This is a genomic window from Novosphingobium sp. MBES04 (assembly GCF_000813185.1).
GTDB classification, from domain to species: domain Bacteria; phylum Pseudomonadota; class Alphaproteobacteria; order Sphingomonadales; family Sphingomonadaceae; genus Novosphingobium; species Novosphingobium decolorationis.
In genome coordinates this window covers 1133724-1190775 of sequence record NZ_DF850488.1, presented here as the reverse complement: position 1 = coordinate 1190775, position 57052 = coordinate 1133724, and the positions used below count along the sequence as shown (strand labels likewise).

The 57052-nt window shown below is 65.7% G+C and carries 46 protein-coding genes, 1 tRNA gene and 4 pseudogenes (1 of these 51 running past the window's edge); 29 read left to right on the top strand and 22 right to left on the bottom strand.

Features of this window, described 5'->3' with window-relative positions:
• From MBENS4_RS05310 to MBENS4_RS05295, 4 genes are all read left to right on the top strand, one after another.
• Positions 1–797, top strand: partial view of an MATE family efflux transporter gene (locus MBENS4_RS05310; RefSeq protein ID WP_039389249.1) — the 3' portion only. The gene continues 592 nt to the left of window position 1, outside the view; only the last 797 of its 1389 coding nucleotides appear in the window; its start codon lies beyond the left edge, outside the window; it ends in the stop codon at positions 795–797.
• Positions 798–994: 197 nt separating this feature from the next.
• On the top strand, positions 995–1279 hold the full coding sequence (locus MBENS4_RS05305) for a co-chaperone GroES (protein ID WP_039389248.1): 285 nt from the start codon (positions 995–997) through the stop codon (positions 1277–1279).
• Positions 1280–1324: 45 nt separating this feature from the next.
• Positions 1325–2983 carry a chaperonin GroEL gene (gene groL / locus MBENS4_RS05300; protein WP_039389246.1) on the top strand — a complete coding sequence of 553 codons (1659 nt, stop codon included), beginning with the start codon at positions 1325–1327 and terminating at the stop codon, positions 2981–2983.
• Between the two features lie 476 nt (positions 2984–3459).
• Positions 3460–4491 carry a serine hydrolase gene (locus tag MBENS4_RS05295; protein WP_084591958.1) on the top strand — a complete coding sequence of 344 codons (1032 nt, stop codon included), beginning with the start codon at positions 3460–3462 and terminating at the stop codon, positions 4489–4491.
• 283 nt (positions 4492–4774) lie between these two features.
• On the opposite strand, the gene MBENS4_RS05290 is transcribed toward MBENS4_RS05295, so the two are convergent.
• Positions 4775–5101: a hypothetical protein gene (locus MBENS4_RS05290; protein WP_039389244.1), complete on the bottom strand. Its 327-nt coding sequence runs from the start codon at positions 5099–5101 to the stop codon at positions 4775–4777.
• Positions 5102–5373: 272 nt separating this feature from the next.
• Between MBENS4_RS05290 and polA the strand changes: the two genes are divergently transcribed.
• Positions 5374–8214, top strand: coding sequence for a DNA polymerase I (gene polA, locus MBENS4_RS05285; RefSeq protein WP_039389242.1), 2841 nt, complete (start codon positions 5374–5376; stop codon positions 8212–8214).
• Positions 8215–8351: 137 nt separating this feature from the next.
• On the opposite strand, the gene MBENS4_RS05280 is transcribed toward polA, so the two are convergent.
• The 3 genes from MBENS4_RS05280 to MBENS4_RS05270 form a co-directional block, all read right to left on the bottom strand.
• Entirely contained in the window at positions 8352–8897 is a 546-nt protein-coding gene (locus MBENS4_RS05280; protein WP_039389240.1) for a glutathione peroxidase, read from the bottom strand.
• 225 nt (positions 8898–9122) lie between these two features.
• The gene (locus tag MBENS4_RS05275) at positions 9123–9764 is read right to left on the bottom strand and encodes a CoA transferase subunit B (RefSeq protein WP_039389238.1); all 642 of its coding nucleotides are present in this window, start codon (positions 9762–9764) and stop codon (positions 9123–9125) included.
• Positions 9764–10471 carry a CoA transferase subunit A gene (locus MBENS4_RS05270; protein ID WP_039389236.1) on the bottom strand — a complete coding sequence of 236 codons (708 nt, stop codon included), beginning with the start codon at positions 10469–10471 and terminating at the stop codon, positions 9764–9766. Before MBENS4_RS05270 ends, MBENS4_RS05275 begins: the two co-directional genes overlap by 1 nt.
• A gap of 93 nt (positions 10472–10564) precedes the next feature.
• On the opposite strand from MBENS4_RS05270, the gene MBENS4_RS05265 reads away from it, so the two are divergent.
• Both MBENS4_RS05265 and MBENS4_RS05260 read left to right on the top strand, forming a co-directional pair.
• Positions 10565–11488 (top strand): LysR family transcriptional regulator, encoded by a 924-nt coding sequence (locus tag MBENS4_RS05265; protein ID WP_052322016.1) that lies wholly within the window; start codon positions 10565–10567, stop codon positions 11486–11488.
• Between the two features lie 104 nt (positions 11489–11592).
• Positions 11593–12375, top strand: a complete 783-nt coding sequence (locus MBENS4_RS05260) for a universal stress protein (protein ID WP_039389234.1) — start codon at positions 11593–11595, stop codon at positions 12373–12375.
• 409 nt (positions 12376–12784) lie between these two features.
• Here MBENS4_RS05260 and MBENS4_RS25685 read toward each other — a convergent pair whose 3' ends face one another.
• Complete coding sequence (locus MBENS4_RS25685) at positions 12785–12943, bottom strand: hypothetical protein (protein WP_159108020.1); 159 nt, start codon at positions 12941–12943, stop codon at positions 12785–12787.
• A gap of 65 nt (positions 12944–13008) precedes the next feature.
• Between MBENS4_RS25685 and MBENS4_RS05255 the strand changes: the two genes are divergently transcribed.
• A complete protein-coding gene (locus MBENS4_RS05255) occupies positions 13009–15321 on the top strand; it encodes a CDC48 family AAA ATPase (RefSeq protein WP_039389233.1) in 2313 nt (770 codons plus the stop codon).
• Between the two features lie 135 nt (positions 15322–15456).
• Here the strand turns inward: MBENS4_RS05255 and MBENS4_RS05250 are convergent, their stop codons facing one another.
• The 4 genes from MBENS4_RS05250 to MBENS4_RS05235 all read right to left on the bottom strand — a co-directional run bounded on the left by MBENS4_RS05250 (position 15457) and on the right by MBENS4_RS05235 (position 20973).
• Complete coding sequence (locus tag MBENS4_RS05250; protein ID WP_039389232.1) at positions 15457–16242, bottom strand: glutaminyl-peptide cyclotransferase; 786 nt, start codon at positions 16240–16242, stop codon at positions 15457–15459.
• A gap of 48 nt (positions 16243–16290) precedes the next feature.
• Positions 16291–17625, bottom strand: a complete 1335-nt coding sequence (locus tag MBENS4_RS05245) for a serine hydrolase (RefSeq protein WP_052322015.1) — start codon at positions 17623–17625, stop codon at positions 16291–16293.
• Positions 17626–17694: 69 nt separating this feature from the next.
• Positions 17695–18822 (bottom strand): mechanosensitive ion channel family protein, encoded by a 1128-nt coding sequence (locus MBENS4_RS05240; RefSeq protein ID WP_052322014.1) that lies wholly within the window; start codon positions 18820–18822, stop codon positions 17695–17697.
• 87 nt (positions 18823–18909) lie between these two features.
• Positions 18910–20973 (bottom strand): S46 family peptidase, encoded by a 2064-nt coding sequence (locus MBENS4_RS05235; RefSeq protein ID WP_039389230.1) that lies wholly within the window; start codon positions 20971–20973, stop codon positions 18910–18912.
• A gap of 237 nt (positions 20974–21210) precedes the next feature.
• On the opposite strand from MBENS4_RS05235, the gene MBENS4_RS05230 reads away from it, so the two are divergent.
• Positions 21211–23094, top strand: a complete 1884-nt coding sequence (locus MBENS4_RS05230) for a M3 family oligoendopeptidase (protein WP_039389229.1) — start codon at positions 21211–21213, stop codon at positions 23092–23094.
• A 78-nt stretch (positions 23095–23172) separates the two neighbouring features.
• Entirely contained in the window at positions 23173–24024 is an 852-nt protein-coding gene (locus MBENS4_RS05225) for a sulfurtransferase (protein WP_039389227.1), read from the top strand.
• Between the two features lie 145 nt (positions 24025–24169).
• Here MBENS4_RS05225 and MBENS4_RS05220 read toward each other — a convergent pair whose 3' ends face one another.
• The 8 genes and pseudogenes from MBENS4_RS05220 to hisS all read right to left on the bottom strand — a co-directional run bounded on the left by MBENS4_RS05220 (position 24170) and on the right by hisS (position 33299).
• Positions 24170–24805: a glutathione S-transferase gene (locus MBENS4_RS05220; RefSeq protein WP_039389224.1), complete on the bottom strand. Its 636-nt coding sequence runs from the start codon at positions 24803–24805 to the stop codon at positions 24170–24172.
• Positions 24802–25821, bottom strand: coding sequence for an oxygen-dependent tRNA uridine(34) hydroxylase TrhO (trhO, locus tag MBENS4_RS05215; RefSeq protein WP_052322013.1), 1020 nt, complete (start codon positions 25819–25821; stop codon positions 24802–24804). Before trhO ends, MBENS4_RS05220 begins: the two co-directional genes overlap by 4 nt.
• 130 nt (positions 25822–25951) lie before the next feature.
• A complete protein-coding gene (metK, locus tag MBENS4_RS05210) occupies positions 25952–27166 on the bottom strand; it encodes a methionine adenosyltransferase (protein WP_039389222.1) in 1215 nt (404 codons plus the stop codon).
• Positions 27167–27225: 59 nt separating this feature from the next.
• A pseudogene (lnt, locus tag MBENS4_RS05205) lies at positions 27226–28886 on the bottom strand (apolipoprotein N-acyltransferase); the annotation flags it as partial.
• A gap of 12 nt (positions 28887–28898) precedes the next feature.
• The gene (locus MBENS4_RS24605; RefSeq protein WP_084591955.1) at positions 28899–29888 is read right to left on the bottom strand and encodes a DUF4167 domain-containing protein; all 990 of its coding nucleotides are present in this window, start codon (positions 29886–29888) and stop codon (positions 28899–28901) included.
• Between the two features lie 244 nt (positions 29889–30132).
• Positions 30133–30981 carry a peptide chain release factor N(5)-glutamine methyltransferase gene (gene prmC / locus MBENS4_RS05195; RefSeq protein ID WP_039389220.1) on the bottom strand — a complete coding sequence of 283 codons (849 nt, stop codon included), beginning with the start codon at positions 30979–30981 and terminating at the stop codon, positions 30133–30135.
• A complete protein-coding gene (gene prfA, locus MBENS4_RS05190; RefSeq protein ID WP_039389218.1) occupies positions 30974–32044 on the bottom strand; it encodes a peptide chain release factor 1 in 1071 nt (356 codons plus the stop codon). The genes prmC and prfA overlap by 8 nt, the downstream gene beginning before the upstream one ends.
• A 10-nt stretch (positions 32045–32054) precedes the next feature.
• A complete protein-coding gene (gene hisS, locus MBENS4_RS05185) occupies positions 32055–33299 on the bottom strand; it encodes a histidine--tRNA ligase (RefSeq protein WP_039389217.1) in 1245 nt (414 codons plus the stop codon).
• 102 nt (positions 33300–33401) lie between these two features.
• On the opposite strand from hisS, the gene MBENS4_RS05180 reads away from it, so the two are divergent.
• Both MBENS4_RS05180 and ppa read left to right on the top strand, forming a co-directional pair.
• Entirely contained in the window at positions 33402–35354 is a 1953-nt protein-coding gene (locus MBENS4_RS05180; protein ID WP_039391777.1) for a M61 family metallopeptidase, read from the top strand.
• A gap of 198 nt (positions 35355–35552) precedes the next feature.
• The gene (gene ppa, locus MBENS4_RS05175) at positions 35553–36095 is read left to right on the top strand and encodes an inorganic diphosphatase (RefSeq protein WP_039389216.1); all 543 of its coding nucleotides are present in this window, start codon (positions 35553–35555) and stop codon (positions 36093–36095) included.
• 137 nt (positions 36096–36232) lie between these two features.
• Here ppa and MBENS4_RS05170 read toward each other — a convergent pair whose 3' ends face one another.
• A complete protein-coding gene (locus MBENS4_RS05170) occupies positions 36233–36559 on the bottom strand; it encodes a WYL domain-containing protein (RefSeq protein ID WP_039389215.1) in 327 nt (108 codons plus the stop codon).
• Between the two features lie 516 nt (positions 36560–37075).
• Between MBENS4_RS05170 and MBENS4_RS05165 the strand changes: the two genes are divergently transcribed.
• From MBENS4_RS05165 to MBENS4_RS05150, 4 genes are all read left to right on the top strand, one after another.
• The gene (locus tag MBENS4_RS05165; protein ID WP_052322012.1) at positions 37076–37504 is read left to right on the top strand and encodes a hypothetical protein; all 429 of its coding nucleotides are present in this window, start codon (positions 37076–37078) and stop codon (positions 37502–37504) included.
• Positions 37435–38007, top strand: coding sequence for a hypothetical protein (locus MBENS4_RS05160; protein ID WP_144400846.1), 573 nt, complete (start codon positions 37435–37437; stop codon positions 38005–38007). The genes MBENS4_RS05165 and MBENS4_RS05160 overlap by 70 nt, the downstream gene beginning before the upstream one ends.
• 164 nt (positions 38008–38171) lie before the next feature.
• On the top strand, positions 38172–38540 hold the full coding sequence (locus MBENS4_RS05155; protein ID WP_039389214.1) for a hypothetical protein: 369 nt from the start codon (positions 38172–38174) through the stop codon (positions 38538–38540).
• A 277-nt stretch (positions 38541–38817) separates the two neighbouring features.
• Entirely contained in the window at positions 38818–39762 is a 945-nt protein-coding gene (locus MBENS4_RS05150) for a hypothetical protein (RefSeq protein ID WP_039389213.1), read from the top strand.
• 66 nt (positions 39763–39828) lie between these two features.
• On the opposite strand, the gene MBENS4_RS05145 is transcribed toward MBENS4_RS05150, so the two are convergent.
• Complete coding sequence (locus MBENS4_RS05145) at positions 39829–41280, bottom strand: NAD-dependent succinate-semialdehyde dehydrogenase (RefSeq protein WP_039389211.1); 1452 nt, start codon at positions 41278–41280, stop codon at positions 39829–39831.
• Positions 41281–41484: 204 nt separating this feature from the next.
• A complete protein-coding gene (locus tag MBENS4_RS05140; RefSeq protein WP_039389208.1) occupies positions 41485–41784 on the bottom strand; it encodes a GNAT family N-acetyltransferase in 300 nt (99 codons plus the stop codon).
• 73 nt (positions 41785–41857) lie between these two features.
• Between MBENS4_RS05140 and MBENS4_RS05135 the strand changes: the two genes are divergently transcribed.
• Together MBENS4_RS05135 and MBENS4_RS05130 are read left to right on the top strand one after the other, a co-directional pair.
• Positions 41858–42853: a threonine aldolase family protein gene (locus MBENS4_RS05135; protein WP_039391773.1), complete on the top strand. Its 996-nt coding sequence runs from the start codon at positions 41858–41860 to the stop codon at positions 42851–42853.
• A gap of 29 nt (positions 42854–42882) precedes the next feature.
• Positions 42883–43788: a DMT family transporter gene (locus MBENS4_RS05130; RefSeq protein WP_039389206.1), complete on the top strand. Its 906-nt coding sequence runs from the start codon at positions 42883–42885 to the stop codon at positions 43786–43788.
• On the opposite strand, the gene MBENS4_RS05125 is transcribed toward MBENS4_RS05130, so the two are convergent.
• Positions 43698–44543, bottom strand: a complete 846-nt coding sequence (locus MBENS4_RS05125) for an epimerase (RefSeq protein WP_039389204.1) — start codon at positions 44541–44543, stop codon at positions 43698–43700. The two genes, MBENS4_RS05130 and MBENS4_RS05125, sit on opposite strands and share 91 nt — an antisense overlap.
• Positions 44544–44651: 108 nt before the next feature.
• Here MBENS4_RS05125 and pepN point away from each other — a divergent pair.
• The 6 genes and pseudogenes from pepN (at position 44652) to MBENS4_RS05095 (ending at position 51670) form a co-directional block, all read left to right on the top strand.
• Positions 44652–47305, top strand: a pseudogene (gene pepN, locus MBENS4_RS05120) (aminopeptidase N).
• Entirely contained in the window at positions 47298–48080 is a 783-nt protein-coding gene (gene pgeF, locus MBENS4_RS05115) for a peptidoglycan editing factor PgeF (RefSeq protein WP_242404788.1), read from the top strand. The pseudogene pepN and the gene pgeF overlap by 8 nt, the downstream one beginning before the upstream one ends.
• Positions 48081–48343: 263 nt before the next feature.
• A pseudogene (gene petA / locus MBENS4_RS05110) lies at positions 48344–48876 on the top strand (ubiquinol-cytochrome c reductase iron-sulfur subunit).
• Positions 48877–48899: 23 nt separating this feature from the next.
• Positions 48900–50183, top strand: a complete 1284-nt coding sequence (locus MBENS4_RS05105) for a cytochrome b (protein ID WP_039389203.1) — start codon at positions 48900–48902, stop codon at positions 50181–50183.
• Between the two features lie 30 nt (positions 50184–50213).
• Entirely contained in the window at positions 50214–51023 is an 810-nt protein-coding gene (locus MBENS4_RS05100; RefSeq protein ID WP_039389201.1) for a cytochrome c1, read from the top strand.
• 110 nt (positions 51024–51133) lie between these two features.
• The gene (locus MBENS4_RS05095) at positions 51134–51670 is read left to right on the top strand and encodes an adenine phosphoribosyltransferase (protein WP_039389200.1); all 537 of its coding nucleotides are present in this window, start codon (positions 51134–51136) and stop codon (positions 51668–51670) included.
• 42 nt (positions 51671–51712) lie between these two features.
• Here the strand turns inward: MBENS4_RS05095 and MBENS4_RS05090 are convergent, their stop codons facing one another.
• On the bottom strand, positions 51713–53092 hold the full coding sequence (locus MBENS4_RS05090) for a malonyl-CoA decarboxylase domain-containing protein (RefSeq protein ID WP_084591954.1): 1380 nt from the start codon (positions 53090–53092) through the stop codon (positions 51713–51715).
• A gap of 200 nt (positions 53093–53292) precedes the next feature.
• On the opposite strand from MBENS4_RS05090, the gene MBENS4_RS05085 reads away from it, so the two are divergent.
• The 5 genes and pseudogenes from MBENS4_RS05085 to MBENS4_RS05065 form a co-directional block, all read left to right on the top strand.
• Positions 53293–53366: transfer RNA gene (locus MBENS4_RS05085), tRNA-Gly, on the top strand.
• Between the two features lie 197 nt (positions 53367–53563).
• Positions 53564–54792 (top strand): annotated as a pseudogene (locus tag MBENS4_RS05080) (tyrosine-type recombinase/integrase).
• A 389-nt stretch (positions 54793–55181) separates the two neighbouring features.
• Positions 55182–56069 carry an ArdC family protein gene (locus MBENS4_RS05075; protein WP_039389198.1) on the top strand — a complete coding sequence of 296 codons (888 nt, stop codon included), beginning with the start codon at positions 55182–55184 and terminating at the stop codon, positions 56067–56069.
• Positions 56066–56350 (top strand): RNA polymerase sigma factor, encoded by a 285-nt coding sequence (locus MBENS4_RS05070; RefSeq protein WP_039389196.1) that lies wholly within the window; start codon positions 56066–56068, stop codon positions 56348–56350. Before MBENS4_RS05075 ends, MBENS4_RS05070 begins: the two co-directional genes overlap by 4 nt.
• Before the next feature lie 84 nt (positions 56351–56434).
• The coding region (locus MBENS4_RS05065) for a nucleotidyltransferase domain-containing protein (RefSeq protein WP_039389195.1) at positions 56435–57052 on the top strand (618 nt) is incomplete at its 3' end.

Here is a 57052-nt window from a genome sequence, read left to right as displayed (position 1 = left end):
CCGGGGCGGCGCTGGCCAGCATCATCACGGCAAGCTTCACCGTCCTCGCCTATGCCGCCGCGATCCGGCGCAACCGCCGCTTGCGGCGCTTTCACATCTTCGGGCGCTGGTGGCGATCGGAATGGCCGCGCCTGGGCCAGATGCTGACGCTGGGGCTGCCGATCTCGGGCACGCTCATCGCCGAGGGTGGGTTGTTCAGCGGGGCGGCCTTCCTCATGGGGCTTGTTGGCGAGGCGCAGCTGGCCGGGCACACGGTTGCCTTGCAGATCGCGGCGATTGCCTTCCAGGTCCCCTTCGGCATCGGGCAGGCCGCAACGATCCGGGTGGGCTACCACTACGGCGCGGCGAATGTCGCAGGCGTCGCGGCGGCAGGTCGTGCGGCGCTGCTCGTCTGCCTTGTCTTCGCGGCGGTTACCTCGGGCATCATCCTTGTCTTCCCGCGCCTTGTCCTGAGCGCCTATGTCGATGTGAACGATCCGGCCAACGCGATCATGGTCGGCTTTGCCCTGCGTTATCTGGTGGTCGCGGCGGCCTTCCAGTTCACCGACGCGCTCCAGGCGGTGGCCGCGGGCGCCTTGCGCGGCATCCAGGACACGCGCGTGCCCATGGGCATCGCGGTGGTAAGTTATTGGGCGGCCGGTTTCGCCGTCTCGGCGGCGCTGGGCCTGTTCACTCCGTTCGAGGGCGTGGGCATCTGGATCGGTCTTGCCGTGGGATTGAGCGTGGCGGCGGCTCTGCTCATGGCGCGCTGGCATTGGCGCGGGCGCTTCGGGCTGCTAGGTGCCATCGCACGGTAACACACGCGTGTTTCCATGATGGAGTCCCGGGCGATGCCGGGGTACCGCGCGTGCGACGCGTGCCGGTCTTCAAAAAATTGCCTCCCACCTGCTTGACGCCAACTGGGCCTGTGACCATATCCGGCCGCGTTGGCACTCTCTGCCTGAGAGTGCCAAAACCAGTTTTTGCCTGTTCATAGGACTTAAGGGAGACTCCCATGACTTTCCGTCCGCTGCACGACCGTGTTCTCGTGCGCCGCGTCGAGGCCGAAGAAAAGACGGCCGGTGGCATCATCATCCCCGACAGCGCCAAGGAAAAGCCCGCTGAAGGCGAAATCGTCTCGGTCGGCAAGGGCGCCGTCGTTGACGGCAAGCTCGTCGCCCCCGACGTCGCCGTCGGTGACCGCGTGCTCTTCGGCAAGTGGTCGGGCACCGAGGTCAAGGTCGACGGTGAAGACCTGCTCATCATGAAGGAAAGCGACATCCTCGGCGTCATCGGCTGAGCATCGCTTTCTTCTTCTACCTGATATCCTGAAAGGAATACCAAAATGGCAGCCAAGGACGTAAAGTTCTCGCGCGACGCCCGTGAGCGCATCCTCGCCGGTGTCGACACCCTCGCCAACGCCGTCAAGGTGACGCTGGGCCCCAAGGGCCGCAACGTCGTCATCGAGAAGAGCTTCGGCGCGCCCCGCATCACCAAGGACGGTGTTTCGGTCGCCAAGGAAATCGAACTCAAGGACAAGTTCGAGAACATGGGCGCCCAGATGATCCGCGAAGTGGCCTCGAAGGCCAACGACGCGGCCGGTGACGGCACCACCACCGCCACCGTTCTGGCCCAGGCCATCGTGCGCGAAGGCATGAAGTCGGTTGCCGCGGGCATGAACCCGATGGACCTCAAGCGCGGCATCGACCTCGCGGTCGGCAAGGTCGTCGAGAACCTCAAGAGCCGTTCGCGCGACGTCACCGGTCATTCCGAAGTGGCGCAGGTCGGCGTGATCTCGGCCAATGGCGACAAGGAAGTCGGCGAGAAGATCGCCGAAGCCATGGAAAAGGTCGGCAAGGAAGGCGTGATCACCGTGGAAGAGGCCAAGGGCCTCGACTTCGAACTCGATGTCGTTGAAGGCATGCAGTTCGACCGCGGCTACCTCTCGCCGTACTTCGTCACCAACCCCGAGAAGATGACGGTCGAGCTCGACAACCCCTACATTCTCATCCACGAGAAGAAGCTGTCGAACCTGCAGTCGATCCTTCCCATCCTCGAAGCCGTTGTTCAGTCGGGCCGTCCGCTCCTGATCATCGCCGAGGACATCGAGGGTGAGGCTCTGGCCACGCTCGTCGTCAACAAGCTGCGCGGCGGCCTCAAGGTCGCAGCCGTCAAGGCTCCGGGCTTCGGCGACCGCCGCAAGGCCATGCTTGGCGACATCGCGACGCTGACCGCTGGCGAAATGGTCTCGGAAGACCTCGGCATCAAGCTCGAGAACGTCACGCTCGCGATGCTTGGCGAAGCCAAGACCGTCACGATCGACAAGGACAACACCACCATCGTCGATGGTGCGGGTTCGGCCGAAGAGATCAAGGCACGCGTCGAGCAGATCCGCTCGCAGATCGAGATCACCACCTCGGACTACGACCGTGAGAAGCTCCAGGAGCGCCTTGCAAAGCTGGCTGGCGGCGTCGCTGTCATCAAGGTCGGCGGTGCTTCGGAAGTCGAAGTGAAGGAGCGCAAGGACCGCGTCGACGACGCGCTGCACGCGACCCGCGCAGCCGTGGAAGAAGGCATCGTCCCCGGCGGCGGTACCGCACTTCTCTACGCCACCAAGGCTCTCGAAGGCCTCAAGGGCGAGAACGACGACCAGACCCGCGGTGTCGACATCGTGCGTCAGTCGATCATGGCTCCGGCCCGTCAGATCGCGACCAATGCCGGCTTCGACGGCGCGGTTGTCACCGGCAACCTGCTGCGTGAAGACGACGAGACCCAGGGCTTCAACGCCGCCACCGACGTCTACGAGAACCTCGTGGCTGCCGGCGTCATCGACCCGACCAAGGTCGTTCGCACCGCGCTGCAGGACGCCGCTTCGGTCGCTGGCCTGCTGATCACCACCGAAGCCGCGATCTGCGACGCTCCGGAGGACAAGGCGGCCGGTGGCATGCCCGACATGGGCGGCATGGGCGGCATGGGTGGCATGGGCGGCATGGGCGGCTTCTAAGCCGACCTGTCCCAGCTACGCGCTGAATACGAAGGGGCCGGGAAGAGTAATCTTCCCGGCCCTTTTCGTTGTGCCGGGTTCGCGTCAGGTTGGAGTGAGCGAAAAGCCGACAATCGGGAAGAAAGATCCTTTCAAGGGGCCATCGCCCCTTGATCCCGGAATCGGCGACCTCACCTCTCTCAGCCCCCGCAGCGTGTGTAGGGTTACGTCGACATGATGGGGAGCCCGAGGGCGATGGCCCTCGGATATCTCCTTCTTGCTTCGCCCGACGCCCATGTGGCGTGCAGTCGATGCATGCGAATCGCGCGACTGTGCATTTGCGGCGTGGGAGGGGTCGTTTGCGACCACAAGGCGACACGAAACTTCACAAACGCGCAATTGCTCGTACGCCCCATGCGCTTCGTCGAGCGCTCGTGGCGTTTGGTCGAACCTGTGTTAACCTGTCATCAGGTGGTTACGACTAGGATGGGTTTCGCATGATCAGGGCAGGCAAACTCCTTTCGCAGTGCCGCTTGGGCACGGGGCGACTTCTTTCGTTCGCGGCGTTGGCCGTGGCCAGCGTGGTGCCTCTGGCGCCCGCGCACGCCGACAATGTCGGGACCGTCCAGACCTCGTTCGATTCGCTCTTCGGCACCGAGATGCGCGGGCCGCCGGTCTACTCGACAATGTTCGAGCGCCAGTTGGCCGCCGCCGCCGAAGCGTCGAACGGGCGCATTGGCGTGGCCGCCGTGGATCTGCGCACGGGCCGCACGCTTGATGTGCTGGGCGACCAGCGCTTCCCGATGGCCAGCACCAGCAAGATCGCCATTGCGGCGACGTTCCTGGAAGGCGTGGACAAGGGCAAGTGGACGCTCACCAGCGAGTTTCCGATGCTGATCCCGGTCTCTTCCAAGCCCTTCTCCTCGGCTGTCGCGCCGGTTCGCGAAGGCCAGTACCTGACCGCCGCCAAGCTGCTCGAACTCATGCTGACGCGCTCGAACAACTACGCGACCGACGGTCTTCTGCGCGTGGTAGGCGGGCCCGATGCCGTCAACGCCTGGGTGCGCCGGGCGGGCATCGAGGACTGGCACCTCGATCGCGATATCGCGACGCTCGTGCGCGACGATGGCGCGCTCGACCCGGCCAACGTGATCGACAAGCGCGACAGCGCAACTCCGATGGCGATGGTAACGCTTCTGCGCGGGCTCTACGAAGGGCAGTGGCTGAGCAAGCGCAGCCGCGACACCCTGATCGCGATCATGGGCCGCTGCGTGACCGGCCGTCGCCGCATTCCCGCCGGCATTCCCGATGGTGCGATGATCCACCACAAGACCGGCTCGCTCCACAACACGTCGAGCGACGTGGGCATTGTCGAGACGCCCAACGGCGATGTCTTTGCCGTTGCCATCTACGTCACCGGGCAGGGCAGCCGCCCCAATCGCGAGGCCCGCATCGCGAGCATCGCGCGCACCGTCTACAATGGCTACCTGACCGAGGCCCGCGGCGCACGCGCCGTCGCCTCGCGCTGATTTGTGGGCTTGCAGCCCCAGTCGAAAAATTAAGCAGTCAAAACAAGTAGGTCCGAGGGCCATCGCCCCACAATGTCTAGCTCACCCTTCATGCGCTGGCGTGGCTGAGAGTGGTGCGGTTGCCGATTTTGGGGTCAAGGGGTGATGACCCCTTGAAATCCAGTTCCTTCCAGCACCCTCCGCTCTGACCTTTGCCGTTAAACGAAAACGGGCGCCCGGATCTCTCCGAACGCCCGTTTCGTAACGTGCCAAGTGGCCGCAGGGCCGCTGGGCCCTGTCGCGATCAGTTGGTGCTGGGATCGCCGTCGGTGTGGTCAGCCATCTCGTTGGCGGCGTCATTGGCCGCGGCTTCGGCGTCCGAGGCGGCATTGGCGGCTGCGTCTTCGACATCGTCACCGGCCTCGTCCATGGCTGCGCCCGCGTCGTTGGCGGCGCCTTCCATCGAATCGCCCATCGCGTCCATCTCTTCACCGGCCTGATCGGCGTAGGAGCCCATGTCGTCGGCAGCCGACGAGGCGGCCGCTTCGGTGGCGTCCTCGGTCTGCTCCGAGCAGGCGGCCAGCGAAAGCGCGGCAATGGCAGTGGTGGTGGCAATCAGAATCTTGCGCATCTCTCAGTATTCCCTCTTTGTTACTTCCGGTATCCGGCACGCCGTTACAGCGTGTTCCTAAGCCTTCATGAGACGACTTCGTCCGTTCGCTAGAAGTCACGGGCGCCCCGTTCAAGCACTCGACAAGCAACATGTGCATAGAGCAAAGGTTCCCGCGACAGGGCGAAGGATTTTGTCGGGGAGCCGCGTGCGGGGCGCGGAGCGGAGGCTTTTGCACGGCCCAGCGCGGCTGCCTGCTGACCTTCGGGCAAAGCGCTGCTAGAGCCCTGTACATGGAGCCAAAGCAGCATCTCTACCTCGTCGACGGTTCGGCCTACATCTTCCGTGCCTACCACCGTCTTCCCCCGCTCACGAACCCGGAAGGCACGCCCGTGGGCGCGGTCTACGGCTACACCACGATGCTGTGGAAGCTGGCCGAGGACCTCGACAAGGCCGAGGGGCCCACGCACATGGCGGTGATCCTCGATGCGGGTAGCAAGTCGTTCCGCAACGACATCTACGAGGACTACAAGGCCAACCGTCCACCGCCGCCCGAGGATCTGGTGCCCCAGTTCCCGTTGATCCGCGATGCAACGCGCGCCTTCTCGCTGCCGTGCATCGAAGAGCAGGGTTATGAGGCGGACGACCTCATCGCCTCCTACGCGCGCGCTGCGGCGCGGGAGGGCTGGGACGTCACCATCGTGTCTTCGGACAAGGACCTCATGCAGCTGGTCGGCACCTGCCCCGAAGGCGGCGGCAAGGTCGACATGCTCGACACGATGAAGAACCTGCGCATCGACATACCCGAGGTCGAGGAGAAGTTCGGCGTCACCCCCGACAAGGTGGGCGACGTGCTCGCGCTCATGGGCGATGCGGTTGACAACGTGCCGGGTGTCTTCGGCGTCGGCCCCAAGACCGCGACCAAGCTCATCCAGGAGCATGGCGACCTGGAAAGCGTGCTGGCTGCTGCGCCGGACATGAAGAAGTCCAAGCTCAAGGAGCGGTTGATCGAGCAGGCCGAGCAGGCCCGCCTCAGCCGTGTCCTCGTCGCGCTCAAGGAAGACTGCGCGCTGCCGATGGCGCTCGACGAGGTGAAGCTCAATACCATCCCGCCCGAGCCGCTCGCCGAGTTCCTCGGCAAGCATGGCTTCACCAGCCTCCTGAAGCGTCTCGAGACCGGCAACGGCAGCCCCTCCAAGGCGACCGATCTTAATCCGGCCAAGGCGCAGAATGCAGGGGCCGGGCCGGCCGAGGGCGCGGCGCGCCAGTCGCTCCCTGAGATGCCTGCGGTGGACTACGCGGCCTACGAATGCGTTCAGACGCAAGAGGCGCTCGAAGCCTGGGTGAAGAAGGCGCAGGCCGCGCATATCCTCGCGGTCGATACCGAGACCTCGGCGCTGGAGGCGATGCAGGCCGACCTTGTCGGCGTGAGCCTGGCCATCGGCCCCAACGAGGCCTGCTACATCCCCCTCGGCCACGGTGGCAGCGACATGTTCGCCGAGAAGCCGCCGCAGGTGGACATGGACACCGCCATCGCGCTCCTCAAGCCGCTGCTGGAGGACGATGCGGTCCTCAAGATCGGCCAGAACATCAAGTACGACATCAACGTGCTCGCCCGCTATGGGATCATGGTCGCGCCCATCGATGACACCATGATCGAGAGCTTCTGCCTCGATGCCGGGCGGGGCACCGACGGCGTGGGCGGTGGCCACGGGATGGACGAGCTTTCGCAGCGCCACCTCGGCCACACGCCGATGGCCTTCAAGGACGTGTGCGGCACGGGCAAGAAGGCGATCCCCTTCGGCGAGGTCCCGCTCGACAAGGCGACTCATTACGCCGCCGAGGACGCGGACGTGACCTGGCGCCTCCACAGCCTGCTGAAGCCGCGCCTTTCCGAGGAAGGCGGCACGCGCATCTACGAAAAGGTGGATCGCCCGCTGATCCCGGTGGTCGCCCAGATGGAGCGCCACGGCATCAAGGTCGACCGCGAGAAGCTGGCCGGGCTCTCGGCGCAGTTCGCCGAGACCATCGGTGCGCTGGAAAAGGAAATCCACGAGGCAGCGGGCCAGGAATTCACCATCGGCAGCCCCAAGCAGCTGGGCGAAATCCTGTTCGACAAGCTGGGCTACAAGGGCGGCAAGAAGGGCAAGTCGGGCCAGTACTCGACCGACCAGTCGGTGCTCGAACGCCTCGCCGAAGAAGGCGCGGAAGTCGCGACCAAGGTGCTGGAATGGCGCCAGCTTTCCAAGCTGCGCTCAACCTACACCGAGGCGCTGCAGGCCGCGATCAACCCCAAGACGGGCCGCGTCCACACCAGCTACAGCCTTGTCGGCGCGCAGACCGGACGCCTGTCCTCGACCGATCCCAACCTGCAGAACATCCCGATCCGCACCGAGATCGGCCGCCAGATCCGCGATTGCTTCGTCGCCGAGGAGGGCAATGTCCTCCTCGCGGCCGACTACTCGCAGATCGAGCTGCGTCTTGCCGCGCACATGGCCGACGTCCCCAGCCTGAAGGAAGCCTTCGAGAAGGGCGAGGACATCCACGCGCGCACCGCGACCGAGCTGTTCGGGGAAGTCACCCGCGAGACACGCGGACGGGCCAAGACGATCAACTTCGCGATCCTCTACGGCATCTCGCGCTGGGGCCTCGCCGGGCGCCTGGGCACCGATGCCGACGAGGCGCAGGCGATGATCGACCGCTACTTCGAGCGCTTCCCGGGCATCCAGAAGTACATCGTCTCGACGCTGGAAGGTGTGCGCGAGCGGGGTTATTCCGAGACGCTCTTTGCTCGCAAGACCTGGTTCCCGCGCATCAACTCCAAGAACGGGAACGAGCGCCAGGGCTCCGAGCGTGCCGCGATCAACGCGCCGATCCAGGGCACCTGCGCCGACATCATCAAGCGCGCCATGGCGCGCATGACCCCGGCACTGGAAGACGCGGGCCTTGGCCATGTGCGCATGCTGCTGCAGGTGCACGACGAACTCGTGTTCGAACTGCCCGAAGGCGATGTCGAGGCCGCCTCGAAGGTCATCGAGAAGGTCATGGCCCAAGCCGCAGGCCCGGCCGTGGAACTGACCGTGCCGCTGGGCGTCGAGATCGGCTCGGGACCAAGCTGGGGCGCGGGGCACTAAGCGAAGAAAAGGGAGAATCCGAGGGCCATCGCCCTCGGGCTCCCCGAACTGTCCACCTCACCTTTCATGCGCCAACTTGGACGAGGACGGTGAGGTAGCCCATTTTGGGGTCAAGGGGCGATGGCCCTTGAATCTTCTTACTTCGCCAGTTCCGCCTCGATCGCCGCAACCAGCGTGGGATCCTTGGGCGCGACACCCGGCGCGAAGCGGTCCACGACCTTGCCGTCCTTGGAAACAAGGAATTTCTCAAAGTTCCACAGCACGTCCGGGTCTTCGGTGGGGGTACGGCCAAAGCCGCGCAGGCGTTCGCGGAATTCCTCGGCTGGGCCCTGCTTGGTCGGATGCGCCTGCGTCAGCTCCTTGTAGAGCGGCTGCATGTCCGCGCCGGTCACGTCGGCCTTGGCAAAGAGCGGGAAGGAGACGCCGTAGTTCAGCTTGCAGAACTCGGCGATTTCCTCGTGGCTGCCGGGCTCCTGCGCGCCAAAGTCGTTGGCGGGGAAGCCCAGAATCTCCAGGCCCTTGTCCTTGTACTGCTGGAACAGTTCTTCAAGGCCCTCGTACTGCGGGGTCAGGCCGCACTTGGAGGCGACGTTGACGATAAGCAGCACCTTGCCTTGATGGGCGCCCAGGGTGTCCGGCGTGCCGTCGATCCGGGTCAGGGGAATGGTGGCGATATCGGTCATGTTCGGGCAACTCCGGTTTGTGCGTCACGCCTGTTCAGGCATCCTCCCGATGTAGGGACGCCGGAGCAGGCGGCAAGGTCGCCGGGCTGGCCGATTCGCCATGCGGAATAAACCGCAGGATTGCGCTGAGGCGCCGCAACGAGGGACTGGCCCTTCGTTGCTGACGCCCTGACACGTGCCTGGACGGCGCGGCTCTGGAGGCCGCTCGTCCATTCGCGCGCTCGATCAGAGCGCGACTTCGTACTTCGCCGAGGTCTTTTCGGCCACTTCCTCGGCCGTGACGCCCGGCGCGAGTTCCACCAGCTGGAACGGGCTGTCGTGGTCCGGGCGCTGGAATACGGCCAGGTCGGTGACGATCATGTCGACCACGTTCTTGCCGGTCAGCGGAAGGGTGCATTCGGGGATGAACTTGGAATCGCCCGATTTCGCGCAGTGCTCCATGACGACGATGATCTTCTGCACGCCCGCGACGAGATCCATCGCGCCGCCCATGCCCTTGATCATCTTGCCCGGGATCATCCAGTTGGCGATGTCGCCGTTCTCGGCCACTTCCATCGCGCCCAGAACGGCAAGGTTGATGTGGCCGCCGCGGATCATGCCAAAGCTCGTCGAACTGTCGAAGTAGGCCGTCTGCGCAAGTTCGCTGACGGTCTGCTTGCCCGCGTTGATGAGGTCGGGATCTTCCTCACCGGCATAGGGGAAGGGGCCGATGCCCAGCATCCCGTTCTCCGACTGCAGCGTCACCGTCATGCCCTCGGGCACGTAATTGGCGACGAGCGTGGGAATGCCGATCCCGAGGTTCACGTAGAAGCCGTCTTCCAGTTCCTTGGCCGCGCGCGCGGCCATCTCGTTACGGTTCCAGGGCATCAGGCGGCCTCCCTTTCGCGGGTCGTCACAAATTCGATCTTCTTGTCGTAGGGCGCGCCGAGCACGAGGCGCTGCACGTAGACGCCGGGCAGGTGGATGTGGTCCGGATCGAGCGAGCCGGTCGGCACGATCTCTTCCACTTCCACCACGCAGACCTTGCCGCAGGTGGCCGCGGGCACGTTGAAGTTGCGTGCGGTCTTGCGGAAGACCACGTTGCCGCTTTCATCCGCCTTCCACGCCTTGACCACGGCGAGATCGGCAAAGATGCCTTCCTCCAGGATGTACTCCTGCCCGCCGAATTCCTTGACTTCCTTGCCCTCGGCAACCTGCGTGCCGACGCCGGTCTTGGTGTAGAAGCCGGGGATCCCGGCGCCGCCGGCGCGCATGCGCTCGGCCAAGGTGCCCTGGGGGCAGAACTCGACTTCCAGCTCGCCCGAGAGGAACTGGCGTTCGAACTCCTTGTTCTCGCCCACGTAGGACGAGATCATCTTCTTGACCTGCTTGGTGCGCAGCAGCTTGCCGATGCCTTCGTTGTCGATGCCCGCGTTGTTCGACGCGAAGGTGAGGTCCTTCACGCCCGCGTCGCGAATGGCGTCGAGCAGGCGCTCGGGGATGCCGCAAAGACCGAAGCCGCCGCTGGCGATCAGCATGCCGTCCGACAGCAGGCCATCAAGCGCGGCCTCCGCGCTGGGGTAGAGCTTTTTCATGGATTTCCTTCTCCAACTTCCGCGCGGGAGCCTACCGCGCCCTTCGCATCACAAATAGCGATTAATTTTTATGTATTATGATATGCATTGGTTATGAAACGGATCGCGCTCTTCCACCTTGATACGCTGATGTGGATTGATCGGCTGGGTACGTTCGCCGCGGCCGCCCAGCGTCTCAATACCACCCAGCCCGCGATCTCCGCGCGCGTGCGCGAGATCGAGGAGCAACTGGGCCTCTCGCTGTTCCAACGCGAGGGACGCCGGATGGTTCTCACCACGCGTGGCCGGCGCCTGATTCAGCAGTGCGAGCCCTTGTGCCACGATCTGGAAAAGGCACTCCTCGAAGCCAGCGATTTTGCAGGTGCGGCAGGCGCGGTGCGGATCGGATCGGGCGAGATTGCGGCGGCGAGCTGCCTGCCCGCCTGGGGCCAGGCGATCGAGCGCGAGCGCCCGGGCGTCACCATGGAGATCGAGCTCGACCTGACCGCGCGGCTCATGCAGCAGCTTCTGGGCGGCACGCGCGACATCGTGTTTCTGGCCGGGCCCGTTGCCAGCCCGGCTATCCGCACCGCGCCGATCGGTTCGGTGGCGCTGGTCTGGGCGGCGAGCCCCGAGGTGGCGCGCGCCGGGCCCGAGACGCCCGACCTGCCGATCTGGTCGCTGCCCGACCATTCGCCCCTTCACCGGGTGACCCTGGCCACGCTCGAGGCGGCGGGGCGCAGCCGTCCCACGCTCCACACCTGTAACAATGTGCGCATGATGATCGAGATCGTCGCGCAGGGGAGGGGGGCGGCGGTCCTGCCCGAGACGATGATCCGCAGCCAGCTTGCGCGCGGAGAACTGGCCGAGTTCCTCCCGCGCCCGGAGCACGTCGTCCACTTCGAGGTGGCCATTCGCGCGCAGGAGCGCGATCCCATCATCCTCGACCTTTTCGCGCGCGCGGCTTCGCTGCGGATCGAGCCGGGCACGGAAGGGCCGGGCACGGAAGGGCAATGTCCGGAAAGCGCGCGGACTTGAACAGTTTCCAATTCGAACCTTGATTATCAAGACGATGTTTGATCTTCGTCATGGTGAAGAGGAAACCTTGCCCTAGACTGGGCGGGCCAACGGGAGACCAGACTATGCGCTCGATACTCGTCAATGCGGATCGCAAGCCGGGCAATGATGCCCGCATCGAAACCGCCCTCAACCTCGCCCGCAAGACGGGCGGCCATGTTACCGCACTCGTCGACACCCCGGTCGCGCGCTATATCGCGATGGACCCCATGGGGGGCAGCTACGTGATCTCCGAGGCGCTCGACAAGGCGCGGGCCGAGGACGATGCCTCGGCGAGCGACATCGAGACCAAGCTTTCGCGCAACGATGTCTCCTTCGATGTCCTGCGCAGCGAGGATGATCCGGTCAGCGCGCTGGGCAGCATTGCGCGCCTGTCGGACGTGACCATCCTTTCGCGTTCGGGCGGTCTGGCGGGTGAACTGGCGCTGGTATCGGGGACCCCGGTCCTTGTCCTTGCCGACGACAAGCCGCTCGAATTCCCGATCCGCCGGGCCTGCATCGCCTGGGACGGCGGTGAACAGGCGGCCGCCGCGCTGCGCGCTTCGGTTCCGCTGCTGGGGGACTGCCAGATGGTGAAGGTCTTGACGGTAGCTGAAAAGTCGGGTGGTTTTCCCGCCACCGACGCGCTGCGCTACCTCTCGCGCCACGGCATCCACGCCGAACTCGAAGAGCACGAGCGTCGCGGGTCGACCGAGGAGACGCTGGCCGTCGCGGTCAACCAGGCCCACGCCGAGCTCCTTGTCATGGGTGCCTACGGCAAGAGCCGCTTCCGCGAGTTCCTCTTCGGCGGGGTGACCGCCTATTTCCTCGACGAGGAAACCGCGCCGGCCCTGCTCCTGGCCCACTGAGCATACGTCCGTTTCACTGCGGACCATAAACACGACAAAGCGGCGCCATCCCTTGAGGGATCGGCGCCGTTTTTGGTGCGGGTCTGCCCATGGCTGGCGTGCGATTCCCGCGCCTAGGAATGGTAGCGTTAGCACAGCCAGATTGGCCATTTGTCATGGAAGCTCAATAATTTCCGCAGTGCAGCATCAGCTGTCCGGTCCCGACGCTGCGAGACTCTAGGCGAGTTGTGAGCGAAGCAATATCATGAAGGCTGATTCAGGAGTTGGAATGGCGGAATTACGTCTCGAGATGCCGTAATTTGCACCTCTCTATTGCATATGGCGCAATTCACCTTGCTTCCTATGCATCGCGAGCGCGCTATTTCGCACTTGCACAACACCCCGATTCGGATCATAAGGGACCTGCCTTTCAGGCATCCTCTCCCAAAACTTCCACGACCCGGTCGGCAACGTCCGGGTCTTTTTTTGTCTGCTTAACACGCAGGTCTTCGGTCAGATCAATCGAGGCGTTACGGGGCAACGGTTTGAAATCGTGCGGGCCCGTTCCTAATTCCTTTTCGTGAAACACATGAGGTCGCATGCCTTGGCCGAAGTACAGGCGAGGCGCGCGGACCGTTCTTGGAAAGGACAGACATGGTCGACGCCGAATCAAGGGTCGAGGATCGCACGGTGCGGCTGCAGGTCGCGGCCGGACGTCAGGAAGAAAGCGGCCAGGGGATTGCCCGGCTCAGCCGTGAAGCGCTCTCCGCCATCGGAGCCATGGAGGGCGACGTTCTCGAAGTGACCGGAAAGTCGGTCACCGTCGCGCGCGCCGTACTGGCCTTCCCGGAGGACGAAGGGCTCTCCGTCATTCGTCTCGATGGGCTCCAGCGTGGCAATGCCGAAGTCGGTTCAGGCGATCATGTCACCGTGCGCAAGGCCGAATCGCGCCCCGCCCAGCGTGTCGTCTTCGCGCCCGCGCAGAAGGACATGCGCCTGCAGGGGCCGTCCATCGCGCTCAAGCGCAACTTCTTCCAGCGCCCGATGGTGCAGGGCGATCTTGTCGCGACCGCGGGGCAGCAGCAGGTGGCGGACATTCCCCCGCAGCTGCGGCGCATGTTCAACGCGCCCGCCTATTCGCTGACCCAGATCCGTCTCAACGTCGTCTCGACCACCCCGCGCGGGATCGTCCACATCGACGAGAACACCGAGGTCGAGCTGCGCGAGACCTTCGAGGAGGCGCACGAGCCGCGCGGCGACGTCAACTACGACGATGTCGGCGGGATGGAGGACACCATCCGCCAGCTGCGCGAGATGGTCGAACTGCCGCTGCGTTACCCCGAGCTCTTCACCCGCCTCGGTGTTGCCCCGCCCAAGGGCGTGCTGCTCCATGGCCCTCCGGGCACGGGCAAGACCCGCCTTGCCCAGGCGGTCGCCAACGAGAGCGAGGCCAGCTTCTTCTCGATCAACGGCCCTGAAATCATGGGGTCGGGCTATGGCGACAGCGAAAAGGCGCTGCGCGAGGTCTTCGAGGAGGCCACCAAGGCCGCGCCCGCGATCGTCTTCATCGATGAGATCGATTCGATCGCCCCCAAGCGCGACCAGGTCCACGGCGAGGCCGAAAAGCGCCTTGTCGCGCAGCTGCTCACGCTGATGGATGGCCTCAACAGCCGCGCCCATGTCGTCGTGATCGCCGCCACCAACCGCCCTGACGCCATCGACGAGGCGCTGCGTCGCCCCGGCCGCTTCGACCGCGAGATCGTGATCGGTGTGCCCGACGAGCGGGGGCGGCGCGAGATCCTCACCATTCACACCCGTGGCATGCCGCTGGGCAAGGAAGTGAGCCTCCAGGAACTGGCGCGCACCACGCACGGCTTCGTTGGCGCGGATCTCGCGGCGCTCACCCGCGAAGCCGCGATCGAGGCGGTGCGCCGGATCATGCCAAAGCTGGATCTCGAAGCCCGCGCAATTCCGCCCGAAGTGCTCGAAAACCTGTCGGTCGAGCGCGACGACTTCATTGCTGCGCTCAAGCGCGTGCAGCCTTCGGCCATGCGCGAGGTCATGGTGCAGGTGCCCAACATTGGCTGGGACGACATCGGCGGGCTCGATGCCGCACAGACACGCCTCAAGGAAGGGATCGAGCTGCCGCTCAAGAACCCGGCCGCCTTCCACAAGCTGGGGATCCGCTCGGCCAAGGGTTTCCTGCTCTATGGCCCTCCGGGCACGGGCAAGACGTTGCTCGCCAAGGCGGTGGCGAAGGAGGCCGAGGCCAACTTCATCTCGATCAAGTCCTCCGACCTGCTCTCCAAGTGGTACGGGGAAAGCGAGCAGCAGATCGCTCGCCTCTTTGCCCGCGCGCGCCAGGTGGCTCCGTGCGTCATCTTCATCGACGAGATCGACAGCCTCGTGCCGGCGCGCGGCATGGGCGGCGGGCTTGGCGAGCCGCAGGTGACGGCGCGGGTGGTCAATACGATCCTCGCCGAAATGGACGGCATGGAGGAGCTGCAGTCGGTGGTCCTGGTGGGCGCAACCAACCGTCCGGGCCTTGTCGACCCGGCGCTGCTGCGCCCCGGCCGCTTCGACGAACTGGTCTACGTGGGCACGCCCGATACGGCAGGGCGCGCGCATATCCTGGGTATCCACACCGAGGCGATGCCGCTGGCCGAGGACGTCTCGCTCGACGCCATCGCCGAGCGGACCGAGCGCTACACCGGCGCGGACCTGGAGGATGTGGTGCGCCGCGCAGGTCTCCTCGCCATCCGCCGCGAAGGGGCGCAGGTCGACAAGGTCACCATGGCCGACTTCGAGAACGCCCTTGAAGACAGCCGCGCCTCGGTCTCGGCCGAGATGGAGGAGGAGTACGCCAAGATGCAGAGCGAGCTGAAAAAGCGCGCGATGGAGGTGGCGCCGCTGGGCTTCATTGCGCCGGGCATGGTCGAGTCCACGCGGGAATTGAAGCACGGGTAGCAGAGGCGTTCCGAGGGCCATCGCCCTCGGGCTCCCCAAACTGTCGACCTCACCTTTCGCGCGCCACCTCGGCTGGGAAAGGTGAGGTTGCCCATTTTGGGGTCAAGGGGCGATGGCCCCTTGATTCTTATAATGTCACGGACAGTCCGGCGTGATCTGGTAGAGCGTGTTCCAGTTCTTGCCCGTCACGAAGATGCGGTCCTTCTTCGCGTCCCAGGCGATGCCGTTGAGGACATCGTCTGCGGTGCGCGCGCCGCTTTTTGCGGTGAGGCCGGAAAGATCCACCCAGCTCTTCACCACGCCCGTTTCGGGATCGATCCGGGCGATGCGCTCGGACATCCATACGTTCGCCCATATCTCCCCGTCGATCCATTCCAGCTCGTTCAGTCGCGCGACCGGGCGGCCTTCGTCGGTGACCTCGAGCGTGCCGGTTGATGCGAAGGTTTCCGGATCGCGCAAGGTGAGGCGGCTTGAACCGTCGCTCTGGTAGATCGTGTCTTCGTGAATGGTGAGGCCCCAGCCTTCGCCCGCGACGGGGAAGAGCTTGATGGGCTTGAGCGTCGTGCGATCCCAGCGGTAGGCCATCCCGTCACGCCAGGTCAGGCTGATGACCTGGTCGCCCCAGGCCACGCTTCCTTCGCCAAAGAAGGTCGGGTCGAGCGCGCCTTCGACGAGCGGGGTCGTACTTTGCAAGGTGCGCTTGAAGACGCGCGACTGACCTTTGCGCCCAGTGCTTTCGTAGAGGACGCCGTCGGCGAAGAAGAGCCCTTGCGTGAAGGCTTCGGGATCGTGGGGATAGCTCTCCTCGATCGTGAAGCCGCAGACGGGGGCGGGGGCCGCCTCGGCACCGCAGCCGCTGGCGAGCGGAAGAAGAGCGAGGGCGAGGAGAAGGGCCCTGGGGGCACGCGGGGAACGGGACATGATGCTGTGCTGCCTAACCCCTTGACCTTGCGCAAGGCTGAATTGCGATCAGCCTTTGATCGCCAGTTCGAGCGCGCGTGTGAACAAGGCCTGGAAGCGCGCTTCGTCCACGCCCGCGCGCGGATCGTTGAGGCTGGCCGTCACCACGATCCAGCGCCCGCTTCGACCTTCGAGCAGGACGGTCATGTTGAGGACGCCGGGTTCCGATCCGCCCTTGAAGCCTGCGTAGGACACTTCTCCGGTCAGGCTCGCCGCAGGCCCCGGATTGAGCGCGAGGATGCGCAGCGCCTCCCGGCCGTTTGCGCTGTCCTTGCGGTCCTTGAACCAGTGCATCGCGCGCGCGAGGTCCGCGGGCGAGGCGAACCATTCCAGGCGCTCGATCATGACGGGGCGCCCGTCGGCGAAGAGATCGCCCACCGCACGGCCGGGCATATCGGCTACCTCGCCTGCCAGCATGGCGCGCCGTCCGTCCGTGTTCTGCGCCAGGTAGCGGCGGCCCAAGGCGCCCCCTTCGACGCCTTTCAGCTTGAAGGCCTCCATCGTCGACAGGAAGGGGATGTTGCGCGCGCCATGGGTGAACCCGATGCGGGCCTGCATGGCCTCGATGCGGGAGCGGCCAAGCTCGGCGAGGAGCAGGTCGGTCGCGGAATTGTCGCTCACCCGGATCATCTCTTCGGCGAGCTGGCGCAGCGGGACCTGCGTGCCCGGCGGCAGGGCGCGAAAGGCTCCTGCGGGAAGTTCGGTGCCGTCGAGGGTGACCGTGTCGGTCCACTCGCGCAGGCCATCGTCGATCTCGCGCACCAGTTCGGCGAGGATCACCAGCTTGAAGGCCGAGCCAATGGCGAACGTGCGCTCGCCGCGCAGCGCCGCGGCGGGGCTGTTCTCGTCCAGATCCTGCACGAGGAAGCCTGCCTTGCCGGGCGCAGCGGCAAAGGCTGCGGCGACCTTGTCGAGGCTGGCCAGATCGGCAATGTCGGTGGGCATGATGCCGGTCACCCGCAAACCGGTGACCTGCCCCGGGGCCTGGGGGGAAAGCGCGATCCAGGCCCGCGCCGTTCCTTTTTCAAAGATGAGGCGCACGGAGGCCTCATGCTCGCCGAGCGGTGTCAGGCTTTCGATGCCCATCGCCGTGCCAAGCTGGCGCTGGAGCGAGGCGATGAGGGCCTGCATCTGCGCGTCGGGCACGGCCTTGCGAAAGGACGCCGCGAAGGTCGTGGCGGGATCACCCCCGCCGTTCAGAATGGTGAGGATCTCCGCGCTGCGCTGGCGCAGTTCCTGCGAAACCGGGACATCGTCCGCAGCGCTGGTCACATTGAGCGGGGCGCTCACCAGAAGGGCAAGCCCCGTTGCGGCCCGCAAGGCCTTTCGTGCCATTTGCCACATTGCCGCTCCCCTTTCGCGCACGGGGCAGCATGCCGGGAACCTTGCCATCTGGCAAATATAGGAAAGGGCTTACTGTGCGGCCATCTGCGCCATGGCCTCGCCCGAGGGCGCGCCGAGCGGGGCCGTCTCCACTGGCCCGACGGGCAGCAGACGGCTGCGCACGATCGCTTCGGGCATCTCGGCGGCGAGCCACTGGATCAGGGCCTCACGCACGTCGCAGCGCAGGTCGAAGAGGGTGGGGCTGTCCTTGGCCGTGACCAGGAAGCGCACCTCGATGGCATCGCGCGTCAGCTCCGTGATCTGCATATGCCGCACCCGGCCGTCCCAGCGCTCGTTCGCCGCGACGATCTCCATGAATTTCTCCCGGATCGGGTCGAGCGGGGTTGCCGGGTCGACGTAGAGCAGGATCGTGCCCATCAGCTGCGAGGTGGTCTTGGTCCAGTTCTGGAAGATCTCCTCCAGGAACTTGTTGGTGGGGACCACCAGGCGCCGCTCATCCCAGACCTTGACGACGACGTAGGTCGTCTTGATTTCCTCGATCCAGCCCCATTCGCCGCCCACGATCACGGCGTCGCCGATCACGACGGGTTCGGTCAGCGCCATCTGGAATCCGGAAATCAGCGCCTTCAGGGCCGGCTGTGCGGCGGCGCCGACAGCAAGGGCGGCCAGACCCGCCGAAGCCATCAGGGTCACGCCGATGTCGCGCACGCCGGGAATGGAGAGCAGCATCAGCGCGATGGTCAGGAACACGATCACGAACGTTGCGATGCGCCCGAAGATGGTGAGGCGCGTGCGGCGGCGGCGGTTGCGGCGGTTGTCCGCCATCGAGATGTCCGCGCGCAGCACCATGGCCTCGACCAAGGCGTTGAGGATCGCGAGCGCCATCCAGCCCACCATGAGCGGCATGACCAGCCCGCCGATCCGCTCCCACATGGCTTCGAGCGCGGGTGTCTCGCGGGCGGCGAGGACGAGAGCGAGGGATACCAGCGCCCAGCGGCTGGGCCGGGCGAGGCGTTTGACCACCAGATTGTCCGAATCGCTCTCGCTCGCCTTGGCAAAGCGCCGCAGTAACCGGAACAGCAGGGCATGGATGAAGAGCGCGACCGCAACCGCGATGACGGCCACGATGACAGCGACGATCGTTTGTTGCAGCCAATCCGGCAGCTCACCGATCAGGTCCTGGAGCAAGTCGGTCATGAAGACCAAACTATGCTGCAGCGCAGCGGTTGCAAGCGCGAAGGGGCTCCTGGGTGAAATTCGCCCCTGCGCGCCTGCATTATCGTCCTACTTCGCAGCGAGTTCCTTCACGATGCGCGGGGCGGGGTAGATCGTCTCCAGCGCCTCCTGGAGCGCGGCGGTGGAGACGACGACGGTGCGGTTGAGCACCGGATCATAGCCGTAGTTGCCGCCGAGCGAGTGGATGTTGCCGTCAAAGGCCGCGCCAATCACAGTGCCCGCCTTGTCGATCACCGGCGAGCCCGAATTGCCGCCGATGATGTCGTTGGTGGTCACGAAGTCGTAGGTCACAGCCTTGTCGATGGCGCTTTCCTTCGCTGCGAACTGGCTGGGAAGGTCGAAGGGTTCGGCGCCCGTCGCCCGTTCGAAGGTGCCGCCCATGGTGGTCTGGAAGGGCACCTCGTTGCCGCGCTCGGTCCACCCCTTCACGCGGCCATAGCTGATGCGCAGGGTGAAGGTGGCGTCAGGGTAGAGGCTGTCGCCATAGGCGGCAAAGCGCGCGTCGGCGAGCTTGGCGCCGGCCTGCGTGACCGGCCCGGCATAGGCCTCGTCGACCTTCTGCTTGAGCGCGCGCTGGTTGGCGTCCAGTTTCAGGGCGTACTGGATCATCGGATCGTCCGAGGCCTCGATCGCGGCAAGGCCCCCGTCCCACAACTGCTTGCGGTACGCCGGATCGGCGAGCTTCGTGCCCGCGACAAGACGCTCGGACAGGCCCTCGGGGCTTTCCTTGCCGAGGAGCAGGCGGGTCTGCGGATCGTCGACCCCCAGGTACTCGCGCGCCTTGGAGAGGCTCCAGGCCATCTGCAGTTCGTCGAGCCAGGGGTAGACCGGCGCTTCGTCGAGCAGGCGCTTCTCGGTCAGCGGCAGGGCGCTGTCGGTATAACCGGGCAGACGCTCGGCATTGGGCTTGGCGCGTTCGGTCGCCCCCGTGACGAGGGCCTGCGCGTAGCTGTAGAGCGTGCCCGAGGGCGCATCGTAGCGGTAGGGAATGTAAAGCGTGCGGTAGGCATCGACCGCCGCGTCGACCTGGGCCCAGGGATCGCCGATCTCTGCGTTGTCGGCGCTCTTCGCCTTCAGGTCCGCTTCGGCCGCGGCGAGCTTGGCGGTGAAGGCAGGGTCGTTCAGGGCCTTGGTGCGGCCGATGTAGACCTTGAGGCTGTTCTCGACGCCGCTCAGGAGGTCGAGGCCCTCGCGCGCGTGCTCGGGGCTTTCCTCCATCGCGCGGATCAGGCGTCCGCGCAGTTCCGAGAGCGTGGCGACGGTGATCGGCAGGCGCACCTCGCGCTCGAAGGCGAGCTGGCTCAGCGTATAGAGGCGCGAGGTCGAACCCGGGTTGCCGACCACGAAGGTGGCTTCATCGGCCTTGGGCGTGCGCGGGTTCCAGGTGAGGTGGACCGGCGTCTTCACCGGCTTGCCGTCCTCGTAGGCGCGCAGGAACGAGCCATCGAGCGAGTAGCGCGGGAAATTGAAGTTGTCCGGATCGCCGCCGAAGGTGGCCGCGCGGTCTTCCGGCGACCAGACGAGGCGGACGTCGGAATACTTGCGGTAGGTATAGAGCTTGTACTGCCCGCCGCCGAAAAGGGTGACGACCTGGCAGCGGAATTTCGCGGTGTCGGTGCAGTTGGCGGCCTCGATCTCGGCGATCCTGGCATCGCGCGCCTTGGTCAGCGCCTCGCCGGTAAGGGCGCCGATGGCCGCCTTCACCTCGCCCGTCACATCCTCGATCTTGGTCACGACCTCGGCCTGCTGGCCCGGGCACTTCTTTTCGTCGCGCAGCGCGGCGGCGATGTAGCCGTGTTCAAGCAGGTCGTTGTCGCCGGTCGAGTTGTCGTAGAGGCACGAGGCGACGCAGTGGTGGTTGGTGAGGATGAGCGCGGCATCCGAGACAAAGCTCGCCGAGCAGCCGCCGGTCAGACGTACCGCCGAGGCGCGCACGGTGTCGAGCCAGGCCTGGTCGGGGGCCCAGCCGTAGTCGGCCTGCATCTTCGCGGCGGGGAAGCCGTCGAAGGTCCACATGCCCTCGTCGGCGTGGGCGGTGGTCGCGGCGGTGGCGAAAAGCAGTGCGAGCGTGGCGGCGCCAGCGGCGTGAAGCGATGGGGTGCGAGCGATCATGTCCGGGGTCCTCCTCCTGGGAATGTCCCGGATGTCCCCAAGGAACGGGGCCAAGTCCAGCGCAAAGCGCATGAGGGGTGGGGATAAGGATACAGTATCACCTGCCCTTCGACGAAAGGCCTACCCGGATCGATCAACGACACACCATGCTTGTATCCGTGCTGTGAGGCGGTAGCCTCCCGCGCCAGGCCGTGGTCCCCCCAATTCCAACCCACGGCAGCAAAAGGATTCTCCGCGATGTTCGCACTCGACCGCCGCAAGGCCCTGGGGCTTGCCGCCAGCCTTCCCGTTGCCGCCTCGCTGACCGGCCTTCGCGCGTCCGGTGCGCATGGGGCCGAGGTGCCCTCAGGATCGGGCGCTGCCTGGGACCTGACCGACCTCTTCCCGGATGCCCAGGCCTGGGACGTGGCGCGCAAGGCTGTCCTCGCCGCCCTGCCGCGTCTTGCCGCCTACAAGGGCACACTGGGAAGGAACGCACAGGCGCTGGCGCGCGCGTTGGACGATATCTCGGTGACCAAGCTCAAGGCGATGCGCGTCTACGTCTATTCCTCGCTCCAGGCCGACGAGGACGTGCGCGCGCCCGCCCCGCAGGAACGCGAGGCGCAGGCGCGCGACATGTTCAGCCAGATGGGGCAGGCGACGGCCTGGGTGGACCCGGAGGTCCTGAATCTGGGCGAAGCGACCATCGAGCGCTTCATCGCCGAAAACGACACGCTCCAGCGCCGCTTTGCCTTCCCCTTGCGCGACACGCTGCGCCGCGCCGAGCATATTCTCGACGATCAGGGCGAAGCGATCCTGGCCTCGGCCTCGGCGGCGCTTGCCGGGCCGGGCAGCGTGCGCGACCAGCTTGTCGCCTCGGACATTCCCTGGCCCACGATCACGCTTTCGGACGGGCGCGAGGTGCGCCTCGATGCGCAGGGCTATTCGCATAGCCGCGATGTGGCCAACCGGGCCGACCGCAAGCGCGTCTTCGACAGCTACTGGAGCGCGTTCAAGGGCTACGAAGGCTCGCTCGGCGCGGCGCTTGCGGCCAAGCTCAAGGGCGATGTGTTCGAGGCCGAGAACCGGGGCTACGAAAGCTGCCTTGCGATGGCGCTTGCCGCCAACCGCATTCCCGAGGGGGTCTACCGCAGCCTTGTGGCCGAAGTGAACGCAGGGCTGCCGCAGCTCCACCGCTACTTCCAGCTGCGCCGCCGGATGCTCAACCTCCCCGACATCCACTACTACGACATCTATCCCCCGCTCGTGCAGATGGACCGCACCTTCACACTGGGCGACATGCGCAATGTCGCGCTGGAAGCCCTGAAGCCGCTCGGCAGCGACTACGTGCGGCAGATGGGCGAGGCGACGGCGAAGAAGTGGATGGATCCCTTCCCCCGGCCGGGCAAGCGCGCGGGCGCCTACATGAACGGGGCGGTCTACGACGTGCACCCCTATCTCCTGCTCAACCTCTCGGAGAACTTCGACGGGGTCTCGACCTTCGTGCACGAGTGGGGCCACGCGATGCACACGCTGATCGCGGCCAAGGCGCAGCCCTACGAGACCGCCCGCTACCCCACCTTCCTCGCTGAAATCGCCTCGACCGCGAACGAGGTGTTCCTGACCGAATACATGCTCGAACGCGCGAAGACGAAGGAGGAGAAACTCTATTACCTGGGCATGCGCCTGGAAGGCCTGCGCGGTACCTTCTACCGCCAGACCATGTTCGCCGAGTTCGAGCTGAAGATCCACGAGATGGCCGAAGCCGGCGAGGGGCTTTCGGGCGCCAGCATCAGCCGCGTCTATGGCGAGATCCTGCGGCGCTACCACGGGCCCGACTTCACCATTGATGCGCCCTACGAGATGGAATGGGCGATGATCGGCCACTTCTACCGCTTCTTCTACGTCTACCAGTACGCGACCTCGATCACGGCCGGGACCTGGTTCGCGCGCTCGGTGCTCGATGGTGGCAAGGCCGAGCGGGCGAATTTCCTCGGCGTTCTGCGCGCAGGGGGCTCGGACTATCCGACCGATATCCTGAGGCGCGCCGGGCTCGATATGGCCTCGCCCCAGCCGTACCGCGATCTCGTCTCCGGGTTTGGGCGTACTCTCGATGAAATCGAGGCGCTTCTGGACGCCTGAGCGTATGGGCCGGGCGGCTGGTGGCGGGCGCGTGCAATCGCGCTGGCCGCAGGCTCCCGGCTCGGGTAGCCTGTGGGGATGACCCACCGCACGCTTATTTCCGCCGAAGAACTCAAGGCCTTGCTCGATGCCGAGGCCGATATCCTGATCCTCGACTGCGCGTTCGACCTCGCCCATCCACAGAACGGTCCGGCGGTGTTCGAGACCGGCCATGTACCCGGCGCGCGCCACGCGCATCTGGAGCATGACCTGTCGGGAACGCCGTCCGGCACGAACGGGCGTCATCCCTTGCCCACCCGCGAGGCCTTCGCGGCATGGCTGCGCGGGCAGGGGCTCTCCAATGGCAAGCAGGTCGTGGCCTATGGCGGCATGGGCAATGCCGGTGCGGCGCGGGCCTGGTGGATGCTGCGCTGGATGGGCCACGCGCAAGTCGCGGTTCTCGACGGCGGGCGCGACGCCTGGATCGCGGCGGGCCACGAGCTGGAAACGGGCAAGGCTGCCGAAGTGCGGGCCGAGGGCGACTTCGCGCCCGGACTGCCGCTGGTGGCAGGGACCGTCGATGCCGACGATGTCCTTGCCAACATCGAGACGCACGATGCCCAGGTCCTCGATGCACGCGACCCGGCGCGCTTTCGCGGCGAGCCGAGCCCCAACGATGTGGTTTCGGGCCATATTCCGGGTGCGAAGAACCGCTTTTTCCAGAACAACCTCAACGACGACGGGACCTTCCGCTCCGCGGCGGAACTCAAGGCCGACTTCGAAGCGCTGCTGGGCGATGCCCCGGCGATCCTCCAGTGCGGCTCGGGCGTGACCGCCTGCCAGAACGCGCTGGCCATGGAGATCGCCGGAATTCCGGGGGCCTTCGTCTACATCGGCTCGTGGAGCGAGTGGACCAGCGACCCGGCGCGTCCCATCGAAACGGGGGCGTAAGAGAAGTCGAAATAGTTCAAGGGGCCATCGCCCCTTGACCCCGGAACTGTCGGCCTCACCTCGCTCCGCCAACGTGGCGTGCGAACGATGAGCCAGACAGTTCGGGGAGCCCGAGGGCGATGGCCCTCGGATTGATCCTTCTCGCTTATTTTCCGAACCACACCGGCGCATTGCCCGGCTGCCAGGGCGTGTACCTGGTCATCACCGAGGTGAAGAGCTCGGACGCCAGGTGCCCATCGAGCCAGGCGCGCAGGGCGGGAAGGTCCTGGGCGTCGAACCAGGTGCGGTCGGTCGCGGCGAACTGGCGGATGAAGGGCATGATCGCCATGTCGGCCAGGCCGCGTGTCTTCCCGCACAGCTGGCCGCTTAACGCTATGCGCGCGTCCAGATCGCGCAGGGTTTCCAGCGCGCTCTGCCGGTGGGCCTGCGCATCGCTGCCGTGGCGCTCGGGGTACTTGTAGCGGTCGAGGTCGTGCTTGAAGGGGCCGTCGTTACGCGCGATGAGCTGCGCATCGCCGCGCTCCAGCCAGCCTTCGGGATCGCTGCGCTCGAGCGCCCAGTGCATCACCTCAAGGCTTTCCTCGACGACCTTGCCATCGGGGAGGACCAGCACGGGCACGGTGCCCTTGGGGGAGGCCTCCAGCATCGCGTCCGGCTTGTTCGCCAGTTTGACCTCGCGCAGTTCGCAGGCGATGCCCGCAACGCGCAGGGCCAGCCTTGCGCGCATGGCATAGGGGCATCGGCGAAAGCTGTAGAGGACAGGCGGGACCGGACTGGTCATGCACCGTCCGGCGTATCGGTGTCCTCGCTCCGGGACGGCTGCGGGGCGCCGACATGTTCCTCCCCGCGCGCACGGGCGAGAAGCTGCTGGCGCTGGCGTTCGCGGTAGCGTTCGCGCTGCTCGTCGGTGCGCTCGTCGTGGCAGTGCGGGCAGGCGACGCCTTCCTCGAACAGCGGGGATGCGCGGTCCTCGCCGCTCAGCGGCAGGCGGCAGGCGTGGCACAGCGTGTAGTCGCCCTGCAGCAGTCCGTGGCCGACCGAGACGCGGTTGTCGAAGACGAAGCATTCGCCTTCCCACAGGCTGTTCTCGGGCGCGACGGTCTCCAGGTATTTCAGGATGCCGCCCTTGAGGTGGTAGACCTCGTCAACGCCCTCCTGCTTGAGGAACGCGGTGGACTTTTCACAGCGGATGCCGCCGGTGCAGAACATGGCAACCTTCGGTGCGTCCTTGCCTTCGCCCAGCAGCTTCGCGCGCTGTTCGCGAAACCAGCCCGGAAACTCGCGGAAGGAGGCGGTCTCGGGATCGATCGCGCCCTTGAAGGTGCCGATCGCCACTTCGTAATCGTTGCGCGTGTCGATCAGGATCGTGTCCGGATCGGAAATAAGATCGTTCCAGTCCTCGGGCGCCACGTAGGTGCCGACGGTGGCGAGGGGATCGGTGCCCGGCTCGCCCATGGTCACGATCTCGTTCTTGAGGCGTACCTTCATGCGCAGGAACGGCATCTCGCGCGCGCCCGAGAACTTGACGTCGAGATCCGCACAGCCCGGCAGCGCGCGGATATGGGCGATGACCCGCTCGATCCCCGAGCGCGTGCCCGCGATGGTGCCGTTGATGCCTTCGTGCGCGAGCAGCAACGTGCCGCGGATGCCCTCCTCTTCGCACAGCGCGGCAAGCGGCGCGCGCAGGGCGGCATGGTCGGCGAAGGGCGCGAACTGGTAGAGCGCGGCAACGCAGACGGGTGCGTTGTGCGCAGGGGTGGGATGCTCGCCCCGGGCAAGATCGGAAGTGCTCGTCATGCGCGGCCCCATAGCGCAAAGCGGGGCGTGCGCGAAGAGGGCACCATCTGCAGGACGCCCGATACACCAAGCCCGGCAAACCGCGTGCGGTCGCCGGGCCGGGTGTGCTGTCGCGCGAAGGCGGCTGGCGTTATGCCAGCGCGGCCTTCAGGTCGTCGATCAGGTCGGTGCGCTCCCAGGGGAACAGTTCGCCCTCGGGCTTGCGGCCGAAGTGGCCATAGGCCGCCGAGGTCGCGTAGATCGGCTTGTTGAGGCCGAGGCCAACGCGGATGCCGCGCGGGGTGAGGCCGCCCAGCTTGTCGGCCGAGACCTTGGTGAGCGCGGCTTCCAGCGCCTCTTCGGAGACGGTGCCGGTGCCGTGCAGGTCGACGTAGAGCGAAAGCGGCGCCGACACGCCGATCGCGTAGGAAACCTGGATCGTGCAGCGCTTGGCAAGGCCTGCGGCCACGACGTTCTTGGCGAGGTAGCGCGTCACGTAGGCGGCCGAGCGGTCGACCTTGGTCGGGTCCTTGCCCGAGAAGGCGCCGCCGCCGTGCGGGGCCGCACCGCCGTAAGTGTCGACGATGATCTTGCGGCCGGTGAGGCCCGCATCGCCATCCGGGCCGCCGATCTCGAAGGTGCCGGTCGGGTTGATGTGGTAGACGGTCTCGTCCGAGATCAGGCCGTCGGGCAGGACGTCGGAGATGACCTTCTTCACGTAGGCCTTGAGCTCGGCTTCCTTGTCGCCCTGGTCATAACCCGGCTTGTGCTGGGTCGAGAGGACGACCGCGGTCGCGGCGACCGGCTTGCCATCCTTGTAGCGCAGCGTGACCTGGCTCTTGGCGTCCGGCTCCAGGAAGGGCGCGGCGCCCGAGTGGCGGTCGGCCGAGAGCTGCTGCAGGATCTTGTGGCTGTAATCGAGCGTGGCGGGCATGAGGTCGTCGGTCTCGTCGCAGGCGAAGCCGAACATGATGCCCTGGTCGCCCGCGCCTTCGTCCTTGTTGCCGCTCGAATCGACACCCTGCGCGATGTGCGCGGACTGGGCGTGGAGGTAGTTCTCGAAGTCGAAGGTCTCCCAGTGGAAACCGTCCTGCTCGTACCCGATCTTCTTGACGGTCTCGCGCACGACCTTCTCGATTTCCTCGAGAGCGCCGTCGGCCCAGGCGCCGTTCTCGTAGATACCCTTGCAGCGGATTTCACCGGCGAGGACCACTTTCTGGGTAGTGGTCATGGTCTCGCAGGCAACGCGCGCCTCGGGGTCCTTGGACAGGAAAAGGTCGACGATCGCGTCCGAAATCTGGTCCGAAACCTTGTCGGGATGGCCTTCCGAGACGCTCTCGGATGTGAAGACATAGTCGCTACGCATAGAGTCACCTGGGATATAAAGAAATCTTTAAGTGCGGTTCCTGCTCTACCTGCGACGCTGCGAAGTGCAACCATGGAAAGGGAAAGAAGCGAAAGAATGCCAGCCAGCGCGAGCGGGATGGCGTTGCCCAGGCGTGCAAAAAGCGTGGGTTCGTGGGCGGGCGGGATGAAGCCGTCGAGCCGTCCGGCGGTGTGGCGCGGCACGAAATTGCGCACAATGCCGTCTGCATCGATCACCGCACTGATGCCGGTGGTGGTCGCGCGCAGGACCGGCAGGCCTTCCTCGAGCGCACGCAGGCGCGCCTGTGCGAGATGCTGGGGTGGGCCCCAGGCCCCGAACCAGCCGTCGTTGGACGGGTTGAAGATGTAGTCGGGCCGGTGCGCAGGGTCGACCACGGCGCCCGAGAAGACAATCTCGTAGCAGATTTGCACGCCGCCCGGCCATAGCGGCCAAGGTCGAGCGTGCGGGCGCCGGGGCCGGGCCAGAAATCGAGCGTGCCGGGGACAAGGCGCGAGAGGCCGACGGGTTCGAGCAGGCCGCGCAAGGGGAGATACTCGCCGAAGGGCACCAGGTGCGCTTTGGAATAGCTGGCGAGGATATCGCCGCCCCCGTCGAGCACGGTGACCGAATTGCGCGCGGCAAGGTTGTCCTCGCCCTTCATCACCAGGTCGACCGCGCCGGTCATCAGGCGGCTGTAGGGGCCGATGACGCGCCCGATCCGCTCGCGCGCGAGCTTCGGGTCTCCGGCATAGGTGAACATGCGGTAGACGTAAGGGGGATAGCCGTCGCGGATGTAGTCGCCCAGGCCCGACTCGGGCCAGAAGACCATGCGGCGACGGCCCGGAACCTGCGGCAGCGAAAGCTGGGCCAGCTTGATGAAGCTGGCCTCGAACTGGCGGGGATCGTCGATGAACTCCTGCCGGATATCGGGCTGGACAAGGGTGTAGCGCACCGTGCCCTCCGCCTGGCGTGCCCAGGGATCGGGGAGGCTGAGCAGGGTGGCGAGCGCGCCCAGGATCGCGAGGGGAGGAAGGGCGCAGGCAAGACGTCCCGCTGTTCCCCGCGGGGCGGCGAGCCGCACGAAGATGCCGGGCAGGGCGGCCAGGAGACACAGCAGGCCGGAGAGGCCGTAGCTGCCGATCCACGGTGAGAGCAACGCCAGCCCGCGGCTCTCGAACGATCCCAGGAGCGCGATGCCGAGCGGGTTCCACGCAAAGCCGGTGAAGAGCCATCCGCGCAGCCATTCGGTCACGACCCAGGTCGCCGCGAAAGCGAGCGCGAGCGGGAGGAAGGGCAGCGAGGGGCGCGTGTCCGTTTCTGGTGGCGGCGCAGGAATGCGGCGCTGGACAAGTAGGCGTGCGGTCAGACAGGCAAGCGCGGGGAACAGGGCGAGGTAGGTCGCGAGCAGGACCACCGCGATGCCGCCGAGCCAGGCCGGCATGTTGGCCTGGTAGGTGAAGGCCGTGGCGATCCAGTTGTTGCCGAGCGCGAAGTGTCCGAGGCCGAAAAACCATCCCAGCGCAAAGGCTTCGCGGGGCCTTCGGCTACGGGCCACCAGTTCCAGCAGAACCGCGATGCCCAAGAGCGTCAGCGGCCAGAGCGCAAGCGGCTGAAAGCCGCAGGCTGCCAAGGCGCCAGCGGCAAGGGCCGGAATGCGGGGGGAGCGCCAGAGCGCATGAAGGCGTCGTGGAAGGGACGCGTCGTGCCGAGGGGAAGCCATCGGCGAGGGGTTTTAGTGGGGCGCGCCCGGGACGCAAGCAAACTCGCACGGGAACAGGCCGCAAGGCGTGCGCGCAGGCAGGGCTGTTGCCGAAAAGGGGTTCGGCCGGGCACGGGGCCCGGCCGGGAGAGGATCAGCCTCGGCTTCGGCGGCGCTGGAGGCCGTGTCGTCGTTCGAGGCGGTCTTGCGGGTGGTGCGGCGGCGGGGGCGGGGCTTGGCCTCGCCTGCGTCTTCACCGGTCGCTTCTTCAGCGCTTTCCGCGTCGGGCGCGCTCTTGGCGGCCGTCTTGCGGGGGCGGGTGGTCTTGGGCTTGTCGCCTGTCGGAGCGGCCTTCTTGGCGCGGGTGCGCTTGGCGGGCTTGTCCTCGGCCGGGGCCTCGTCTTCCGCGTCGCTCTCCTCGCCACTGATGGCGATCGAGGGCGGAAGGACGCTGGAATCGAAACCGCTATCGGCACTCGCCTCGTCGCTGTCGTCGCGGGCATCGTCCTTGCCGCGGCGCGGCTTGCGGGTCTTGGTGCCCGAGCGGTTGTCGCGCACGAAGGGGTTGTCGGCCGGTTCGTAGACCGAGCGGCCCCGCTCCTCGCCCTCGTCCGACGCGTCCGATCCGTCCGTGCCGGCGCGGGTGTCGTTCGAGGAGGCGTCGCCACGGCGCGGGTTGTCGCGCGAGCGTTCACGGCCACTGTCACGACCATTGTCGCCGTAGCTGTCCGAGAAGTCGCCGTCGTCCTGGCCGCGATCGTCGCGACGCGGCTGGCGGGCCTCTTCCTGGCGCTGCTTCTGGTCCGCGATCACCCGGAAGTAGTGGTCCGCGAACTGGTGGTAGTACTCTTCCTGGACGCGATCGCCGTTGAGCATCGCGTCGTGGGCCAGCTTCTTGTACTTCTCGAGCAGCTGGGGCGCGTTGCCGCGCGCCCGGCTGTCGATGCGGTTCATCTGCTGGCCGTTCTGTTGGCGATTGTTACCGCGGCCACGCCTGCGGTTGTTACCACGATTGTTATTCAAGGATAACTTTCCTCAAAACCCCTGGCATCCACTCGATCACGAGCTGGATTGCCGAATGTCGCATGACACGGCGGGCCCCCCGGCTGCCGAGACTTATACATTTGCTTCAATGCTGTCCGATGAGAGGGACACTACCCGCAAATGCTGGGAGTGAACCGGGTTATGGGGAAAAATCATCCATCAACCGGTTCGCAGCAATCCATAGGCACTCCGAAGAGCGATTCCAAGTTAAATCTTGCCCGTATCAGTGGACAACGTGCGAAAATGCGACGACGCGCGGCCGATTTGCCAGATCTCGATAGAGTCGTGTCGAAAGATTTACCGCTTCCCCAAGGGCCATTACGGCCTCGGCCTGGGTGTAGCCGATCTCGACGAGCGCAAGGCCGCCCGGGGTGAGCAGTTCGGGCAGCTGGGGCACGAGTATACGATAATCATCGAGACCGTCGGGGCCGGAGAAGAGTGCGCCCGCAGGCTCGAAGGCATGGACGCTGGTGTCGAGTTCGGCGTCGTCCTCGACATAGGGCGGGTTGGCAAGGACAAGGTCGAAACGCCCCAGGTCCGCGCGCCAGTTGTCCTGCGTCCAGTCGACCTGGCGGAATGCCGCGCGCGTCCCGGCCGCTTGCGGGTGGCGCGCGGCGTTTGCAGCGGCCACGGCCAGCGCATCGCCGGAGCGATCGATGCCCAGCCCCTCGGCCTCGGGAAACAGGGAAAGCGCCGCGATCAGCAGTGCGCCCGATCCGGTGCCAAGGTCGAGAATACGCTGCGGGGGATGACCTTCGAGCGCCGTGCGCGCGGCCTCGATCACCGTCTCGCTGTCGCCCCGCGGGATCAGGACCGCGGGCGAGACGGCCAGTTCCAGGCCATAGAAATCGGTCGATCCCACAATGTAGGCGACTGGCTCATGGGCCTCCCGGCGCGCGACGAGCCGGGCAAAGTCTGCAGGCTCGGGATCGCGCATGTGGTGCAGGAGCAGCTGCGAGCGCGTGGCGTCGAGGGCGTGCGCCATGAGCACTTCGGCGTCGAGCCGGGCGGTGTCGCTGGTGGCGGATAGGCGCTCGGTTGCCGCGCGCAGCGCGGCCGCGACATCAGCCATCCATCGCGGCGAGGCGCTTGGCTTCGTCCTCGGCGATGAGTGCGTCGATCAGCTCGCCAAGCCCTGTGCCTTCCAGCACTTCGGGCAGGCGGTGGAGCGTCAGGTTGATGCGGTGATCGGTCACGCGCCCTTGCGGGAAGTTGTAGGTGCGGATGCGCTCCGAACGGTCGCCCGAGCCGACCATGGCCTTGCGCGCCTCGGCCTCGGCGCCTTGCGCTTCATCGCGCATCTTCTCGTAGAGGCGCGCGCGCAGGACCTGCATGGCCTTGGCCTTGTTCTTGTGCTGCGAGCGCTCGTCCTGGCAGGTGACCACGATATCCGTCGGAAGGTGGGTGATGCGCACGGCCGAATCGGTGGTGTTGACGTGCTGGCCGCCCGCCCCGCTGGCGCGGTAGATGTCGATCTTGAGGTCCTTGTCCTCGATCTGGACATCAACCTCGGTGGGTTCGGGGAGAACCGCGACGGTGGCGGCCGAAGTGTGGATGCGCCCGCCCGATTCGGTGACGGGAACGCGCTGCACGCGGTGCACCCCGCTCTCGAACTTGAGCTTGGCAAAGACGCCCGTGCCCGTGACGTTGGCGACAACTTCCTTGAAGCCGCCGACATCGCTGGTGTTCGCGCTCACCATCTCGACCCGCCAGCCCTGTTCGGCGGCGTACTTCTCGTACATGCGGTAGAGGTCAGCGGCGAACAGCGCGGCCTCGTCGCCGCCCGTGCCCGCGCGGATTTCCAGCATCGCGGGGCGTTGGTCGGCCGAATCGCGTGGCAGCATGGCAATGGCGAGCTGGCGCTCGCGCTCGGGCAGTTCCCCCTTGAGGCGCGCCACTTCCTCGGCGGCCAGAGCGCGCATCTCGGGGTCGCTGTCCTCCATGGACTGCAGATCGGAAAGTTCGCCGCGCATGGCCGCGACTTCGGCCGCGACGCGCGCCACGGGCTCGAGCTCGGCGTAGTCGCGGCTGGCCGCGACAAAGGCGTCCCCTTCCAGCGTGCCCGAGGCCAGGCGCGCCTCAAGCTCGCCGAAGCGGTGCGCGATCTGGCGCAGGCGGTCGTCCGACAGGCTCATGCGCCGCGGCTCACGGGTGGATCTGCTGGAGAACCTGCTCGACCGCGAGCGATTCCGCGCTCGGTTCGGAGGTCTTGACGTTCGCGGTAGGCACGCCGTCCTTCACGATGAAGGAGACGATCACCCGGGCGCCCGCCTTCACGGCCTTGTCGTAGCGCTTGCGGGGCGAGCCGCTGGCGATCATCTCGGCATCGATGCCCTGGAAGCGCAGCGCGGTGATGGCCTTCTGCGCGAAGGGCAGGGCGGCGTCATCCTCGACCGCGAGCACGCAGGTGAGCTGGCTCTGGGGCACCAGGCCTGCATCCGCGACCAGCATGGCGAGGCGCTCGATACCCGCGGCCCAGCCCACCGCTGGCGTCGCGGGACCACCCAGCGCTTCGAGCAGGCCGTCGTAGCGTCCACCGCCCAGCACGGTCCCCTGCGCGCCGAGGCGGTCGGTGACGAATTCAAAGGCGGTGTGGCGGTAGTAGTCGAGCCCGCGCACCAGCGAAGGCGTGCGCACATAGCGTACCGAGGCCGCGTCGAGCCCCTGCGTGACCGCGCCGAAGAAGTCCTGCGCGGCGCTCGACAGGAAGTCGTCGATCCTGGGCGCATCGGCGGTGAAGGGCTTGTCGCGCGGGTCCTTGGAATCGAGGATGCGCAGCGGGTTGCGCTCCAGGCGCTCCTGCGAATCCTCGGACAGTTCGGCAACGTGGTCGCGGAAGTATTCGATCAGCGCAGCGCGCCAGGCTTCGCGGCTTTCGCCATCGCCCAGGGTGTTGAGCTGAAGCGTGATCTCGCCCGCGATGCCCAGTTCCTTGAGGAGCAGATCGGCCATGACGAGGAGTTCGACGTCGAAAGTGGGCTCGGCCGCGCCGATCACCTCGGCGTCGATCTGGTGGAACTGGCGGTAGCGGCCCTTCTGCGGGCGCTCGTAGCGGAAGATGGGGCCGTGCGTTGCGATCTTGAGCGGGGCGTACTGCTTCCACCCGTTGGTGAGGTAGGCGCGCGCCAGGCCGGCGGTGAACTCGGGGCGCAGCGTCAGCGATTCGCCGCCACGGTCGTCGAACGAGTACATTTCCTTGGAGACGACGTCGGTCGTCTCGCCCAGTGAGCGGGCGAACACCGGGGTCTTCTCGAAGACCGGCATTTCCACGCGGTGGAAGCGGTACAGGCGGCGCATGCGCTCGAAGGTCGCTACGACGTGGGCGAACGCTTCGGCGTCGGCGCCGAAGATGTCCTGGGTTCCGCGAATGGCCTGTGGTGTCTTGCTCATCGCGCGCGCTTAGCCCGAATGCGGAAAAGGATAAAGTGCGCGATTGAAATGCGCCAATCCAAGGTTGCCAATCGGCGCGCGGCGCGGGTAGGTGTACGCGTAATGAAGTATCATACCGCGCTCGTCTCGCTCTCCGCTCTCCTTTTCGCCTCTTCGGCCCTCAACGCCCAGGACGCGTCCCGCTCCACCCCGATGGCACCGGACCTTCCGCCCGCGATGCCCGCGGCGCAGGATGTCGACTATGCCGGCACCGTTTCGCTCGACATCGACGCGACCGATGTGGCGCGCGGCGTCTACTCGGTCACGCAGGTCTTCCCGGTCGCGGCCGGAACGAAGGACCTGATCCTGATGCAGCCGGGCTGGCTGCCGGGCAACCACTCCGAGACCGGCCCTTATTCGCTGCTGGCGAACTTCCACTTCTACGCCGATGGCAAGGAAATCCCCTGGGTGCGCGACACGGTGGCGGTGAACGCCTTCCACCTCGCGCTGCCCGAAGGCACCAAGGCGGTGACCGCCAGCTTCGTCCACACCTCGCCCGTGCGCACGAACGAGGGGCGCATCACCATGACGCGCGAGATGCTCAACCTGCAGTGGGAGAAGATGAGCCTCTACCCGGCAGGCTATTACACCCGCCGCATTCCCTACAAGACGACCGTCAAGGTGCCGGCAGGCTGGGACGTCTTCACCGCGCTCGACGGCAAGGCGCGCAGCGGCGACACGCTGACCTGGGACGTGACCGACTACCAGCGCCTCGTCGATTCGCCGATCTTTGCGGGCAAGTACGCGCAGAGCTGGGACCTGGGCCACGACGTCACGATGAACGCGGTGGCCGACAAGCCCGAACTGCTGGGCATCGCGCCCGAGCACATGGAGTACTATCGCCACCTCGTCGACGAGGCGCTGGCGACCTTCGGTGCCCGCCACTTCGATACCTATGATTTCCTCCTCGCGCTGACCGACCGTATGGGCGGCATCGGGCTTGAGCACCACCGTTCGAGCGAGAACCAGTACGAGCCCAAGGCCTTCATCGACTGGGACGCGATGGACTGGGATCACAACGTGATCGCGCACGAATTCGTTCACAGCTGGAACGGCAAGTACCGCCGTCCCGCCGACCTGTGGACGCCCGATTACCAGCAGCCCATGCAGAACACGCTGATGTGGGTCTACGAAGGCCAGACCCAGTTCTGGGGCTATATTCTGGCCGCGCGGTCGGGTGTGCAGTCCAAGCAGACCGTCCTGGACCAGTTCGCGGTGGCTGCGGCTAAGTACCTCGAAGGTACGCCCGGGCGCAGCTGGCGCTCGGTCGAGGACACCACCCATGCGCCGCAGCTGGCGCGCCGTCGCCCGCTGCCGTTCGTCTCGCTCACCCGCAGCGAGGACTACTACGTGGAAGGTGCGCTGACCTGGCTGGAAGCCGACCAGATCATCCGCAGCGGCACCAAGGGCAAGAAGGGGCTCGACGATTTCGCCAAGGCCTTCTTCGGCATGCGCGACGGTGACTGGGGCGAGCTGACCTACGACTTCGACGAGGTCGTCGAGACGCTCAACGGCGTCTACGCCTACGACTGGGCCGATTTCCTCAAGACCCGCATCTACAAGACCAACCAGCCCGCGCCGATGCGCGGCATCGAGATGGCGGGCTACAAGCTGGTCTGGAAGGAAGAGCCCAACTCCTACGAGAAGGGACGCGGGGGCCACTCCAACTCGCTCGACCTGACGTATTCGCTGGGCGTGGGTCTGACTGCCGATGGCACGGTGGGGGCCACCTTGTGGGACGGGCCTGCCTTCGATGCCGGTCTCGTTGGCGGCAGCCAGATCGTTGCGGTCAACGGCGAGAGCTACAGCGCCGACACCATCAAGAAGGCCATTACCGCGGCCAAGACCGGCAATGCGGCGGCCGACAAGCCGATCGAACTGCTGGTCAAGCGGGGGGACCACTACGAGACGCTGGCGATCGACTACCACGAAGGGCTGCGCTTCCCCTGGCTGGAAAGCACCACGCCGGGCAAGGAAAACGGCTTTGACCGTCTGCTTGACGCCCGCACGCGCTGAAGCGTGAGGACGGGGCCTAGACCAAGGTCGGGTTCCAAGAGATATAAGCCAATTGTTAAGAGCGGGGGCCTTCTAGGCTCCCGCTCTATCCGTTCGTGTGGATACAAGGTTGTTGCGGCCCACCCGGTGCCCCGCTAAGCCGCGTTCCACTGAGATTACTATCGATACTTTGTTAAGTGTCTAAGAAGAAGGACGACCATGCGCATCGACATGATTCCCGTTGGGGACAATCCGCCGGAAAGTCTCAACGTCGTCATTGAGGTTCCCGTCGGCGGTGAACCCGTGAAGTACGAGTTCGACAAGGAGTCGGGTGCTCTTTACGTCGACCGCATCCTGCACACGCCGATGCGCTACCCGGCCAACTACGGTTTTGTGCCGCACACGCTCTCGCCCGACGGCGATCCGCTCGACGCGCTGGTCATCGCCCGTTCGCCCTTCATCCCGGGCTGCGTCGTGCGCGCGCGTCCGATCGCGGTGCTGAACCTCGAGGACGAGCACGGCGGCGACGAAAAGCTGCTGTGCGTACCGGTCGATTCAACTTTCCCTTACTATATCGACGTAAAGGAAAAGGCAGATCTTCCCGAGATCCTGCTGGCCCAGATCGAGCACTTCTTTACGCACTACAAGGACCTCGAAAAGGAAAAGTGGGTGCGCGTGGGCACCTGGGGCGGCGCAGCCGATGCGCGCCAGATCGTGCTCGAAGCGATCGAACGCTATGAAGAGACGAAGGCCAAGGCCTGATTCGCTCTTTTACGAGGTCCACTCCCCCATGTGGAACGAGGGTCGGCGGCGCAAGTCGTCGACCCTTTGCATTTGGGCCTTTGCATTTGGGAGAGAGGCGGGGCGCGGGAAGAAAGCGCGAGGCCGCCGCAAGCGCCTCAGGCGGTGACGGTGAAGACTTCCTCGTCGGTTTCGCGCGGCGGGGCCGGGTCGAAATCGGGCAGGGGCTCGAACACCTCTTCGGTCACCAGGAGGTTGGAAAGTCCGTCAAGTTTGAAGTGCCCGAGGCGCCGTTCTTCCTCGCTGCGCCAGTTCTTGTTCGGGTTGAACGCGCTGAGGAACAGCTCGTCGTGGCGGCTGAACAGGCGGTGCGGGGCAAGCAGCATTTCGGTGCCGTTGTACTCGGCGCGGATGTGGCGCTTGAGGGCAATGGCCTCGATCAGCTTGCGCTCGTTCGTGGCGTCGGTCTGGGGTGCGGTTGGCATGGGACGCCATAATGGGCGGGTATGGCGCGTGATACAAGCGGGAAAGGTGCTGCGAAGGCTGCAAGCGTGATGCCGTTTGCGGTACCCGGCGTGCGCTGTGTGCACGTGGCCACCGGGATTTGTGCAGGTGCTCAGTAAATGTATACGAATACAATCTGTGTGACTTATTTACCGCAAAAATAACTCTGATTACAGAAGTAAATGCCTTCTAAAGCATCTGCTTAACGACTCCTTAGAGATTATTCCCGATATCCTGCGGCAACGCAGCGAGGAGTCGGTGCGGGATGCACATGCCCGGGGGGTGTTTCACCCCGAGCGTGGCCGGATCTGATCCGGCAGGCGGGGCCGCGTTGCGGTGAGCTGCCTGGTGATCTCGCGGATCTTCTTCGCGTCATGTTTGAACCCGATATCGCTTTTGGACGGGACACCACATGGCAGGAAATCGCGAGCCGTCCCCGGCTCTCGCCTGCCCGTGCTGGACGGTGCCGGAAGCGGGAGATGAAGTGCCGGCCAGTCATGACCGAGATCCAAGACCATACCGAGCGTCGCTTGCAGATTCAGGTCTACCAGGAGTGGACGCGCGTGGCCAAGGCCAAGCCGTTTCCCTCCATGGAGGACATGGAGGAGGTCGTACTCGAGGGATTCCACGAGGACAGCGTCATCCTGCAGATGACCGAGGACGCGATGGACCCCATCATCGCCTTCGTCGGGAGCAACCTGCGCCGGGACTGCGGGAAGGGCACGCGTATCGAGCGCCTGCCCGACGTGCCCGGACTGACGCTGCTTTCGCGCTTCACCGATACCTACCTGCAGTGCATCGCGAACCGGGCGCCGTCGGCTTCGAGGCCTCGTTCATCAATTGCCTGGAGGAGAACGTGCACTACCGCGGAATCCTGCTGCCGATCTCGAGCGATGGGCAGAACGTGGACACCGTCTGGGGTGTGACCAGCAGCAAGAGCGAGCCCCTGGCCGACTTCGCGGCCATGGCCGAGGAACTTGAACTCGTCGACGAAGTGCCCGCCGCGGCGCCTTCGAACGACAATGCCGCCGCGCCTGTGGCCACGGGGGGCGACGTGCCAAGTGCGGAGGCGCAGCGCCTGGCGCAAGGACTGACCGCGTGCCGCGACATCGACGGTCTTGTCGGCCTCGCCCTGGTCGATATCGCCGATGGGGCTGTTGGCGCGCAGCTGGCCTGCGCCGGTGATCTCGACCTGGCCGGCGTTGCCGCGAGCGGTGCCGAACTCATCCGTCTCAAGCGCGAAGTCATTGCCCAGTGCGGCCTGGCCGAGCGCTTCGAGGAAGCGATCGTCACGACCCGGCGCCAGTTCTGGCTGCTGCAACCCCTGGAAGGGGGGGAGGACCTGCTGGTTCTCGCCGTGCTCGACAGGGACCGGGGCAATCTTGCCAACGCGCGGCGGCAACTGGGTCAGGCGCTCATGACAGGCTGATCCCAGGCCCCGCCTGAACCTGCTGTTCGCGGCACTTTCATCATGTCTTTTCCCGACTTTTCAGGAAGGTCCTCGGCGGCGCCGGGCTCCGTCAGGGGCTCTGCATCCCACTTTCCTTCCCACCTGTTTCCCCGCCCACATCTCAATCCAGAAAGGGATATCCTATGTCACTTGAAGCCAAGCTCAACGAATGCCTTGAAATCGACGGTGCAAAGGCCGTTGCGCTGGTCGATCTCGCCACCGGCATGGCGGTCGCGACCGCGGGCGATTCGAATGGTCTCGACCTCAACGTCGCGGCGGCAGGCAACACCAACGTGATGAAGGCCAAGCTGGCCACCATGAAGGAACTGGGGCTCGACGACGAAGTCGAGGACGTGCTCATCTCGCTCTCGAGCCAGTACCACATGATCCGCCCGCTCACCGACGATTCGGGCAAGGGCCTGTTCCTCTACCTCGTGCTCGACAAGGCCAAGGCGAACCTGGGCATGGCCCGCTTCAAGGTGTCGCGCATCGAGGCCGACCTCAAGGTCTGAGCGCAGCCGACAGGCGCGGGGCCAATGGGTCCCGCGAAGCAAGCCCCGGCCACCGCAAGGTGCGCCGGGGCTTTGCATGAGCACGTAAGCGGGCCATCCTGGGCCTGTGCGTCTGTTGCTTCGAAAATACTATATTTAATAATAATTTAAGTTGTGTTTATACATTCCTGAGATAGCCTTGCGAAAATTGGTCGCCGTGCGTGGGTAAACCGCGTCAGGATGGTGGGGAACGTGGCGGTCCTTCGGGATCGTGCGGTGGAATGGGGCGCAAGTCCGAATGACGAGTGAAGACGCGGACCTTCTGGAACGCAGGCTCCAGATGCAGGTCTACCATGAATGGGCCCGGCTTGCCCGGTCCCGGCCCTATCCCGATTTCCAGGACATGGAGGATGGCGCGCTCGAGCCGTTCCGTGCCGACAGCGTGATCGTACATGTTCCTGCACATGGCGACGCAGCGCACCTGACGTTCGTGGGCACCAACTTGCGCCGGGATTGCGGGGAGGGGACCCGGCTGGCGCGCCTTGACGATGTTCCGGACGCCACCCTGCTCGCGCACCTCACCGAGAATTGCGAGCAATGCGTGGCCAATCGCTCACCGATCTGGTTCGAGGCGGAATTCGACAACCGTCTCGGGGAAGCGGTGAAGGCGCGCGGAATCCTTTTGCCGGTATCGAGTGACGGGCACGCCGTGGACATGGTCTGGTGCGCGGCAAGTTGTACCTTCGAGGCGCGCAAAGCACCTGTGACGCCCTTGCCGATTCCGGCCGAAATCGCGTTGGGCGAAAACGCCTTCACGGGCGATGCGCTCGCGGCGATGCAGAACGAGCCCGCGTTTCGGACGCTGGTGGTGGAACTGGGCAAGCGTCTCGTCTCGGCGGCCAATCTGGATGGCTTGGTCGGCCTCGCGCTGGTCGCGACGGCCGGGGGCGAGGTGATCTCGCAGCTGCGCCGGGGGGCGGGTTTCGACCTGCCCCGGACCGCGCAGTCCATGGCCGGGTTGGCGCGGGCCGAAGGCGAGGCGCTGGCGGCAGCCTCGAGTAGCGAGCGGGTCGAGCAGGTGGCCGTGACTAGTGCCCGCCACGTCTGGTTTGCCCGGCCCCTTGGTGAGGTCTGCGGGCTCATGGTGCTCGTCGCGCTCGACAGGGCGGTGGTGAACCTGGCAAACGCGCGTCTTGCCATGGCCCGCTTCGCCCGCGACCTGGACGATGCCGGCGTGCGATAGGAAAAGCCCCGGAAGAACCGCATAGGTCCTGCCGGGGCCGTTCGTGCTTCGCCGTGGGCGAAGTCGTCAGGCGGGCTTCACGCCCATGCACAGGTACTTCAGCTCCATGTAGTCATCGAGCCCGTAGTGCGAGCCTTCGCGGCCCAGGCCCGACTGCTTGACGCCGCCGAAGGGGGCAACTTCGGTCGAGATGAGGCCGGTGTTGATGCCCACCATGCCCGCTTCGAGCGCTTCGGCGACGCGCCACACGCGGCTCATGTCCGAGGCATAGAAGTAGCTGGCAAGACCGAATTCGGTGTCGTTGGCCATGGCGATGGCCTCGGCCTCGTCGGTGAAGCGGATGACGCCAGCAAGCGGGCCGAAGGTCTCCTCGCGCGCCAGCAGCATGTCGGGCTTCACGTTGGCGACGACGGTCGGGTTGAAGTAGCTGCCGCCACGCTCGTTGCGCGAGCCGCCCGCGAGCACGGTGGCGCCGCCGTCGACGGCGTCCTTGAGGTGCTCCTCGACCTTGGCGACGGCCTTTTCATCAACCAGCGGGCCGACTTCGGTGCCTTCGTCGAGACCGTAGCCCACCTTCATCGCCTTCACGCGCGCGGCCAGCTTCTCGACGAATTCGTCGTAGACGCCGTCCTGGACGTAGAAGCGGTTGGTGCACACGCAGGTCTGGCCGCCGTTGCGGAACTTGGAGATCATCGCGCCTTCGATCGCCGCGTCCACGTCGGCATCGTCGAAGACGAGGAAGGGCGCGTTGCCGCCCAGCTCCATCGAGCACTTCTTGACGGTGTCGGCCGATTCCTTGAGGAGCTGGCGGCCGATCTCGGTCGATCCGGTGAAGGTGATCTTGGCGACCTTGGGGCTGCCCGTCAGGGTCGACCCGATCTGCCCGGCGCTGCCCGTCACCACGTTGACGACGCCTGCGGGAATGCCGGCCTTCTCGCACAGCGCGGCGATGGCGAGCGCCGAGTAGGGGGTGGCCGAGGCCGGCTTGATGACCATGGTGCAGCCCGCCGCGAGCGCGGGGCCCAGCTTGCGGGTGATCATCGCATTGGGAAAGTTCCAGGGCGTGATCGCGCCGACAACGCCGACCGGCTGCTTTATGACGACGATGCGGCGGTCGCTGGCGTGGCCCGGGATGGTGTCGCCATAGGCACGCTTGGCCTCTTCGCCGAACCATTCGATGAAGCTCGCGCCATAGGCGATCTCGCCCTTGCCTTCGGCGAGCGGCTTGCCCTGTTCGCGGCTGAGCAGTTCGCCCAGGTCATCCTGCGCGTCCATCATCAGTTCGTAGAGCTTGCGCAGGATCTTCGAGCGTTCGCCCGCGGTCTTGGCGCGCCAGGCCGGAAGCGCGGCTTCGGCGGCGTCGATGGCGCGGCTGGTCTCGTCCGAACCCATCTTGGGGACCGTGCCCATGACCTCGCCGGTGCCCGGGTTGGTCACCTCGAGCGTCGCGCCCGAATCCGCATCGCACCACTTTCCATCGATATAGCACTGCTGTTTCAGGAAATCGGAATAAGCCATGTCGTGCGGGTCCTCTTGATCGTATTCGTCGTGTCGGGGCCTTGCGGCCGGTCCCGGCCTTGCGCGGGCGTCACCAGGGACAAGCGCGTATGCCGGGTGTTTGTTTCATTAGGTCACGCCATGCGGGGGCGGGCGGGTCCTGCCTTGCGCTACCTTGCAGATATTCGCTGCGCGGTAATGACACGCCTGCCTTGGCGGCGCGTGTCAGGCCTTCACGTCGGCCCACTCGGGATGGCGCGCGAAGGCCGCCACCACGTAGCTGCACAAAGGCTGGATGCGGAAATGGTTTTCGCGCGCGTCGGCAACCATCGCCTCGACGAGCCGTCCAGCAATCCCGCGCCCGCCAATTTCGGAGGGGACCAGGACGAGGTCCGCACGGTGCACCGCAGGATTGCCCGCCTGCGTGGTCCAGGTCAGCTGGCCGAGGGCTTCGCTGTCGGCGGGATGGGCGCGGTATTCGCCCCCGGTCGCGGTTTCGTGGCGGGTGATGGTGAGGCCGACCATGGGCTCTCCTTCTGGCAAGGTGGCGTGCGGATGGACTTGACGCGGCGCAGGCGCGCTGGTGAGGCATATGGTCATGCAGTTCCTCTCCGACAATGCCGCCGCCGTCCATCCCTCCGTCTGGAAGGCGATGCAGGCCGCCGATGCCGCCGATGCGCCCTATGACAACGATGGCCTCAGCCGCGCGCTCGACGCGGGCTTCTCGCAGCTTTTCGGGCGCGAGTGTGCCGCGCTCTGGGTGGCGACGGGCACGGCGGCCAACTGCCTGGCGCTGTCCACCATGGTCCAGCCCCACGGCGCGGTGCTGTGCCATAGCGAGGCGCACATCGAGATGGACGAGGGCGGCGCGCCCGGCTTCTTCCTTCACGGCGCCAAGCTGATGACGGTGGAGGGGGATCACGCCAAGATCACGCCCGAGGCGCTCGAGGCTGCGGTCGCGGGCATCCGCGACGGGGTTCACCAGGTCCATCCGCATGCGGTCTCGATCACGCAGGCCAGCGAATACGGCTGCGTCTATCGCCCGGACGAGGTCGCGGCGCTGGCCTCCTTTGCCCGTGGTCAGGGACTTGGCCTCCACATGGACGGCGCGCGCTTTGCCAACGCGGCGGCGTTCCTGGATGTCGCGCCCGGAGATATCGTCGCGGGCGTCGATGCCTTGAGCTTCGGGTTCATCAAGAATGGCGCGATGGGCGCCGAAGCGGTGGTCCTGTTCGATCCCGAGGAGGCCGAGGTCCTGCGCTTTCGCCGCAAGCGCGCCGGGCAGTTGCAGTCCAAGGGGCGGTTCCTGGCTGCGCAGATCCTCGCCATGCTGGAGGGTGACCTGTGGCTCGCAAACGCGCGCAGCGCCAACGCGGCCGCGGCTGAGCTGGCGGCGGCTGCGGGGCAGCGCCTGCTCCATCCGGTCGAGGCGAACGAGGTGTTCCTGACCTGCACGGCGGCCGAGCGCGCCGCGCTTCGCCAGCAGGGCTTCGGCTTCTACGACTGGGGCACCGAGGCCGCGCGCCTTGTCACCGCCTGGGACGCGAAGGCCGAAGACGTCGCCGCGCTTGCGCGGGCCATCGCCGCCCTCTAGGCGCCAAGCCCGATGGACACGCACCTATCATGAACGAGGATTCGCTGCTGCGCCCGGCCGTGGCGCTGCCCTTCCTGCTGGTCAGCCTGATCTGGGGATCGACCTGGTGGGTGATCACCGGGCAGATCGACGCGGCCCCGGCGGGCTGGTCGGTCGCCTGGCGCTTCCTGCTGGCGACGCCGGCGATGTTCGTGGTGGCCGCCGCGATGAAGCGGCCCTTGCGGATCGGACGCGCAGGCCATGTCCTGGCGATGCTGGTCGGCATCACGCAGTTCTGCGGGAATTACAACTTCGTCTACAGCGCCGAGATGTACCTGACCTCGGGCATCGTCGCGGTGATGATCGCGCTGATGCTGGTGCCCAACGCGCTTCTGGCGCGGGTCCTGCTGGGGCAGCCGATTACGCGTCGGTTCCTGGTCGGCAGCGGTATAGCGATTGCCGGGATTGGTCTCCTGCTTCTCCACGAAGCGCGCGAGGCGCCGCTGGCGGGCTCGGTCTGGCTGGGCGTGGTGCTTGCGCTCGCGGCCATGCTCTGCGCTTCGGTTTCCAATGTGATCCAGGCCAATGAGACCGGCCGCAAGCTCGCGATGGTGAGCCTGCTCGCCTGGGCCATGCTCTACGGCACGCTGGCCGATATCGTGGTCGCCTGGCTGCGCGACGGGCCACCGGTGATCCCCACCGCGCCGCGCTACTGGCTGGGGACGGCCTATCTGGCCGTGTTCGGCTCGGTCGTGACCTTCCCGCTCTACTACACGCTGATCCGCAAGCTTGGCGCGGGACGCGCGGCCTACAACGGGGTGGCGGTCGTCGTCATCGCGATGCTGCTCTCGACCGTGTTTGAGGGTTACCGCTGGTCGCTGCTGGCGGGGACGGGCGCGGGGCTCGCGACGCTGGGGCTCATCGTGGCGCTGAGCGCGCGCAAGCCCGCCACGTAAGTCGGGTAGCGCGGGCGCCAGCCCAGCACGCGCTTGGCCTTCCCGTTCGCCACGCGCCGGTTCTCGGCATAGAAACCGCGCGCCATGGGTGAGAGCCCGGCTTCGTCCAGGGTCTGGAGCGGGGGCAGTGGCAGGTTCAGGAGCGCACAGGCGTGCTCGACCAGCCAGTTCTGCGGGCAGGGCAGGTCATCGGCAAGGTTGTAGGCGCCCGCAGGCTTTTCGATCCCCGCGAGCACGCCCGCCGCGATATCCTCCACGTGGACCCGGCTGAACACCTGGCCAGGGAGGTCGATGCGGTGCGCGCGGCCCTCCTGCACGCGTTCGAGGATCGAGCGGCCCTGTCCATAGATGCCGGGCAGGCGATAGACCCGCGCGCCCAGCTTCTGCCACTCCCGGTCCGCTTCGGCGCGCGCGGTGCGCCGTCCCGTGCCGATGGGGCTGGCCTCGTCCACCCAGGCCCCGCCCGCATCGCCGTAGACTCCGGTCGAGGACAGGTAGGACAGCGCCTTGCCCTTCAGCGCATCGCCATAGGTCTCCAGCACCGGATCGAGCGGCTCGCCGCGCGCTTCCTTGCCCGGAGGGACCGAGGACAGCACATGGTCGGCATCGGCCAGCGCGGTGCGCACCGAGCCTTCATCGTCGAAGGAGAGCGTGCCCGAACGGCCGGTGGAAATGACTTCCCAGCCTCTGGCTTCCAGGGCGCGGGCGAGGACAGAGGCGGTGTAGCCAAGGCCGAAGATGAAGAAACGTGGCATAGGGGAAGGGCCTAGCAGCCTTGTGCCCATTCGACAAAGTGTGCGCCTTGCGCGCAAAACGTATCTCCCCTGTCTGGCAATCGCGCCGGGAAGGGCTAGATAAGGCGCATGGACATCGCCAGCAGACCCGCCGAGCCCGAACAGAACCCCCAGACCGCCGACGCCGCGCCCGCGCCGCAGGCCCCGCCGGTGATCCGGCGTGAGGACTACCTGCCCCCGGCCTGGCTGGTGCCCGAGATCGCGCTCGATTTCGACCTGGGGCTCGATGCGACGAAGGTCACCTCCACGCTCTCGGTGAAGCGCAACCCCGAAGGCAATGGGGCTGCGACCCTGCGCCTCAACGGCGACCAGATCTCGCCGGTTTCGGTGCGCGTCGATGGCGAGGCGGCAAGCGGCTGGCGCATGGACGGGCCCGATCTTCTTGTCGAGCTTTCGGGCGATGCGCACGAGGTCACCATCGAGACCGCGCTCGTGCCCTCGGGCAACAGCCAGCTCATGGGTCTCTACGCGTCCAACGGGATGCTGTGCACGCAGTGCGAGGCTGAGGGCTTTCGCCGCATTACGTTCTTCCCCGACCGGCCCGATGTCCTCTCGACCTATTCGGTACGCATGTCGGGTGACAAGGCGACCTTCCCGATCCTGCTCGCCAACGGCAACTGCACCGCCGAGGGCGAAGGTGAGAACGGGACCCACTGGGCCGAGTGGCACGATCCCTGGCCCAAGCCCAGCTACCTCTTCGCTCTCGTCGCGGGCGAACTCATTGCCAACCATGGCACTTTCACCACGAAGAGCGGCCGCACGGTCGATCTCAACGTCTGGGTGCGCCCGGGCGATGAAGGCCGCACGCAGCACGCGCTCGATTCGCTGATTGCCTCGATGAAGTGGGACGAGGAGACCTTCGGGCGCGAGTACGATCTTGACCTGTTCAACATCGTCGCCGTGTCCGATTTCAACATGGGCGCGATGGAGAACAAGGGGCTCAACGTCTTCAACACGCGCTACGTGCTGGCCGACCCCGACACCGCGACCGACGCCGACTACGACGCCATCGAGGGCGTGATCGGGCACGAATACTTCCACAACTGGTCGGGCAACCGCGTGACCTGCCGCGACTGGTTCCAGCTTTCGCTGAAGGAAGGCTTCACGGTGCTGCGCGATCAGCTCTTCAGCGCCGACATGGGTTCCGAACCCGTCAAGCGCATCGAGGACGTGCGGATCCTGCGCATTGCCCAGTTCCCGGAGGATTCTGGCCCCCTCGCGCACCCGATCCGTCCCGATTCCTATCAGGAAATCAGCAACTTCTACACAGCGACCGTCTATAACAAGGGCGCCGAGGTGATCCGCATGATGCGGACCATGGCCGGAGAAGAGCGCTTCCGGAAGGGCACCGATCTCTACTTCGACCGGCACGATGGCACCGCGGCCACCTGCGAGGATTTCGTCAAGGCGATCGAGGACGGCGCGGGGCTCGACCTGGCGCAGTTCCGCCTGTGGTATTCGCAGGCCGGCACGCCGCAGGTCGCGGCAAGCCTGACGCAGGAGGACGGCAAGGCGGTCCTCACCCTGCACCAGACCGTGCCGACCACGCCGGGCCAGCCCGAGAAGCAGGCCATGCCGATCCCGCTGCGCGTCGCCCTGTTCGACCGCGCTACGGGCACCCATTCGGGCGAGAGCCTGGTCGTGCTCGACAAGGCCGAGGACCGCTTCGTCTTTGCTGATGCGCCCGCCGATCCGGTGCTTTCGATCAACCGCGGCTTCTCGGCCCCGGTCGCCATCGAAATGGCGCGCCCCGATGCCGATCTCGTCTTCCTCGCGGCCTGCGACGATGATCCCTTCGCGCGCTACGAGGCGATGCAGAGCCTTGTTGTCCAGCACCTTGTGGCGGCGGTCGGCGGCGGTCTCGACGAAGGCCAGCGCAGCGCCGGGCGCACGGCCATCGGCGAGGCATTCCGCGCCATCGTGACCGACGCCGAACTCGACGACCTGATGCGCGGCGAACTGATGCTGCTCCCGGCCGAGAGTTATCTGGCCGAGCAGCTTCTCGTTTCCGATCCGGGCGCGATCCACGCCGAGCGTGAGGGCCTCAAGGCCTGGCTCGGTGCGACCCTTGCGGACGAACTCAAGGCCCTGCACGACCGCGTCTCGGCCGTGCCCTACAGCCGCGAGGCCGAGGCACGCGGTGCACGCAAGGTGAAGACGCAGGCGCTCGTCTACATTGCGGCAGGCGACGGCGCCGAAGGCGCATCGCGCGGCATCGCCCAGTACCGCGCGGCCTCGTGCATGACCGACCGCCAGGGCGCGCTCATGGTGCTGGCCAGCCTCGACTGCCCCGAACGCGAGGAGGCGCTCGCCGACTTCCTGGCGCGCTATGAGGGCAACGCACTGGTCATCGACAAGTGGTTCTCGCTCCAGGCGGGCTCGCTCCACCCGCGTGTGCTGGACCATGTCCGCGCGCTCGCCAAGCACCCGGAGTTCCGCATGTCGAACCCCAACCGAGTGCGCTCGGTGTTCATGGCCGCGGCCATGAACACCGTCGCCTTCCATGACCCCAGCGGGGAGGGCTACCGCATGATTGGCGACATCATCCGCCGTCTCGACCCGATCAATCCGCAGACCGCGGCGCGCTTCGTGCCCTCGCTTGGCCGCTGGCGCCGGGTGGAACCTGCCCGCGCCAGCTGATGCGCGCCGAGCTCGAGCGCATTGCGCAGGAGCCCGATCTGTCGCGCGATGTGCGCGAGCAGGTGAGCAAGAGCCTTGGCTGACCTGGATACGGCGGGCGTCGATGTCGCCCGCGCCCAGGCGCTCGAGGGGATCGCACACGGTTTTCTTGGCCGCCGCGGCGGTGTCAGCGAAGGCGAAGTGGCCGGGCTCAACGTCGGCTATGGTTCGGGCGATGACCGCGACAAGATCGATGCGAATCGGGCGCTTGTGGTGGACGCCGTGCTCCCGGGAGCGCAACTCGCGACCGTCTATCAGATCCATTCGCCCGACTGCGTGCGGCTTTCCGATCCCATCTGGACCGATGTGGATCGCCCGCGCGCCGACGCGCTGGTGACGGACCGTCCGGGCGTGCTCCTGGGCATTCTCACGGCCGACTGCGCGCCGGTGCTTCTGGCCGATCGCGAGGCGGGTGTCGTGGGCGCCGCGCACGCGGGCTGGAAGGGCGCCTTTGCCGGTGTGACCGACAGCACCGTTGCGGCGATGGAAGCCCTAGGAGCGGACCGCAGCCGCATCGTCGCGGCCGTCGGCCCGTGCATCGCGCGGCGCAGCTATGAGGTCGATGACGCCTTTTTCCGCCGTTTCGTGGAAGCGGACACGGTGAACGAGAGCTTCTTTGCCGCCGGGCGCGACGGGCACCACCAGTTCGACCTCGAAGCTTATGTCGCGGCACGTCTGGCCGCCTCGGGTGTGGGCCGAATCGAGACCCTGGGGCTCGATACCTACGCGGCGCCCGAGCGGTATTTCTCGTTCCGCCGTGCCACCCATCAGCATGCGGCAAATTACGGACGCCAGATATCCGTAATCGGCTTGACCTAGGTCAAGACAGCCCCCGAACAGAGCCACTACAACCCCGCCCGGGGCGCTTTCTTGCGGCTTGCTTGACCAAAAACACGGTTGGCAGGGCTGGTTTTCGTGTATATCAGCCGTGCCAAGTCGGTAGTGAGGACGAGATATATCTTGTTCCGGTACCGTACGTTGGGGGGATCCAAGCGAACCGTAGGTAAGCAACCTGGCCCCTTGTCGGTTCCGGCGCGCGTCGGTTTTGGCGGGGGGTTGTCTAAAGCAAGGCAAGGGCAAACATGGCAGAAGAAGATGGCGTGCGGAGGCGCGATTTCATCAATGTCGCGGCGGTAAGCGCGGCAGGAGTCGCCGGAATAGGGGTAGTCATTCCGCTGGTAAGCCAGATGTCGGCCTCGGCCGATGTCCTCGCGGCTTCCACCACCGAGGTCGATATCTCTTCTGTGCAGACCGGGCAGGCGATCAAGGCGATCTTCCGCAAGCAGCCGGTCTTCATCCGTAATCTCACCCAGCGCGAAATCGACGCGGCGAACGCGGTCGATGCCGCCAGCCTGCGCGATCCGCAGACGCTGGAAGAGCGGACCAAGGAAGGCAAGACCAACTGGCTGATCACCATGGGCGTGTGCACGCACCTGGGCTGCGTCCCGCTGGCGCCGGCGAAGGTGAGCCGCGCGGTGAGTTCGGTGGGTATTTCTGCCCCTGCCACGGTTCGCACTACGACACCGCCGCCCGTATCCGTAAGGGCCCTGCGCCCCTGAACCTGCAGGTTCCGGACTACGAATTCACGTCCGACACTGTCGTGACCATCGGTTAAGCCCAAGAGAGAGGATCAAGAACATGAGCTTTCCCTGGGCCAAGGAATACACTCCCAGCCATCCCTTCATGAAGTGGATGGACGAGCGCCTGCCGGTGCCGCGCCTCGTCTACAACGCCGTCGGTGGCGGCTACGAGGTTCCGCGTAATCTCAACTATTTCTGGAACTTCGGTTTCCTCGCGGGGCTGTGCCTCGTGCTGCAGATCGTCACGGGCATCGTCATGGCGATGCATTACGCGGCGAACACCGAGGTCGCCTTCGACACCATCGAGCACACCGTGCGCGACGTGAACTGGGGCTGGCTGATGCGCTATGCGCACGCCAACGGTGCCTCGGCGTTCTTCGTCGTCATCTACGTCCACATCTTCCGCGGGTTCTACTTCGGCTCCTACAAGGCGCCGCGCGAGATGGTGTGGCTGCTGGGCGTCGTGATCTTCCTCCTCATGATGGCGACCGCCTTCATGGGCTACGTGCTTCCCTGGGGTCAGATGAGCTTCTGGGGCGCCAAGGTGATCACCGGCCTGTTCAGCGCGATCCCGCTTGTCGGCGAACCGCTCCAGCAGTGGCTGCTCGGCGGCTTTGCGCCGGATAACGCGGCGCTCAACCGCTTCTTCTCGCTGCACTATCTGCTGCCCTTCGTGATCGTGGGCGTGGTCATCCTGCACATCTGGGCACTGCACATTCCGGGCTCGTCGAACCCGACTGGCGTGGAAGTGAAGAGCGAGAGCGACACGGTTCCGTTCTATCCCTACTACGTCGCCAAGGACGGCTGGGCGATCGGCGTCTTCGCGATCCTCTACTGCGCAATGGTGTTCTTCGCGCCGAACTACCTGGGCCACCCGGACAACTACATTCCGGCGAACCCGATGTCGACGCCCGCGCACATCGTGCCCGAATGGTACTTCTGGCCGTTCTACGCGATCCTGCGCGCCTTCACCCAGGACTTCTTCTTCATCCCGGCCAAGCTCATGGGCGTGCTCGCGATGTTCGGAGCCATCCTGGTGTGGTTCTTCCTGCCCTGGCTGGACAAGTCGCCGATCCGTTCGTCGTCCTACCGTCCGCTGTACAAGAAGTTCTTCTGGTTCGGTCTGATCCCGACCATGGCGGTGCTGTTCTACTGCGGCGGTGCCGCGGCCGAAGAGCCCTACGTCATGATCAGCCAGATTGCCGCGCTGTACTACTTCGCGCACTTCCTGATCATCCTGCCGATCGTCTCGGCTATCGAGAAGCCCAAGCCGCTGCCCTTCTCCATCACCGAGGCTGTCCTCGGGAAGGACGAAGACGCGAAGCTTGAGCCTTCGGCCTGATCAACAGCAAGACAGAAAGAGACGAAAGACATGGCACGCATTCTCTCGATCCTCGTCGGGCTGTTCTTCACGGTAGCCCTGGCCTGGTCCCTTGGGCTCGGGTTCTATACCTGGGCCACCGAACCGGCCCAGCCGACCGCCGAGCACGAGTTCCACGAGCATCCCAAGCACGTGAGCTTCTCCAGCGACGGGCCCTTCGGCACGTTCGACAAGCAGCAGCTGCAGCGCGGCTTCCAGGTCTACCAGCAGGTCTGCGCGGCCTGCCACGCCCTGAAGCACGTGGCCTTCCGCGACCTTGAAGAGCTGGGTTACAACGAGCCGGAAGTGAAGGCGATCGCGGCGCAGTTCACGATCCCCAAGTACGACGCGAAGACCGGCGAGGTTACCTCCAATCCGGGTACGCCCACCGACTACTTCCCGCCGGTTGCCTACGGCGGCCAGGGCTCGCCCCCGGATCTCTCGCTGATCACCAAGGCGCGTCACAACGGTGGACCCTACGTCTACTCGCTGCTGACCGGGTATCAGGACCAGCCGGCCGAACTGCTCAAGCACTTCCCGGACTCCAAGACCCCGGACGGGCTCTACTACAACCCGTACTTCGCCAACCTCAACCTGGCGATGCCCGCACCGCTGATGGAAGACATGGTCACCTATTCGGACGGCACCCCGGCCACGGTCGACCAGATGGCGAAGGACGTCTCGGCCTTCCTGATCTGGACCGCCGAGCCGACCATGGACAAGCGCAAGCAGACCGGTTGGCCGATCCTGGGCTTCCTGCTCTTCGCCACGATCCTGGGCTACATGTCCTACCGCAACATCTGGGCGAACAAGAAGCACTGAGCTTTGCCGTCCCGGTAGTCACACAGAACCCCTCCATCCTCGCGGTGGAGGGGTTCTTTCGCTATGGGGGCGCCGCTGTGTTCCTCAACGAGTTCCCGGAGTAGCCCCACGTGACGCCTGAAGACCTGAAGCCGCTCGTCCGCACGATCCCGGATTTTCCCAAGCCCGGCATCCTGTTTCGCGATGTCACCACGCTCATGGGTGATGGCGAGGGATTTGCCGCAGCGGTCGGGATGATGGCGGACAAGGTGCAGGCCTGCGAGGGGCAGGCGATCGCCGGGATCGAGGCGCGCGGCTTCATCTTTGGCGCGGCCATCGCGGCAAAGCTGGCCTTGCCGTTTATTCCCGTGCGCAAACCCGGCAAGTTGCCCGTTCCGGTCCTCGCCATCGACTACGCGCTGGAATACGGCACGGACACGCTGGAGGTCGATCCAGGAGCGGTCGTAGATGGCAGCCGCATCGTCCTCATCGACGATCTCCTGGCAACGGGCGGTACGGCTCTGGCCGCATGCGAGCTTCTGCGCCGGGCAGGCGGCGTTGTTGCCGAGGCGCTGTTCCTCGTCGATCTGCCCGATCTGGGCGGCGCCGAGCGTCTGCGCAGCGCCGGGGTCGCGGTCGAGGCGCTGCTCGATTATCCTGGACACTAAGGTCCGGGCATTGAGCCTGGGAACTAAGACTGCGGTGAGCCGTCAGGCCGCTTCGGCCGACTTCCTGCGCTTGCCGCCACTCTCTTCCTCGCTGCCCTCGTCAAGGAGCGCGCGGACCTTCTTCGAGGTCGCGACGGTGCCCATCTCGGCCAGAGCAAAGCAGTTGGCCTCGATGTAGTCGAGGTCATAGAGATAGTTGACCATGATGCCGCGCGATTGCTTGACCCCGTTGGGGGAGAGGTCCGCGTTCGCATGGATCGCCTCGAGGCGGGCACCATTGCCCAGGTGAAAACGCGCGACCGGATCACGCGGCTGGTTGCCCCGTCCCTTGGCCGAGACAAGATAGCGCGCGGCCTCGGCGCGCAAGATGTCGTCCGCAGGGGCAGGGGACTTGCCGGCTTCCTCCCCGTCCAGCCACCGGGCAAGCCCGGGTACGGGGGAGAGCGTCGCGAAAGTTTCGATGTGGGGAAGTTCCTCGCGCAGCTGGCCTACCACGCGCTTGATGAGGTGGTTGCCGAAGGGAATGCCCTTGAGGCCCTTCTGGCAATTGCTGATCGAATAGAAGATCGCGCACTTCGCCTCGCCGACCGGCACGCTCTCGCGCTCCTCGGCAATGACATCGTGGATGGCGCCTGGAACTTCGCGGGTCAGGGCGACCTCCACGAAGATCAGCGGGTCGAGCGGCATCTGCGGGTGGAAGAAGGCGTAACAGCGCCGGTCGACCGGCTCGACCCGGCGTTGCAGGTCGTCCCAGCCGCGAATGGCGTGGACCGCCTCGTAGCGGATGATGCGTTCGAGCAGGACCGCGGGCGAATCCCAGCCGATCCGGCGCAGTTCGAGGAAGCCTGCGTTGAACCAGGCGGTGAAGGCGCCTTCGAGTTCGCGGTCGAAGGCGAGGAGGCCGGCCGAGCGGTCGTCCCGGGCGACCGAAAGCAGGTCCTCGCGCAGCCAAAGCAGCTTCTGCGTACCGTCGGGGGCGGTGTTGAGAAGGTTGATGAGGCGCCGGCAGGGCGACTTGCTGGCCGCGTGAAGGGCAAGGCCGGAGGCCTCGTCGCGCCTAGCCTGCCACTGTGCAATGGCCTTGTCGATGGCGTGGGCATCGAGGGGATAGCGCTCGTGGATCGTTTCCAGAAAGCGGCGCCGCTCCGCCTCGTTGCGGCTTTCATAAAGGCGGAAGAAGGCGGCGGCGAGCGAGGGGCCCGAGGCGCGTCCGCGCACCGAGAGAAGGGCATCGGCAAGGTCGAGAAGATTCTCGCCGGGCGCGCTGGGCTGCCCGATCCCGACGCTGCGCAGCAGTTTGCCGAGCCCGGCTCCGAGCAGCAGGTCGAGCGGCTTGCGCAGCCGCGCCGAGGCCGCGTTGGCGGCCGGAGCCGCTGGCGCTTGCGGGGATGGGGACGTGCGGTCGGGATGCGTCGTGGCCATGGCGATTCGCTCCTCCTCGTCTGGGACACCGGCAGTCTACCAGTCGCGGGGTGGGGCGGGAACCGGTGCGCGGTGAGGCGAGATCCATGATGGTGCTGGGGGCAAGCGCCAGGCATGTGAAAAGATATGTTGACTAGACGCGCGCTGTCGTGGCAAGCGGCTCGCCTTGGCAGCGCCCGACGCGCTGTCAGGCCGGCGTTGCGGGTATAGCATAGTGGTAATGCTCTAGCCTTCCAAGCTAGCTAGAGGGGTTCGATTCCCCTTACCCGCTCCATCCCTCCTTCAAAAATCATCCGAAGAATGGTATAAAAGCCCGGAAATACGGGGCTTTTGCGCTCCGCCTCGTCCGGATTTAACCGCCCTTTTCCGCCTGCATCCAGGAAATTTTGGGGGTACTTTGGGGTTTCGTCGTCTGGACCAGTGAGAGAGACCCCCATCGTGGGGGACTCGTAACGGGAAAGGCGCTGAAATATGCCACTTACCGACATTGCGATCCGAAACGCGAAGCCCCGAGAGAAGCCCTACAAGCTGGGCGACGCGCTTGGCCTTTTCCTGCTGGTAAAACCGACAGGGGGAAAGCTCTGGCGCGTGAAGTATCGCATCCACGGCAAGGAAAAGGCGCTCGCGATCGGCACCTATCCAACCGTCGGCCTGGCCGAAGCCCGCCGCCGCCGGGACAGTGCGCGTGAGCTGGTCTTCGACGGGCGCGATCCTTCGATAGAAAAGCGGCGTGACAAGATGCGCGCGGAAATGGCCTCAGCCACGACGTTCACCTCCGTTGCCGAGGAGTATTGTGCCAAGCGCAAACGCGATGGCGCCAAGGCTTGGGCACCCGCGACGGCCAACCGCAGCGAGTACCTTCTCTCGCTGCTACGAGGCTCGATCGGAGACATGCCGATAGCCGAGATCCAACCAATAGACGTTTTGACCGCCGTTCGCAGAATCGAGAAGAAGGGGCAGCTGGAGAGCGCGCGTCGCACGCTCCAGCTTGCTGGCGCTGTCTTCCGCTACGCGGTCGCCACCGCCCGTATTCCCTCCGATCCAACGCGCGACCTTCGTGGCGCGCTAACCACGCCCACGGTCACCCACTATGGCGCGATCATCGACCCGGAACGCGTTGGCGGACTGCTGCGCGCGATCGAGGGCTATGAAGGTCAGCCCATGACGAAGTTGGCGATGCAGCTGGCGCCCCATGTCTTTGTCCGCCCTGGCGAGCTTCGCCATGCCGAATGGTCAGAGTTCGACTTCGACGGTGCGCTCTGGCGGATCCCCGCCGCGAAGACCAAGATGCGAAAAGACCATCTGGTCCCACTTTCTCGCCAGAGCCTCGCCCTGCTTGAAGATGCCAAGGCACTGACGGGGCCGGAAGGTACGTATTTCCTTCCATCCGGTCGCGTCGCCGACCTATGAGCGACAACACGATCAACGCTGGTTTGCGCCGTCTTGGCTACGCCAGCGACGAAATGACCGCGCATGGTTTCAGGGCAATGGCGTCCACCCTGCTCAATGAAAGCGGCAAGTGGCATCCCGACGCCATCGAACGTGCTCTGGCGCATGGAGACAGCGACAAAGTGAGGGCGGCCTATCACCGTGGCGCGCACTGGAAGGAACGAGTCGAAATGGCCCAATGGTGGAGCGACTATCTCGATGAAAGGCGCGATGATGGTCAACCCAAACCCGTTTCCAGGCGAGCGTCCTAGGCCCGCGTACTGGCTGACCCGCGTTTTCTTCGCGGCCGGGCTCTATTTCGCTGACGCTCAACCGAGCCACCAACTACGCCGCCGTCTCGTCGGCAGAGCCGTGACGATCCCTGTCAGGGGCAGGATGCGGCTCGCATCCCTTCAGCGGTCGCCGCGCTGATCGCGCGGCGGCGTTGGCCTTTGTCGGCTCCAAGGTGGCGGGGGGCGTCGCTGCCCGATAGCCCCGCCGCGACGGGGCGCAACCCGTCCGCTGCGCTCCCGGGTCCTTCACGTTGTTACGGCCTTGCAGGTGCGCCCCGCCTTTTGCCGGCGGGGCTGCTGGTTCGCTCCTGCCGCCCCCCGCCACCCTGGCGCCGGTCAATGGCGGTTGAAGGAAGGAGTGAAGGAGCATGGCCAAGGACAACCGTCAGAGCCTCTATGGAGAGGTCACGAACCGGATCATTGCCGAACTGGAGGACGGCCGCGTGCCGTGGGTGCAGCCGTGGGACGCGGCGCGGTGCCCGGTGACGATGCCGCAGAATGGAGTAACCGGACGCATCTACAGTGGAATAAACGTGCTGATCCTGTGGGCAGCCGGGATCGGGAGCGGCTATTCCTCGCAGCGCTGGCTTACCTACAAGCAGGCCGAGAAGGCAGGCGGCAACGTCAAGCGCGGGGAGAAGGGAACGGTCATTTGTTACGCCGACCGTTTCACCCCCAAGGACGAGGCGAAGAAAGCGCGGAGCGAAGACCGCGACGCGCGCACCGTGGCGTTCCTTAAGAGGTTCACAGTCTTCAATCTCGACCAGTGCGAGGGCCTGCCGATCGATGCGGGCGAGGCTTCGAACGCACCCGATCCGCTCTTGGCGAATGTCGAGGCAGATATCATCATCAAGCGTTCGGGGGTAGACTTTCGGATTGGCGGGCGCGAGGCCTACTATGCTCCGGCCGAAGACTTCGTGATGGTGCCGCCACAGGTTGCTTTCCCCGATCCGATTAACTGGTACCGCACGGCGCTGCACGAACTGGGCCATTGGACCGGGCATCCCACCCGCCTCAACCGGGACCAGTCGGGCCGCTATCGTTCCTCGAAGTATGGCCGGGAGGAACTGGTCGCTGAGATGACCAGCGCCTTTGTCTGCGCCTCCTTGGGGATCGCGCCGAGCGTGCGGCATGCCGACTATGTAGGGGCGTGGCTTGCCGTGTTGCGCGAGGACGAAAAGGCGATCTTTCGTGCGGCCAGTGCCGCCAGCAAGGCCGCCGATTACCTCCTAGCCTTCGGGGAGGATGCGGCATGATCCGGCCTCTTGCCTTCCTCGTCCAGCGTATCCGGGAGGCGTTTCTCAAGGGCGCCTTTGCCGAGGTCCCCGATCCCCGGCACCGGCGCTATATGCGCGCGTTGGCCTCGCTTCCCGATGCCGAGCACGCGGCCTTTCGTCTGGCGCGCGTCGAAGGCTTGAATGTGCCCCGGATCGCGGCCGAACTTGGTATCCCGAACGCGCAGGCCGAAACCCATCTGGCCCATGCAATCGAAATGATCGCCAGTTCTCTGCGCCGTCAGGAGCGCAAGGGATGGTGATACACGCGCGGCCGGAGCCCACAGGGCCCCGGCCGCCATCATTTTGCACTTGGCAGCAAGGATGTTAGGCACGAGTCTGTGCCCATGAAAACGAGCCTCGACCATCTCCCCGCGAATAAGCAGCGCGAGCTCGAACGCGTGGTGCAGATCGTCTTCGAGGAATTCGAGGACGCCTTCGCGCTTTCAACGCAGAACTGGAAGAAGAAGGGGCGCATCCTCAAGATCGTGCTCTACGGCAGCTATGCCCGGGGCAACTGGATCGACGAGCCGCACACTGCCAAGGGCTACAAGTCGGACTACGATCTTTTGGTGATCGTCAGCGACAAGCGGCTGACCGACCGGGTCAAGTACTGGACCCGCGTCGACGAGCGGCTGATGCGCGAATACGGTATCACCGAGAGCCTCAAGACACCGGTCAATTTCATCGTCCACACCATGCAGGAAGTGAACGACGGGCTCGCCCAGGGCCGGTACTTCTTCATGGATATCGCCCGCGACGGCATTGCGCTCTACGAGGCCGACGACAGCGATCTGGCGACCCCCAAGCCCAAGACCCCGCATGCGGCGCTGGATCTGGCGAAGGAGTACTACGGGGAGTGGTATCCCAGCGCCGGTGAATTCTTTGACGACTTTAAGAGCAATCTGGAACGAGGTCGCTATAACAAGGCGGCTTTCGAACTGCATCAAGCCACCGAACGCCTC

Bases quoted from the DNA above. Each gene is read 5' to 3' on its own strand.
- MBENS4_RS05290 (WP_039389244.1), bottom strand. From the start codon at position 5,101: ATGCGCAAGATTCTGATTGCCACCACCACTGCCATTGCCGCGCTTTCG.
- MBENS4_RS05135 (WP_039391773.1), top strand. From the start codon at position 41,858: ATGCAGTTCCTCTCCGACAATGCCGCCGCCGTCCATCCCTCCGTCTGG.
- MBENS4_RS05280 (WP_039389240.1), bottom strand. From the start codon at position 8,897: ATGACCGATATCGCCACCATTCCCCTGACCCGGATCGACGGCACGCCG.
- MBENS4_RS05265 (WP_052322016.1), top strand. From the start codon at position 10,565: ATGAAACGGATCGCGCTCTTCCACCTTGATACGCTGATGTGGATTGAT.
- MBENS4_RS05260 (WP_039389234.1), top strand. From the start codon at position 11,593: ATGCGCTCGATACTCGTCAATGCGGATCGCAAGCCGGGCAATGATGCC.
- MBENS4_RS05270 (WP_039389236.1), bottom strand. From the start codon at position 10,471: ATGAAAAAGCTCTACCCCAGCGCGGAGGCCGCGCTTGATGGCCTGCTG.
- MBENS4_RS05275 (WP_039389238.1), bottom strand. From the start codon at position 9,764: ATGCCCTGGAACCGTAACGAGATGGCCGCGCGCGCGGCCAAGGAACTG.
- MBENS4_RS05165 (WP_052322012.1), top strand. From the start codon at position 37,076: ATGACCGAGATCCAAGACCATACCGAGCGTCGCTTGCAGATTCAGGTC.
- MBENS4_RS05235 (WP_039389230.1), bottom strand. From the start codon at position 20,973: ATGATCGCTCGCACCCCATCGCTTCACGCCGCTGGCGCCGCCACGCTC.
- prfA (WP_039389218.1), bottom strand. From the start codon at position 32,044: ATGAGCCTGTCGGACGACCGCCTGCGCCAGATCGCGCACCGCTTCGGC.
- MBENS4_RS05075 (WP_039389198.1), top strand. From the start codon at position 55,182: ATGGCCAAGGACAACCGTCAGAGCCTCTATGGAGAGGTCACGAACCGG.
- MBENS4_RS05295 (WP_084591958.1), top strand. From the start codon at position 3,460: ATGATCAGGGCAGGCAAACTCCTTTCGCAGTGCCGCTTGGGCACGGGG.
- MBENS4_RS05305 (WP_039389248.1), top strand. From the start codon at position 995: ATGACTTTCCGTCCGCTGCACGACCGTGTTCTCGTGCGCCGCGTCGAG.
- MBENS4_RS05140 (WP_039389208.1), bottom strand. From the start codon at position 41,784: ATGGTCGGCCTCACCATCACCCGCCACGAAACCGCGACCGGGGGCGAA.
- hisS (WP_039389217.1), bottom strand. From the start codon at position 33,299: ATGAGCAAGACACCACAGGCCATTCGCGGAACCCAGGACATCTTCGGC.
- MBENS4_RS05090 (WP_084591954.1), bottom strand. From the start codon at position 53,092: ATGGCCACGACGCATCCCGACCGCACGTCCCCATCCCCGCAAGCGCCA.
- MBENS4_RS05145 (WP_039389211.1), bottom strand. From the start codon at position 41,280: ATGGCTTATTCCGATTTCCTGAAACAGCAGTGCTATATCGATGGAAAG.
- MBENS4_RS05150 (WP_039389213.1), top strand. From the start codon at position 38,818: ATGACGAGTGAAGACGCGGACCTTCTGGAACGCAGGCTCCAGATGCAG.
- MBENS4_RS05245 (WP_052322015.1), bottom strand. From the start codon at position 17,625: ATGTGGCAAATGGCACGAAAGGCCTTGCGGGCCGCAACGGGGCTTGCC.
- prmC (WP_039389220.1), bottom strand. From the start codon at position 30,981: ATGGCTGATGTCGCGGCCGCGCTGCGCGCGGCAACCGAGCGCCTATCC.
- MBENS4_RS05155 (WP_039389214.1), top strand. From the start codon at position 38,172: ATGTCACTTGAAGCCAAGCTCAACGAATGCCTTGAAATCGACGGTGCA.
- MBENS4_RS05130 (WP_039389206.1), top strand. From the start codon at position 42,883: ATGAACGAGGATTCGCTGCTGCGCCCGGCCGTGGCGCTGCCCTTCCTG.
- MBENS4_RS05255 (WP_039389233.1), top strand. From the start codon at position 13,009: ATGGTCGACGCCGAATCAAGGGTCGAGGATCGCACGGTGCGGCTGCAG.
- polA (WP_039389242.1), top strand. From the start codon at position 5,374: ATGGAGCCAAAGCAGCATCTCTACCTCGTCGACGGTTCGGCCTACATC.
- MBENS4_RS05225 (WP_039389227.1), top strand. From the start codon at position 23,173: ATGACCCACCGCACGCTTATTTCCGCCGAAGAACTCAAGGCCTTGCTC.
- trhO (WP_052322013.1), bottom strand. From the start codon at position 25,821: ATGACGAGCACTTCCGATCTTGCCCGGGGCGAGCATCCCACCCCTGCG.
- MBENS4_RS05070 (WP_039389196.1), top strand. From the start codon at position 56,066: ATGATCCGGCCTCTTGCCTTCCTCGTCCAGCGTATCCGGGAGGCGTTT.
- MBENS4_RS05125 (WP_039389204.1), bottom strand. From the start codon at position 44,543: ATGCCACGTTTCTTCATCTTCGGCCTTGGCTACACCGCCTCTGTCCTC.
- MBENS4_RS05100 (WP_039389201.1), top strand. From the start codon at position 50,214: ATGGCACGCATTCTCTCGATCCTCGTCGGGCTGTTCTTCACGGTAGCC.
- MBENS4_RS05240 (WP_052322014.1), bottom strand. From the start codon at position 18,822: ATGACCGACTTGCTCCAGGACCTGATCGGTGAGCTGCCGGATTGGCTG.
- groL (WP_039389246.1), top strand. From the start codon at position 1,325: ATGGCAGCCAAGGACGTAAAGTTCTCGCGCGACGCCCGTGAGCGCATC.
- MBENS4_RS05170 (WP_039389215.1), bottom strand. From the start codon at position 36,559: ATGCCAACCGCACCCCAGACCGACGCCACGAACGAGCGCAAGCTGATC.
- MBENS4_RS05105 (WP_039389203.1), top strand. From the start codon at position 48,900: ATGAGCTTTCCCTGGGCCAAGGAATACACTCCCAGCCATCCCTTCATG.
- MBENS4_RS05180 (WP_039391777.1), top strand. From the start codon at position 33,402: ATGAAGTATCATACCGCGCTCGTCTCGCTCTCCGCTCTCCTTTTCGCC.
- ppa (WP_039389216.1), top strand. From the start codon at position 35,553: ATGCGCATCGACATGATTCCCGTTGGGGACAATCCGCCGGAAAGTCTC.
- MBENS4_RS05230 (WP_039389229.1), top strand. From the start codon at position 21,211: ATGTTCGCACTCGACCGCCGCAAGGCCCTGGGGCTTGCCGCCAGCCTT.
- MBENS4_RS05220 (WP_039389224.1), bottom strand. From the start codon at position 24,805: ATGACCAGTCCGGTCCCGCCTGTCCTCTACAGCTTTCGCCGATGCCCC.
- metK (WP_039389222.1), bottom strand. From the start codon at position 27,166: ATGCGTAGCGACTATGTCTTCACATCCGAGAGCGTCTCGGAAGGCCAT.
- MBENS4_RS05250 (WP_039389232.1), bottom strand. From the start codon at position 16,242: ATGTCCCGTTCCCCGCGTGCCCCCAGGGCCCTTCTCCTCGCCCTCGCT.